The organism is Affinirhizobium lemnae (assembly GCF_022968395.1).
GTDB lineage: Bacteria > Pseudomonadota > Alphaproteobacteria > Rhizobiales > Rhizobiaceae > Neorhizobium > Neorhizobium lemnae.
In genome coordinates this window covers 1-44,330 of record NZ_JALJQZ010000033.1, presented here as the reverse complement: position 1 = coordinate 44,330, position 44,330 = coordinate 1, and the positions used below count along the sequence as shown (strand labels likewise).

Sequence of the window (44,330 nt, the reverse complement as noted above, 5' to 3'; positions counted from 1 at the left end):
GCGTTCAGCCCCCAGGAGTGCTCCAACTACTTCAGACATGCAGGTTATGGTTCAATTTAAAACTGACAGACTCTAGCGCTTTGTCTCTTTGTTTTGACGCATGTCGTTTTCGCAAAACCGCTGCGCACTTTTGCGCGACATGCTTTAGAACTTATAGCCGACGAGCACGCCTGCGCGCGTGAGGCCACTGTTCCAATCGCCGCAAAGCCCGGCATGGGACGAGTGCTCGACCTGAGCGATGACACGCCAGTTATCGTTTACGTTGACGCCTGCCGCCATGTATTCGTGGAACAGCGCATGGCAACCGAGATAGGGGCCACGTCCACCATCAAATCGAAGCTTGCCATCATTCACGCTCCCGCCGAAACCGGCTTCCAGGAAGAAGCGTTCGTTCAGATCGAAGGTCCAGGAAAAACCGGCATAGGCCTGGTTGGTTTCGCCAGCGGTACTGATGTCCGCACCGACATGGACACGGGGGCGGGCGAGCTTCTGCCATCCTTGTGCATTGTCATGATCCCACGGATCGAAGAACAGCATGCCGGTGACGAAGAACCCTTTCTCGTCGTTGCTGTATGTATTGTCGATTGCGCCGTAGGCTCCGAAGCGGGCTTCGTCGAAGAGGGGGCCGGCTCCAGGGGCGATTGCGGTATCTGCCGCCATCACCGGCGAACACAGTGCAAGCAGAATGGCAGTTGTTCCGATCAGGCTCGAAACCATCTTGTGCGTCATAGGTCTACCGCCCCTGTGGCCACCTTCAGTGAGGCAGCGAATCTCTGGAGTTAGATTAGGCGTTAGTTAACTATAGCAGCAAGCAGCCTTGAACGGACCGGAGTCCCGCTCGGGCGATTGTTCTCGAAGATCACATTTTTGCCACAACAGGGCGGGCGGTTCAGCAGTTTCTGCCGCCGTTTGCCCAGCGCACGACATCCTGCTTGATGCGGGCGCCTTGGGGCCCATCGGCAAGTGGGCCAAATGCGTCCAGCCGAGCGGGATTTCCCTCCGCCTGGACGACGAGAAGGGGTCTTGATTCGGGACTGTGGCGCGGCACCGCCAGAATACGGGGACGGCCGGAGAAGGAATTCAGTTCGGGCGCGAGACGATAATCCTTGAACGCCGCGTCTCCCGATTTGAACCAGCAGGAGTTGGCAGCAAGCGCTACCCTTTCCATGGTGGGCAGTGCAGCCCGGTTCTGGGGCTGAGGCTGTTGACGATCGGACTGGCAGGCCGTGAGCGCTGTTGCTGCCAGAATTGTCACGAGGCCGATCGTCAAATTATGCATCTGTCTTCTCGATATTTCTGGCGGTTGGTCAGGCAGCCGCGACGACTTCGAGAGCCGAGGCGAAGATGCCGCGTCCATCATTACCGCCATGGGCGGCTTCGATAAGATTTTCCGGGTGTGGCATCATGCCAAGCACATTGCCCCGCCTGTTTACAACACCAGCTATATCCGACAGAGAGCCGTTCGGGTTGGTGCCGTCGGCATAGCGGAAGACGATCTGATTGTTGTCTTCGAGCGACTTGAGCGTTTCGCTTTCCACGAAATAGTTGCCATCATGGTGAGCTACCGGGCAGCGAATGATCTGGCCCGTCTCGTAAGCGCGGGTGAAATCCGTATCGGCGTTAACGACCTCAAGCTTGATTTCCTTGCAGACGAACTTCAGCGAGACATTCCGCATCAGCGCACCGGGAAGCATGCCTGCTTCCACTAGGATCTGAAAACCATTACAGACCCCAAGCACCTTCACGCCAGCCTCGGCCTTGCGGCGGATAGCGTCCATGACAGGCATCCGGGCGGCGATTGCACCGCAGCGCAGATAGTCGCCGTAGGAGAAGCCGCCGGGAATGACGATCAGATCCACATCCGGGATATCCGTTTCCGTCTGCCATACGGTGACTGGCGCCTGACCGGAAATGCGCGTGAGAGCTGCAATCATGTCACGGTCGCGGTTCAGACCGGGCAATTGAACGACGGCGGATTTCATGGGCTTGACCTCAAAAGGCTTCGCGCAGAAGCGGTTGTTTTGAAAATTACCATGGTGCGGGCTGTCATGGCCTGAAGCCCGCACAATGTTCTCTCCGGACGATTGAAGGCGCCTGACAATCCAATCAGCTCAGGCTGATGGAGTAGTTCTCGATAACGGTGTTGGCCAACAGCTTTTCACACATGGCCTTGATCTCTTCCTCAGCCTTCGCACGATCAAGCGTTTCGACCTCGAGATCGAAAACTTTGCCCTGACGAACCTGATTGACACCTTCGAAACCGAGGCTTCCGAGTGCACCTTCAATGGCCTTGCCCTGCGGGTCCAGAACACCGTTCTTCAAAGTGACGGTAACACGTGCCTTGATCACTGCTTGCTCCCTGACGGCTTACTGTACGAGAACCGGACCCGTTCCGCGGATCGGCTCGTTTTCGTTGATGATTCCGAGACGGCGCGCAACTTCGGAATAGGCCTCCAGAAGGCCGCCCAGATCCCGGCGGAAGCGATCCTTGTCCATTTTTTCCCTGGTTTCGATGTCCCAGAGACGGCAGCTATCCGGCGAAATTTCATCCGCCAGAATGATGCGCATCATGTCGCCTTCGAACAGGCGTCCGCATTCGATCTTAAAATCGATCAGCTGGATACCAACGCCGAGGAAGAGACCGGATAGGAAGTCGTTCACGCGGATAGCAAGCGCCATGATGTCATCGAGCTCAGCCGGATTGGCCCAGCCAAAAGCGGTAATGTGCTCTTCGGAGACCATTGGGTCGGCGAGTGCATCAGATTTATAGTAGAATTCGATGATCGAACGGGGAAGAACAGTACCTTCTTCGATTCCAAGCCGCTGGGACAGCGAACCGGCAGCGACGTTTCGCACAACGATCTCTAGCGGAATGATCTCAACTTCACGGATCAGCTGTTCGCGCATGTTGAGGCGTCGAATGAAATGGGTCGGGATGCCGATCTTGTTCAGGTGGGTAAAGATATACTCTGAAATACGATTGTTGAGTACGCCCTTGCCATCGATAACCTCATGCTTCTTTTTGTTGAATGCAGTGGCATCGTCCTTGAAGAACTGAATCAGCGTACCTGGTTCTGGACCTTCATAGAGGATCTTGGCCTTGCCTTCGTAAATACGGCGGCGACGGTTCATGACATCTTGTCTCGTTGTTCGTGCGCAATGCGATGCGCTGTGGAATTGGATTGAGCGGTCCCATAACGGAATTTGTCTCGTTTCACAATGCGCGTGGATCTAGAACCGTTCTGTTGCTCGCCAATTGGAAGCATTTATTCACCGTGCCGTTACACGCTTCCGCAAATATTGGTGTGCATCATTCCATCAGCCTTCAATAATTCGCTTTTGAACGAAGGGCTGAAACAGGGGATGTTAATGATTACGATGCGTGACCGCGCCGAAGCGCTCGAAATGAAGTATACCCAGGAGCAAACTTGGCTTTTTCGCGCCGAAGCGCGTCGAAACAAGCTGATCGGCCTTTGGGCAGCAGAAACCATGGGAGCGCAGGATCCTTTGGGCTATGCAACTAATCTTGCGGAATGGGGTGTCGAGCATCCCACTGACATTCAGCTTATCGACAGATTGCGGCAAGACTTTACTGCTGCCAATGTCGTTTTGAATGAAGACGAAATCACATCGCGTATGCATGCACTCTTGATCGAAATCCTTGACGAGATGCGCACCTGATAAGCCTTTCCGAGGCAGCGGGAACGTTGCCTCGGCCTCCGATTCTGCGTCAGCGACACGCTGCTGCGTCGAAAACTGCATGGCGTCCCTTGCCACTGTGTTTGGCCTCATAAAGTGCAGTGTCCGCTTCTAGCAAAATCTGATGACCGTTGATTGAAGATCCCGATGCGTAGGCCACGCCGATGCTGGCACCGAATTGGCAGAGTTTGTCGCCATATCGGAATGGTCTGCTCATCGCTACAATGATTCTGTTAGCCAGAGCGGACAGTCTGTCGGGCGCTCCTGAAAAGGGCACCAACACCACGAATTCATCTCCGCCTGCACGCGCGACGAAGTTTCGTGCACCTGCAATTTCTCGCAACTGTTCAGCAGCATGCGAAAGGACCGCATCGCCGACGCTATGGCCGAAACCGTCATTGATCTGCTTAAAGCCGTCCAGATCTATATGCAGCAGACCGAGATGGCGATTTTTCCGACTACAACTTTTCGATAACCGGTCCAGGGCCAGATCGAGATAGCGTCGGTTTGGCAGTCCCGTCAGATAATCATGAAGAGCATTGTGCTCGATTTGATCGCGTGTTGCTTCCAGCTCTGCATTGCGCGCCTCTGCCAGACTTTTCGCTCTTTCCAGTTCCTGCTGCAGCATAACGTCGTGCGTCACGTCCCAGTTGGCGCCAACGAGTTTCGTATGACCGTCAACGTCCGTGAAGGTCATGCTACAGCTTTTGATAATTCGCTCCTCGCCTCCCGCAAGAATGATCCGATAGCGATCCCAGAAGCATCCCTCGTTCCCATGATGCGCTCTGACATTGGTCAGAACACGTTGCAGATCGTCAGGATGTAGGAAGCTCTCCCATGTTACGCCGAACCGAATCCTTTCATGCTTCGGGACACCGAAAATCTCATACATCCGGACATCCCAGTCCACTTCGCCGGCCGTCAAATCCGATTCGAAGACGCCGACGCCTGAAATGGCCAGCGCCATCTCCAGGCGGCGGGCAATCTTGGCCGCGCGATGTTCTGCATCCTTGCGAAGCGTAATGTCGTTGTCGGTGCCAACCACACGCATGGGGCGACCGTTTTCGTCACGGTCAATGCACGCGCCGCGGCACTCGATCCAGACCCAGTGACCGTCCTTATGACGCTCTCGGTATTCGAACACCTGGAAAGCCGGATCACCGGCCTCCTGGCGTTCCATGGCGTGGAGCGTGAACTCACGATCGTCCGGGTGCACCAGATTGAGCCAGGCTTCCTTGGAGGCGGGTAGGGGATCACCGGGAGACAGGCCGCGAATCCACCGCCAGATTGGCGAATAATACTTGCGACCTGCCCGATAATCGTGGTCCCAGACGCCGGATTCCGAACTGACGAGCGCACTGTTCCAGCGTGTTTCGCGCGCCACCAGGTCATCCACCATGAGCTTGTCGTCGGTAAAGTCGACAAGTTGCACCATGAGCAGGGTTGCATGCGGTGCGAGACCAAGCTGGAAAGGGCTGACGAAGGCCTTCGCCCAGCGAATACTCCCATCTGTCAATGGAACTCGAATCAGCGTCGAACGTGTGTTCTCAGGCGAAGCGTTCGCCGGTTTCTCGGAAAGCAGTGTCGAGACACCGACCAGATCGTCGCTATGAATGAGGGATGTCAGGTCCGAGACACTACGGGCAACCCACTGCTGTTTGAATGCTTGATTCGCATGAACGAAGCGCCCGGCGCCCGGCTCAACAACAGCTGTTGGCAGAGGAAGAGTATCGATGCAGGTCACATATGCAGCCAATTCGCCCTGGTTGAGAGAAATGGCCATCGTCTCAGATTTCATTCGCAGCCAACCCTAGCGTCGATGCCTTTATCAACGCTAGCAATTGCGTGTTAAACGTCTCTTAACATAACGCGCGATGGTTGTTGCGAAGGCAAAGGATCGAGGGCGGCATCCGTCAGAGCTTCAGCTTCGCCAGAAATTGGGCGAAGACCATCGTACCTTCAGGCCAGGGACCGTGCCCCGACTCTGCGTTGATGTGACCCGACTCGCCTGCATCGATCAGAAGCGAACCCCAGGCATTGCTGATGTCGTCGGCATGATCATAGCTGCCGAACGGGTCGTTGCGGCTTGCAATCGTCAGCGATGGGAACGGCAGAGGATCGCGTGGATAAGGCCCGAATGTCATCAGATGCTTCGGTCGGATCTCCGGATTGGTGACGTCCGGTGGTGCAACGAGAAAGGCGCCTGCGACTTTCTTGCGGAAATGAGGGATCGCATGAATGGCCGTCGGAACGCCTAGCGAATGGGCTACGATCACGACCGGACGCGTTGCAGCATTCACTTCCTCGACGATGCGAGCAACCCAGTCCTCGCGAACCGGCTTCGACCATTCGGCCTGCTCCACACGCCGTGCCGTTTGCAGTCGGCTCTGCCATCGGGTTTGCCAATGTTCCGGCCCTGAATTCGTGTAGCCAGGAACAATGAGAATATCTGCGTCTGATGCTTTCATGGCCCTTAATTGCGACTGACGAGCGGATGCGTCAAGCCCGGATCAGAGACCTTTTTTGTTTTAAATTATTACTGTTGCGAATGAAATTGTTATGTTAGCCTCACTTCGAGAATGAAGCTCACACTTCGAGGAGGAAAGTATGAAGTCAGTCATTTTCATGAGTGCGTCCTGCCTGACAGTTTTTGCTGCAACTGATGCCGCCTATGCTTTGACCTGTGCGGACCTGCCGAAGGGGGAGAGCTTTGTGGCAGGGCTCAACGTGACAGAGGTCGTTGCAACACCCGCTACAGACGAGGTGCCAGTTGCGCATTGCATCGTTCGTGGCTTGACCGGACAGCGAACAGGTGTAGACGGCAAGAGCTATGCGATCCGTTTCGAGCTGCGATTGCCAGACACCTGGAACGGACGTTTCGTTCACCAGTTCAACGGCGGCAATGATGGAGCCGTGGTTCCAGCCCTCGGCCCTGTCATGGGCGGAGATAAGAAACAGACGGCACTCTCTCGCGGCTATGCCGTCGTTTCCAGCGATGCAGGACATGACGGCAAGGCGTATGCCGAGCGAGGTATTGCCGGTGGCGCAGCCTTTGGCTTCGATCCGCAGGCTCGTATCGATTACGGTTATGGTGCCGTTGCCAAGCTGCAACCGCTGGCGCGCTCGGCTGTCGAGAAATATTACGGAAAGCCGGTTGCCTTTGCCTATGGCATGGGGTCATCCAATGGCGGACGGCATGCATTGGTGGCCGCGTCCCGCATGCCTGCAGCCTTCGACGGTCTGCTCGCCGGATATCCAGGCTTGAATCTGCCGAAAGCAGCGATCCAGCATGCTTGGGACGTACAAACTTGGGCAGGCGTAAACCAGGATATTGCCAAGGCCTTTACCCGAGACGACATGAACCTTCTGGCCAAAGGTATTCTGGCGGCCTGTGATATGGCTGACGGCGTAAAGGACGGCATCGTCTCCAATGCAGATGCCTGCGAAACAGAGTTCAAGCCGCAGGCGCTTCAATGCGCCAATGAAGGCGACAAGGAATGCCTGACGCCTGCGCAAGTTGCCGCACTAGTGAAAATCCAGGGCGGCCCGAAGAACAGCAAGGGAGAAGACCTCTACAGTTCCTGGACCTGGGATCCGGGTATGGCGTCTGGCAACTGGCGGGGCTGGAAGCTGGAAAGTGCCGTCGAAGCCTGGGGAAAGAAGCCGATTATTGGCGTCATGGGGTCGTCCTCGCTGGCACAGATCTTCATCACGCCACCCGTCAAGGTGGGCGGCACGCCGGATGAGCTTCAAAACTACCTGCTTAGGTTTGATTTCGACAAGGACGCACCAAAGATTTTCGCCTCCGAACTACCTTTCGCCGAATCCTCAGTGCAGTTCATGATACCGCCGGGCACGGAAAATCCGGATCTCATGGCGTTCAGGGATTCCGGGCACAAGATGCTCGTCTTTCATGGCAATGCCGATCCGGTGTTTTCGGTGGTCGATACGGTCAACTGGTATAAGAAGCTTGATCAGAACAACGGCGGCAAGGCCTCGGATTTCGCGCGCCTTTATAGGATTCCAGGCATGCCACATGGCGCTGGTGGGCCATCCTATGACGATTTCGACTTCTTCTCGCCGCTAGTGGCATGGGTTGAGCAGGGCAAGAAGCCCGAGAGCGTTGCTGCGGGCGTCACCCCCGACAACAAAGAAGCGGCTCATCTGGCGGGCTCGAGGTATGTCTATTGCCCTTACCCCAGCGTTACGGTTGCGTCGGGTGCGGCCGATGCTAAGGACGAAGGACGTTACACCTGCAAGTGAACTGTAGAAACTAAATCAGCCGGGGAAAGATCCCGGCTGGCTTGCCTTGAATGGAAGTGGCCCGGACTTATCCGAAGACGCGCTTGAAGATCGTGTCGACGTGCTTGGTGTGGTAGCCGAGATCAAACTTCTCGCGGATTGCTTCTTCAGGAAGTGCGGCACGGACTTCAGCATCGCCCAGCAATTCCTCCAGGAAATCGGCACCCTTTTCCCAGACCTTCATCGCATTGCGCTGGACCAGACGGTAGGAATCCTCACGTGATACACCGGCTTGCGTAAGGGCAAGCAGAACGCGCTGCGAGTGAACCAATCCACGGAACTTGTTGAGGTTCTTCAACATATTGTCCGGATAAATCACCAGCTTTTCGATGACACCTGCGAGACGGTTCAGCGCGAAATCCAGTGTGATCGTCGTGTCGGGACCGATGCCGCGCTCGACGGAAGAGTGGCTGATATCGCGCTCGTGCCACAGTGCAACATTTTCCATGGCAGGGGTTACGGCCATGCGCACGAGGCGGGCAAGACCGGTAAGGTTTTCCGTCAGAACGGGATTGCGCTTGTGCGGCATGGCCGAGGAGCCCTTCTGGCCGGGCGAGAAGAACTCTTCCGCCTCCAGAACTTCAGTGCGCTGCATGTGGCGAATTTCGATGGCTACGTTTTCAATCGACGATGCAATGACGCCGAGGGTGGCGAAGAACATGGCATGACGGTCACGCGGGATGACCTGCGTCGAAACCGGCTCCGGCGCAAGGCCGAGCTTGGCGCAGACATGTTCTTCCACGCGCGGATCGATGTTTGCAAAGGTACCGACCGCGCCAGAAATGGCGCCGGTTGCGATTTCCGCGCGGGCATTGACGAGACGGGCGCGGTTGCGGTCCATTTCGGCGTAGAAGCGCGCGAAGGTGAGGCCCATGGTGGTCGGTTCAGCATGGATGCCGTGGCTGCGACCGATGCGGATAGTATCCTTGTGCTCGAAGGCGCGTGTCTTCAAGGCCGTCAGGACGCGGTCCATGTCGGCAATCAGAAGATCCGCCGCACGGACGAGTTGGATGTTCAGCGTCGTATCCAGAACGTCAGACGAGGTCATGCCCTGATGGACGAAACGGCTGTCCGGGCCGATGAATTCCGCCAGATGCGTCAGGAAGGCGATGACGTCGTGCTTGGTAACGGCTTCAATTTCATCGATGCGAGCGACGTCGAATTCCGCAGCGCCACCTTTTTCCCAGATGGTCCTGGCGGATTCCTTCGGAATAACGCCGAGATCTGCGAGGGCATCACAGGCGTGAGCCTCGATTTCGAACCAGATGCGAAACTTGGTTTCAGGGGACCAGATGGCGACCATCTCTGGCCGGGAATAGCGCGGGATCATCGAAGCTCTTTCCTTACGGCTGTCAAAGTTGGCCCGCTTTACCAAAGGCGGCAGGTAATCTCAACGCACGGAGCGAACAAGAATGGCCGCTGCACCAAGTAAAAGGGGCATTCCCAGCGGAAAATAGTAACGAAGACCGATAACGAGGAACTGGTACACGGCAGATGCCGATGTGAACAGGAACTGAAGTATCCAGATCCTGGTGAACGCATGCTCGTGCCATTGGGCATAGAAGCTGCGATATTGGAGTGCGAAAAGGCCGGAGGTCACTGCGACAGTGGCTGCGGCGAGCAGCGTGACCGCAAACAGGTAGAGCAGCCATTTTCTCCAGACCAGCCGCCGTACGCCGTAGAGACCAACGGCGGCAACAAGCCAGCCGGACGATGCGCCGACGCCATAGAGAACTATGAGGTCAGAGAGGTGGAAGCCCTGAAAGCGCTCCAAGCTAAACATCTGCCATGCTATGAGGGCAGAACAGCAGGCGCCCCACAAGAGCGCGAAGCCGAGATTGGTTACAGCCGATGAGACGAGGCTGACGCGCGGCATTCGGTTTGCGTCAGCCTTCGTCATGTTTTTCTTATGCTCCAGCAGCTGACCGAAGGGCGGAAATATTGGCAGAATAGCTCTCGACGCTATTGCCCTTGAATACCGCAGAACCCGCCACGAAGACATTGGCGCCAGCCGTCGTGGCTGCGCCGATTGTCTCTGCTGTAATGCCGCCATCAACCTGGATGTCGATCGGACGGTTGCCAATTAACGCGCGCGCGGCACGGATTTTCTCGTTCATCGCCGGAATGAATTTCTGTCCGCCGAAGCCGGGATTGACGCTCATGATCAGGATCAGGTCCACGTCGTCCAGCACGTTTTCCAGCACGGACAGGGGAGTTGCCGGGTTCAGCGTGACGCCGACCTTCTTGCCGAGGCCGCGAATGGTTTGCAGCGAGCGATGCAGGTGCGGGCTGGCTTCTGCGTGCACCGTAATGCTGTCGCAGCCAGCCTTGGCGAAGGCCTCGAGATAGGGGTCGGCGGGGGCGATCATCAGATGGCAGTCGAAATAGGCATCCGTGTGCGGGCGCAGCGATTTGATCACATCCGGACCGAAAGAAATATTGGGCACGAAGTGTCCGTCCATGACATCGAGATGGATCCAGTCGGCGCCTGCCGCCACGACATCACGCACTTCCTGCCCGAGTTTGGAAAAATCGGCAGCCAGAACCGAAGGGGCAATAAGAACAGGGGCAGACATCAGGATCCTCCAGAAGAATGTATGCCGCGCCTCTAGCACCACAGCAAGACCGGCACAATTACCGGATTTAGCAGGGACGCTGCTACTCGGTCGGCGTCTGCTCCATGGTCCATCCGTTCTGGCGCCAGGTTTGCAGTGTGAACAGGTTCTGCTTCAATTCGCCATTGTTCTGGAAAGCAACGGGGCCGATCGCGCTTTGAACGGTTTCTTGCCGCAGGGTATCTGTCAGTGAGAGTGCGCGGGTTTGAGCGGCGTTGAGCGCTTGCTCGGCCACCTGCACTGCGGCATAGGCGGGCAGGGTGTAGCCATCAGGATCGACGCCCGCGACGCGCAGGATTGAAACGGCGCCATCGGCGTCGACTTCCTTGCTGAAATCGGGAAGTGCTACGGCCATGACGCCTTCCGGGAGGCTGACGGGCCGGTTGGCCGCGCGCATCACATCCCCGCCGACGAAGGTCAGTTTCGCGCCGTCCTTTTCCGCGTCTCTCGCCATCACGGCAATGTCTGTGCGATCTCCTCCGACAATGACCCGCGCTGCTTCTGCTTTGGCCAATCTTCGAACGAGAGACAGCTGTTGTTCCTGACCGGGCCGGAAAGTATCGACGAAGACCGGCTTTATGCCTCCAGCCTCGATCCTGCTACGAACCGCGGCGATCAGGTCACGTGCGTAGATCGTGCCATCGTCGATGAGCGCTATCGGCTGGTTCTGCCACCGTCCGAGGATAATGTCCGACAGGGCTGCGGCTTCCTGGCCTTCCGTGGGCGCAAGGCGAAAGAACGACCAGCCGTAGCGTTGCGCGTCTTCCGATAGAATACGCGAGCGAACGGAGACCGTGATTGCAGGGATCCCGGTTCCTTTCAGCAAAGGCAGCGCATCCGTCAGTGTTTCGACGCAGAGAAAGCCGATGGCGATGCTGACGCCTTGTGTCTTTAGTTGCTCCGCGACCTGTTTGCCGCTGCCGGGCTCGCATGTTTCCGGCACGACGACGATCTGGTTGCCATCGCCGACCGCCGCGCTTGCACCATGCTGGATCTGTTCACCGAGCCGGGCATAGGGTCCAGACGTCGGAGCTACGACGCCGATAACCGCTGCCGAGACCGGTTGCGCAAGAAGCGCGCAAAGAGCCGCAGACAGGATAGCACTGAGACGGATAACGGAAGAGTGGCGCATGAGTGACATTTATCCGTTCACCAAGGCGCGTCAAAGACTTTTGCGTATTAACTTCAACTCACGTGTCGGCATTGCGTGGAAAACTGCAAGCAGGTTATCCATATGCGAGAGATCACACGGCTGCAGGCCGGGGAGAAGATGTGTGGATATTTCCGAAAGACTGGCCGCTGAAGCGATCGATCCTGCACGCTATCGGGATGGCATGGCGCGATATGCCGGGCATGTTCAGGCCGTCACGACTGAGTGGGAAGGGGTGCGGCGTGGTGTGACTGCGACCGCTGCGTGCTCGATTTCTGATAGTCCCGCGACAGTGTTGGCTTGCCTTAATGCAGACAATGCCAAGAACGAGATTTTCGAGAAGAGCGGGCGTTTCGTTCTAAATGCGCTTGCCGTTCACCATCAACCGCTGGCGCGGGCGCTTGCTGGTTTCGAGAACCTGCCGAACGACCAGAGATTTGCGCTGGGTGACTGGATGGAGCTCACCACAGGTGCACCGGTCCTTTCGGACGCGCTTGCGGCTTTCGATTGCCGTCTGGTGGAGGTGCGCCGTATCGCGACCCATTTCGTCATGATCGGCACCGTCGTCGGTTTGCATCTTGGGCCTGCGAACCCTCCGTTGATCTATCTGGACCGTGCGTTCCACTCGCTGTAGCATCCTCTGAAACATGGGGAGGAACCATGCCAGATAGTACCGCGATACCCACGCCCTCTTCAATCGAGGAGACAATCAGCCTTCTGGCGCAGCAGGATTATCTGGCTGGACGAAGCCTCGGAACAGTCGTGTTTCTGGCTCTCCGGATGAAGCGTCCGCTTTTTCTCGAGGGTGAGGCGGGTGTTGGCAAGACCGAGATTGCCAAGGCGTTGGCGAAAGGGTTGAACCGGCCGCTGATCCGTATGCAGTGCTACGAAGGTCTCGATGTTTCGTCTGCGGTCTATGAGTGGAATTATCCGGCGCAGATGCTCGATATCCGCCTGTCGGAAGCGGCGGGTCTGGACGATCGCGACAGGATCGAATCGAGCCTTTATTCCGAGCGCCATCTGATCCGTCGGCCCGTGCTGCAGGCTTTGGCGCAGGCGGGGGAGGTTGCCCCCGTCTTCCTGATCGACGAACTCGACCGAACCGACGAAGCCTTCGAAGCGTTTTTGCTGGAGGTTCTTTCCGATTTTCAGGTGACCATTCCCGAACTCGGTACGATCAAGGCTAGCGAGCCGCCCATCGTCATCATCACCACCAACCGTACCCGCGAGATCCATGACGCCCTGAAGCGGCGCTGCCTCTATCACTGGGTCGACTATCCGGACGCTGAGCAGGAACTTGCCATTCTGCGTCGCAAGCTGCCCCATGCCGCTGAGGCACTGTCGCGTGAGGTCGTGGCCTACGTTCAAAAGCTAAGGACGATCGATCTGTTCAAGAATCCCGGCATCGCGGAGACGATCGACTGGGCGACAGCACTGACGGAACTCGATCGGATTGGGCTCGACCCCGAAACGATCGCCGATACGCTTGGAACACTGCTCAAGTATCAGGATGATATCGCGCGCATGAAAGAGGGTGAAGGGGTGAGGCTTCTGTCTGAAGTGAAGGCCGAACTGCTGGCTGCGGGTTGAGCGATGATTGGCCCTAACGGCAGCGATGGTGCGATCTTGCCTCTGCTACCGGTGGGGGACGGAAAGCTGGCCGAAAACATTGCCCATTTTGCTCGCGTTTTGCGACGGGCAGGGCTGAAGACCTCACCTCAATCCACGATGGATGCGGTGGAAGCGGTGCAGGCAATCGGTCTTGGATCAAGGCAGGAGTTCAAGGCCGTTCTGGCGGCGATCTTCGTGAAGCGTCGCGAGGATATTCCGGTTTTCGACGAAACCTTCGGCATCTTCTGGCGCCGTCGCGATCTCGTGGAAAAATTGATCCAGATGATGTCGCCGAAGATTGCCGATCATCGTGAGAAGGAAAAACCGAGGCCTGCCGCCGCGAGAGTGAGCGATGCACTGACCGCCAACAGACAGAGGCCGGCAAAACAGGAGGTCCGCGATGAGATCGAGACGGATGCACGTTTCACCGCTTCGTTTTCCGAAGTGCTGCGGAAAATGGATTTCGCGCAGATGAATGCCGCCGAACTGAAGCAGGCGCGGCAAGTTATATCCGGGCTCGTCATGCCGTTGCAGACGGTGCCGACACGAAGGTTCCAGCCCAGTCGGCAACCGCGTAGGATCGATGCACGCGCCACCCTGCGCCATGCCATGCGAAGCGGGGGCGACCTGCTGCTGCCGAAATTCAAGACGGTGCGCAGGCGTGAGCCGCCCTTGGTCGTTCTGGCGGATATTTCTGGCTCCATGAGCCAGTATACCCGCATCTTCCTGCATTTCTGTCACGCATTGATGGAGCGTCGGCGGCGGATGCATGTCTTCCTGTTTGGCACGCGGCTGACAAATGTGACCCGGAGCTTGAAGCATCGTGACCCTGATGAGGCTCTGGCTGCCTGCACTGCCTCTGTCTCCGACTGGTCAGGTGGGACGCGGATAGGGCCAGCGCTTGCCCGGTTCAACAAGGATTGGAGCCGGCGTGTCATGAGCGGTGGCGCGGTCGTCTTGCTGATCACGGACGGATTGGAGCGGGACGATGTGGGTGAGTTGTCTAGACAAGTAGACAGGTTGCGTCGGAGCGCTCGTCGGCTCATCTGGCTAAACCCTTTGCTGCGCTTTGACGGCTTCGAGGCAAAGGCCAAAGGTGTGCGCGCCATGTTGCCGCATGTGGACGAATTCAGGGCGGCGCACAATATAAGCTCAATCAGCGAACTTGCAGAAGCACTCAACGGACAAGGTTTCAACCGAGATCATGATCCCCGCCGCTTCCTGGAAAGGAACCACCAGCATGTCAGCCGCATCCCTTGATCCTCTCACTCTTGCCGAAACCTGGAAAGCGGAAGGTCGCGATGTGGCGATTGCGACCGTCATCGAAACCTGGGGTTCGGCGCCGCGTCCCGTTGGCAGTCACCTCATCATCGATGCGGAGGGTAATTTCGAGGGCTCGGTTTCCGGTGGCTGTGTCGAAGGGGCCGTGATCACTGAGGCTCTGGACGTGCTTGAGGCGGGAACGCCAAAGCTGCTGGAATTTGGCGTGGCGGACGAAACCGCATGGCGCGTCGGCCTATCATGTGGTGGGCGTATCCGCGTCTATGTGGAGAAGCTTAACTGATGCAGATCGAAGTTCTCAAACAGGTGAATTCTGCGCGGCAGGCCCGTCAGGCCGTCGTCATCGTAACGGATCTGGCCGCAGGTTCGACCATAGTTTTTACCGAAGGTCAGCCGGTGCCGGAGTGTTTGCGCGATGTGGTGGGTAAAGCTCTGCAAACGGGGAAATCCGGCTTGGCAGAGGCGGATGGCGCTCAGGTTTTCCTGAATGTCTACCTGCCGCCGCCGCGTATCGTCGCCATCGGTGCCGTACACATCACACAGGCTCTGGCGCGTCTGGCGCCGATGATGAATTTCGACCTGTCGATCATCGATCCCCGCACGGCTTTCGCCACGCCGGAGCGTTTCGAAGGTGTCGACCTGATCGCCGACTGGCCGGAGGACGTGCTGAAGGATCGCGGGCTTGACGCCTATACAGCGCTTGTAGCCGTGACGCACGATCCGAAAATCGATGACTATCCAATCGCGGACGCTTTGCGCAGCCGATGCTTCTATGTCGGGGCGCTCGGCAGTCGCAAGACCCATGCTAAGCGCATCGAGCGATTGAAGGAGGTGGGACTCAGTGACGAAGACATTTCATCAATCCGTGCGCCCATCGGTCTTGATATCGGTGCTTCCAGCCCGGAAGAGATTGCACTCGCCATCATGGCGGAGATCGTGCAGGCCTTTCGTCGGCGTCCTATCTCCGGGCAAAGCGCATGAAATTCGGTCCGGTTGCGGTTGACGATGCGCAGGGAGCAATTCTCGCACACAGCATGATGGTAGCGACAGGCAGGCTGCAAAAAGGGCGGCGCCTGTCGGCCAATGATGTCGAGGCACTTCGCGATCACGGTGTGAAGCATGTGATCGTTGCCCGCCTCGATGATGACGATCTGACGGAGGACGAGGCGGCAGAACAGCTCGCTCGTCTTCTTCAACGGGAGAACCTGCGGCTCTCTCCGGCGGCGACCGGACGGGTTAATGTCTACGCGACCCGTAGCGGTCTGTTCCGCGCTGATAAGCAGCTCGTGGACCGTTTCAATCGCGTTGATCCGGCAATCACATTGGCGTGCCTGAAGGACTTCAGCCAGGTCTCGGATGGCGATATGGTCGCGACAATCAAGATCATACCGCTCGGTGTCAGCAAGTGTCTCGTGGATCAGGCAGCAGAGATTCTCACCCTTGCCGGCGCGGTCACCGTTCATGCCTTCCAACCGCATTCCGTCGCTCTCATTCAGACGCAACTGCCGTCGGTAAAGCCATCGGTCCTCGACAAAACCGTGCAGGTTCTGCGACGACGTCTGGCGCCGTCCGGCAGCGTCATCGTCTCCGAACGTCGGGTAGTCCACGAGGAGAATGCTGTCTTGCGTGCCATCCTGGACGCCGAACGTGAGTTCGACGGCAGCGGACCGCGCATGATCATTCTGTTCGGAGCGTCGGCTGTCTGTGATGCCGAGGACGTGCTTCCGAACGCATTGCGGCTGGCAGGCGGTGCGGTGGATCACGTCGGCTTACCGGTCGATCCCGGTAATTTGCTGGTTCTTGGACACAAGGCAGATTCAGCCATTATCGTCGCGCCGGGATGCGCACGTTCGCCCAAGGAAAATGCCTTTGACTGGGTTCTGGATCGAATACTGGCAGGACAGCCGCCGACGCCGGACGACCTGATGGGGCTTGGCGTGGGAGGGCTGCTTATGGAAATACCAAGTCGACCGCAACCCAGGGAGCTTGCAGGTCATGCGCAGAGGCTGCAGCTGGGCGTCGTGCTGCTTGCGGCCGGTCAGGCGCGGCGCATGGCGGGGGCAGGGCACAAGTTGCTGGCAGAATTTGACGGCGTTCCACTGGTCCGAAGGATGGCAGACCGGGCGGTTGAGGCCGGTATCGGCTCTGTTGCGGTGGTAACAGGCTATCGCGCCACCGATGTTAACGCTGCGCTTGAGGGACTGGACGTCGAAATCCTTCATAACGAATTGTTCGAAACGGGAATGGCGAGTTCGATCAAGTGCGGGCTTTCCTCTGCGTCCCGTCAACAGTGTGATGGTCTGATGGTCGTGCTTGCGGATATGCCCGGCATCACCAGCGACGATCTCAAGGCCTTAGCTGATGCCTTCGTTCAGGCGGAGGGGCGTGCCATTGTTCGCGCTGTGGCGTCCGGCAAACGCGGCAATCCGGTCATATTGCCACGAGCGACCTTCGACGATCTTGAACTCCTGGACGGAGATGTGGGTGCGCGGCACGTTATCGAGACTTGTGGCCTGCCGATCATTGACGTGGAGCTTGGTGCGTCTGCCCATCTTGATGTCGACACTCCGGAGGCTGTCGAGCAGGCTGGCGGGATTTTGAAGGGATAGATCGCAATGGATAATGAGGCGATCGAGGAAATGTTCGAGGCGGTTTCGCCGATCTCGATCCGAAGGATGTTCGGCGGCAAGGGAATTTACCGCGATGGCGTTATCTTCGCGCTGGAACTTGGCGACGAGATCCTTTTGAAGGCCGACACGGAAACGGCTCCGCTGTTCAGCGCTGCGGGAGCGCGCCAATGGACCTATGAAGGCAAGAAGGGCAAGCCTGTCCTAATGCCCTATTGGTCAGTGCCGGATGAGGCGCTGGATGATCCCGACGAGATGGCGAAGTGGGCGCGTCTGGCCTGCGAAGCCGGTTTCAGGACTGCCAAGAAGTAGCTCGGTTGCTCATTTCAAGAATCTGATTGCGTCCCGCGTAAAGGCGGAGAGCGGCTCGGGCAACGTATCCAAAGAGAACCAACCGAATTCCGAAAGCTTGTCCGGCTCTGTCAGTCGCGGTTCACCAGTGAAGTCATCCGTCCGATAGATCACCGATACCCAATGCTGCCGGTCTGCCTGGATGATCTGTTCCGACAGGCACAGAAAATCGACAGAATGGATTGTCAGCCCGGTTTCCTCCTCCGCCTCGCGGCGGGCAGCGTCAGCCGAGTGTTCGAGATGATCGACCTTGCCACCGACTATGTTCCAGAAACCGGCTTCAGGCGCACGAAGACGCTTGTACAAAAGAACATGGCCATCCGCATTGCGGATGACCAATCCTGTACCGACGCCCGGAAAATCCACGCCGGGGCGTAATGTCATGAGCTGGATCAGCCCTTGGCGTTTGCGACGATCAGCATGAACGCCGGAATGTCATCGCCAAAGCCAACCGGTGTCGGACCATCGTCATGGTCACGGTGGTGGCTGCGGCGGCGGCTCTGATTATCGTCGTTCGCCGGGTAAGGACGGCTGTTGCGGCCCTGGTTGCTGCGGCGATTGTCGATCTTGGCCTGTTCTGCGTTCACGCTTTCTGTCCTTGCTTCAGGTGTTGCTGCCACGTTGCTCTTCGGAGACTCTTCCTGTGTACGAGCCTCTGTCTTGGAGCCCGAACCGCGTTTTCCGCGACCCCGGTCCTTGTCACGATCACGGCCCTTTTTGCCGCGATCATTGTCATGGCTTTCCATCGGAGCCGGCAGGGCGGACAGATCACCTTCGTGCCATTCGATTTCCTGACCGATCAGTTTCTCGATGGCGTCTACATATTTTGCGTCAGCTTTGGTCACAAGCGTAAAGGCGCGGCCCGAGCGCCCGGCGCGGCCCGTGCGACCAATGCGGTGGACATAGTCTTCGGCGTGGATCGGAACGTCGAAGTTGAAAACGTGACCGACATCGGGAATGTCGAGGCCGCGCGCAGCAACATCCGAAGCGACCAGCAGCGTGATGTTGTTGTCCTTGAAGTTCGCGAGCATCGTCGTGCGGGACCGCTGGTCCATATCCCCGTGAAGGGCGCCGACTGAAAAGCCATGACGATCCAGCGAACGGAAGAGATCGGCCACATCCTTCTTGCGGTTGCAGAAGATGATGGCGTTCTTCAGCTCATCCTGTGCACGGATGAGGTCGCGTAGCTTCGCGCGCTTCTCATAATCCTTGTTGTGGGATGCAACCAGACGCTGGGTAACCGTTTTTGCTGTAGAGGATGGCGGGGCCACCTCGATACGTTCCGGGTTCTGGAGGAAACGATCAGCCAGTTTCTGGATTTCCGGCGGCATGGTGGCCGAGAAAAACAGGGTCTGACGTGTAAACGGGATCATCTTGGCGATCCGCTCGATATCCGGAATGAAGCCCATGTCCAGCATACGGTCGGCTTCGTCGATGACGAAGACTTCGACGCCAGTCATTAGCAGTTTGCCGCGCTCGCAGTGATCGAGCAACCGGCCCGGCGTACAGATGAGAACATCAGCGCCACGCTCGAGCTTGCGATCCTGCTCTTCGAACGAGACGCCACCGATCAGGAGGGCCACGTTGAGCTTGTGGTTCTTGCCGTATTTCTCGAAATTCTCTGCGACCTGGGCTGCCAATTCGCGCGTCGGCTCCAGAATGAGCGTACGCGGCATGCGGGCACGGGCGCGTCCCTTTTCCAGAAGGGTCAACATCGGCAGCACGAAGGAGGCCGTCTTGCCGGTCCCGGTCTGCGCGATTCCGCAGATATCACGTCGCTGCAGCGCATGCGGAATGGCGCCCGCCTGAATAGGCGTCGGGATTGTGTAACCCGCGTCGGTTACAGCAGAGAGAACTTTCTGGCTCAGGCCGAGATCAGCAAATGTGGTCAATGAGAAAACAATTTCCGTTCAGGTCCGCAAGGAACTCAGGTGAATCGGAACCGCTTTGCGTCCGATGATGGCCGCGAGATAAGCGCAAAGTATGACAAAGTCAAGAAAACAGGCCGGATGCCCAGCGTAAATGGTAAATTAACAAGTGTTTTTGAGCGCTTTTGACAAAATCCAAGCTCAGTTCATGTAGGTGGTGAGCTTGAGACCCGCATTGAGAAAACGCATCGGGTCCACTGCATCGCCATTACGGCGAACCTCATAGTGAACGTGAGGACCCGTGGAACGACCAGTACTACCCGCCCGTCCGATCACTGAACCTGCCTCGACCTTATCGCCCACGGAAACGAGGATGCTGGACATGTGGCCATAGCGTGTTGTGATACCCTGGCCGTGATCGATCTCGACCATGTTTCCATATCCACCGCTCATGCCAGCAGCAACGACTACGCCAGCCCCGGTTGACTTCACGCTTGCACCCGTGTCTGCCTGAAAATCGACACCGGCGTGCAAGGCCAGTCTTCCGAGGAACGGATCGATACGATTGCCAAATCCGCTCGTAATTTCTCGGCCGGGCGCCGGATTGCCGAACGGAAGTTTCTGCGCCGCCTCCCGCACCGCATCCAGACGATTGAGGGCGGTATCCAGATCGGTCAGCGACGTCTCGAAACGGTTGATTCCGATGGGTTCGACGAAGGGGCCGCCCATGCCAGCCTGCTTGCCGGAGGCCGCATCAGGCACATCCACGCCAGTCCGGCGCATGATTGTCGCCATGGCATCTGCAGTGCGATAGGCATCGTCTGCGAGGCCGCGTATCCGGCGAAGCTGTTCCTGCTCGATGTTTTTCAGCGATAACGTGACTTTGGAAAATACGCGATCTGCACGATCCGCAATGCTGCCCGACTGAAGAGCCGCACCAACAGGCTTTGCTCCGGAAACTGCCTTCCCATCCTGTGCCAGAAGGCGATCGATTGCCTTCAGGCCGCCCGTCACGCTCGTTTGCTTTTCCTTCAGTTCTGGCTGGAGTGCGGAAGCTGGTGCGTCAGGCACAGCAATGCCTGATTCCTCCGCGCGCTGAAGCAGACCGCCGAGTTTTCCGTGCCGGGAAAACAGCGCATTTTGTTGCTCGAGTAGTTGCTCTACCTTCTGTTCGACAACTTGCTGGTCGAGGAGCTGACGGGAGGTAATGCGATCAAGCTGCGCACGTAGCGCTGATATGCGATCTTCGTAATCATATTGGATGCGTGCCTGACGCGCCATGGCCGCGCCAATCAGGTCATCGCGCAGTACCAGATAGGTCGTGGCGCCAAGATAGGCGGTGGTAAGCAGGGCTGCGACAGCAATGCAGCATGCCGTCATCCAGGGGCGGATTGTCATATGCCGGACGCGATCGCCGGAGGCCAGAATAAGAACGTGTTCGGTCGGCTGCTTGCCAAAGATGCGGTGTCCGTCACCCTTCGCCACGTCGTTCTCCTGCCGTGAATCGCTCGCCCCTAACTGTCGCGATTACATCCTGTTAGGGTTAACGGGTAGTTAACTATTCACGCTTACGCGGAACTTATGGGGCTGAGAGAGCGGTAGAACGATGGGGTCAGGCCAGCCTCTGCCCTGGCCAGATCATTGAACGGCGGTTTCAGAGGTCCGCGGAAATTTTCCCGCACCAGACGTTTGAAGGTTTCGGCCGGATCCTTGCGTTCGCGGGCACAGAGAAAGCGGAACCATTTCGCGCCAATCGCGACATGACCCTTCTCGTCATTGTAGATGACGTCGAGAATATCCGCCGTTTCGTGGTCGCCCGTTTCCCGCATCTTGGCCTGGAGCGAAGGTGTCACATCCAGACCTCGCGCCTCCAGAATGAGCGGTACGACTGCAAGGCGGGCGGTCAGGTCGTTGCGCGTGGAGTGGGCGGCTTTCCACAAGCCGTCATGGGCTGGCATGTCGCCATAGTCAGCACCCAGTTGACGCAGGCGGTCGCGAACCATGTTGAAGTGCTTTGCTTCTTCGAATGCAACCTGCATCCAGCCATCGAAAAACGAGTGCGGAACGGGCTCAGTCACGTAGCGGGCAACGATATCTAGCGCCAGATCCACCGCATTGAGTTCGATATGCGCGATGGCGTGAAGCGTTGCAATCCGACCGTTCATCGTATGCAGCGAACGCTTTTCCACCGCTTTCGGCGGCACGAGCTCCGGCCTTTCAGGTCTTCCCGGCCTGTCCGGAACCGGCGGATCAAGTGGTGAGCGCAGCGACAGTTTTCGCTCGAACCAGCGGCTCGCCACCTGCTGCGCGAGGCGTGTCTTGATGTCGAGGTCGTCCGAGGAGACGGCGGCAATTGCGCCGCCGCGCAGCGTACTAACAGAAGGAAGTTCGAGATCCGGAGCCTTTGTCATGGCTCCGACCTCTGTCACAAGGCATTCACTGCTTCAAGCACTTCCTGTGCATGGCCTGCGACTTTTACCTTGGGCCAGATGCGGGCGATATTCCCGTCAGCGTCAACAAGGAAGGTGGAGCGCTCAATTCCCATATAGGTCTTGCCGTACATGCTTTTTTCTTTCCAGACGCCATAGGCACTGGCGGCCACCTGCTCCTCATCCGCTGCAAGGATGATGCCCAGGCCGTGCTTCTTGATAAACTTGTCGTGCTTGGTGACGGAGTCCGGGGAGATGCCGATAATGGTTGCACCAGCCTTTTCGAAATCTGGAATCAGCGCAGTGAAATCAAGTGCTTCCGTCGTGCAGCCGCTGGTGTCGTCCTTGGGATAGAAATACACGACAACGGGCTTGCCCTTCAGGCTGGAAAGCGAGACCGTACCGCCGCCATCGCGCGGCAGGCTGAAATCCGGTGCGGGGTTGCCGGGTTGAAGTTCAGACATGATATTCCTTTCTTTGGAGAACGAGCACAGCAATCTTGCCGCAATCGGTATATACTGGCGCGCGTCTGGTCCAGATCACATGATTCTGATGAGCCTTCACTGCGCGGAGAGACATGGCGGAAATTCGAGGTGAAAAAGTCAGCTTCCGCCGTAAGGATCTGATTCCGTTACATGATCTTCCTTCGGCGCAGGCGCATGATCCAATGATCGTGCATTGCCCGCCGCCGGTATCGCGCTGGCGAGGGATCTTTCGGCTCTGCGTGATTTTCGTTCTTCTCTTGGTTGCGGCAATCGGCAGCGGCTTTTTCGCAATCGAAGGTGGCTTCATCGACAGCGCTTTGAATGCGCGCGCGCAGGCGTCTCTCAATGCAGCGATTGGTCCTCGCTATCAGGCGACCGTAGGCTCTACCGTCATCCGTTTCGATTCGGATTTCCGCCTCGCACTCGAAGCACGCGAGGTGGACATTATCGAGGTGGCGACGAAGGCCCATTTGACGAATACGGGTGCCATTCGCCTCACCATAGATCCGCTGGCGCTGGTCAGTGGCCGCGTATCCATCCGGCATCTTGAAGCCGAAAAGATCAACCTGGATACAGGCTTGCTACCGGCTGGCGATCCCATGGATCTGTCGAAGGCGCGTGTGGACCGGTGGCCCGCGACCATGGAGCAGGCGTTCCAGCGTCTTGATGAGGCGCGAGGGTTGATCGAGAGGACTCGAACCGGCTCGGTCAATATATCGGGCATCAACATTCAGTTTCCGCCGGACCGTGAGGGTCGCGTATCGACGCTCCTGATCGATGACCTGACATTGACGCTGGATGACCAGGGGCAGGTGCAGCTCAAAGGTCTGATGCATCTGGATGGACGGCGCGCGGATCTGCAGGTGAATGCGACTGCGCAGAACGGCGTCACCAAGGCGCTGATGGCCCAGATCTCCGGGTTGGACCTGACGCCCTTCCTCCTGCAACGCATGGAAGGCGGCCTGCCGCGTGAAGGTCTGGAGGGGTCGATCAACATCACGCTGAACGCATCGCGCGATACGGCGGAAACGAAACCTTCCATTCGAGCCGATATCCACCATGCTCCCGGCAAGATCTACTTCGATGGCGTACCGCAGGATCTGACAGGAGCCGAAGTCCGGGTTGCCTATAATTTCGCACGCAACTCGATCGAGATCTTGCCCTCCGAAATGCGGTTTGGCCCAACAGTGGTTCCGCTCACCGGCGCGATTGTCGATCTGAACCGGTTGAATGCGCAAGACACCCGTCCGGGCTTCGGTCTGGATCTGCTGGTGAGTGGCGGCCGCGCGCAAGGTGCGGTGGGCGGTGAAGCGCCGGTTCTCTTCGATCTTCGGGCAGCCGGCCGGTTCCTGACGGCTGAGCGACGCCTCGAATTCAACGATATGCAGGTCTCCAGTCCTCTCGGGCAGATGGCAGGTTCGCTGCAAATGCGCTTTCTCGGAGCGCAATCGCCAGAGATCAGTTTTGGCGCGCAGCTTCCGCGCATGGATGTGGTGGGCGTCAAGCAGCTATGGCCGTTCTGGATGGCCCACAAGGCCCGCGACTGGGTGGTGGCCAATATGTTCGGAGGCACCGTAACCAACGGTTCCATAGCCGTCTTCATCCCGGCAGGCCGGATGAAGGGGCCCAACGTACCATTGGAACTTGCCGCCAACGAATTGCGAATGGCCTTCGATATCGCAGACAACCGGCTGAATCTTCCCGGCGAGCTTCCCCCGGTTCGAAACGTAGCCGGACATTTTGACCTCGTAGGTGAGCGTTTGAAGTTTGATGTACGGCAGGCCGCCTCCTACTTCGGATCCGACCGGTCAGTCGATATTCAGGGCGGTTCGTTCAGGATACAATCCACCTATGCGAAACCGCTCATGGCGGAGCTCGACCTTCAGATCGCCGGGAATGCGGACGCGATCGCGGAAGTTGCCTCCTTCAAGCCGATCAACGGATTGAAAAATACCGAATTTGCGCCTGCGGATTTTTCGGGCAAGGCGGTTGCTTCAGTCAGTGCACGTTTCGGGCTGGTCAACGATCAACATCCGCCGCCGCCACAGTTCAAGGGCAAGATTGCACTTCAGGATGTGAAGATATCCAAGAAGATTGCCGATCGAAGCGTCTCTGCCATCAATGGTGATTTGCAGGTGGATTCTGACGCTGCGCGGCTGGAAGCCAAGGCGGAGATCGATGGCGTTCCGGCCGAAATCTCGATGGTTGAGCCGTTCAACGGACAGTCCAAGATCCAGCGCGAGCTGACGGTGAATGCTACACTCAACAACGACCAGCGCGACAAGCTATTGCCGGGGCTTGGTGATATCGTCAGCGGTCCTGTGGAACTGGAACTGTCACGCATTGATTCAGATCGACAGGGGGTCACTCTGGATCTGTCCAGGGCGAAGCTCTCAGTGCCGTGGCTGGGCTGGACCAAGGGCAGTGGAATTCCAGCCAAGGCCTCGCTTGAGGTTGCCTCGAAGGACGGAAATATCAACGTCCGCAATCTTGCGATTTCCGGAGATGGCTTCGGCGTTGCCGGTGACCTCAGTCTGAAAAACGGTGCTCTCTCCAGCGCGGAATTTTCCAGGGTCAAGCTTTCGCCCGCAGACAGTTTTGCGATTTCCATTCGCCGTGGAAAAGGCGGGCTTGAGGTTTCCGCATCGGGTGATGCCGCCGACATCCGGCCTGTTCTCTCGAAACTGAAAGGTCAGGGCGGGTCGGAGCCTCGATCTGGTGCAGCCGCCAAGGCGAGCGATGCGACGCGGGTACGTCTGAAGCTCGACAAAATCATTGGTTTCAATGATGAGGTTCTGTTCAATACGACAGGCGATATTGCGGTCAGTGGCGGCGATCTGCAGTCCATTGCTTTTTCCGGTGTCACTGAGAGCCGACAGGCCGTCGTGGCCCAGACTGCTGGCAGCGGGCAGGGAAGCGTGTTGACGCTGACCAGTGGCGACGCAGGATCGCTGGCGCGGTTTGCCAACCTCTACGGCCATATGCGCGGCGGGCTGCTCAACGTGCGTTTGAACAATGAAAGCGGTTCGAACTGGAGCGGGAACATCGATATCCGCAGCTTCGCCCTGGTCGAAGAAAACCGGCTGCAATCCATCGTCTCCACCCCGGGTCAGGATGGACGCAGCCTGAATTCGGCAGTCAAACGCGATATCGACGTCAGCTCCGCAAAGTTCCAACGGGCCTTTGCCCGTATCGTCTATCGGGACGGGACGCTCTCGGCAGAAAACGGCATTGTGCGCGGCGAGCAGATTGGCGCAACGTTCCAGGGCATGATCCGCGACGCTGTCGGCAATCTCGATATGACGGGCACGTTCATGCCCGCCTACGGGCTGAACCGTCTCTTCGCAGAACTTCCCGTGATCGGCACTATTCTTGGCAATGGTCGAGATCGCGGCCTGCTGGGGATTACATTCAAGGTGACCGGTTCGATCGACAAGCCGCAGCTCACCGTCAATCCGCTCTCTCTTATTGCGCCGGGCGTGTTCCGCCAGATTTTCGAGTTTCAGTAGAGGAATCTTGATGAGCGCAATATCGTTATCCCAGCTCTCCAAGGGTTTTGGCTGGGGCGCTCGACGGCTTCAGGCTCTGGATTCGGTGAGTTTTGAAGTGCCGGATGCAGGCGTCTATGGCCTGCTGGGACTCAATGGGGCCGGCAAGAGCACGCTGTTGCGTATGATTTGCGGGCTCATTCTGCCGGATAAGGGAGGGATCAGGCTCTTCGGTGAAGCCGCCAATCCGCATACTCGAAAGAAGCTCGGTGCGTTGATCGATTCCCCGACCTTCTATCCATTTATGACGGCGCGGCAATTTCTGTTCCTGCTCACGGACACTTCGGGAGTGCGGGCGGATATTGAATCAGTGTTGAAGAGGGTGGATCTGGTCGGTGCTTAAGATCAGAGGATCGGTGGCTTCTCGCTGGGCATGCGCCAGCGCCTCGGTATTGCATCAGCCCTCATTGCGAAACCAAGGGTAGTCATTCTCGACGAGCCCACCAACGGGCTCGATCCAGATGGAATGATAGAGATGCGCGACCTCATCCGGCATCTGGCCCAGGACGAAGGGGTTGCCGTGCTCTTGTCCAGCCATCTTCTTGATGAGGTGGAAAAAGTGGCGGATAGGGTTGCCATTCTCAGCCACGGGCGTCTGGCGGCAGAGGGCAAGGTCTCCGATCTGCTCGGAGGTGGCGAATATTTGTGGCTTGATGTTCACCCCTTAGATCCCGTGCTGGCGAAACTCGGCGATCTGGCTTGGAAGGAGGGGAATGGATTGGGAGTCCGCGTTCCTAGGGAGCAAGTGCCGGAACTCGTCAAGGCGCTCGTTCTTCAGGGAATGGAGCTACACGAGGTGAAGTGGATCAGACCCAACTTGGAAAGCTTCTTTCTGGCGGAAACGCGTCACACAAAAGCGGCTGGTGTTTGATATGGTTCGTCTTGTTGGAGCAGAACTGAAGAAATTTGTGGCGCAGCGCAGCTTATTCATGGCTGCGGTTTTTATCGTTCCAGCCTTCGCCACCCTCATCAAGATCTTGATGCAGGTTGTCGTATTCAGGCGTGTCGGCCAATCCAATCTCGGCAGTTCGGTTGATCTTGTTGCGGTGGCAGGCCGATCGTTCGGCCTATCGGGAAACACGCTGGCGCACCTGTTCTTTGCCTTGGGAGTCGCATCCATTTTCGTTGTGGATTATCGTTTCTCCACCTGGCGTCACTTTGTGCCTCGACGCAGCCGAAGCCAGCTGTGGCTGGCAAAATTTCTGGCTGCATGCTGCTGCCTGATTCTCAGCCTGCTGCTGGTTACTGTCAGCGATCTGGTCGTCACGATGCTCGTTATGGCAGTCGATGGAACTGTATTGACGCCTTTGGCAGGTCTCGAACAGCTGTTTTTACTTTTTTCAGTCGCCGTTCTGGAACTCTTGGCTTTGGTGAGTGTGACTGCGCTCCTGACAGTCCTATTTCGATCATCCATGGCCGCCGTTTTAATCGCATTTCTGCTGACATTGGGTAGCGTGCTGGTGCAGGCCTATCTTGGCGCAGGACAGGACCTCTGGTGGTTGCCGTCAATCGCCGCCAATGATTTGCGCATGCTTGTCACCAGTTCGGCGTCATCCGGGGCGATCACTCCTCTGGCAGCGCTATTGGCGTGGACGATCGTGCTCGGCGTGCTCGGCCTTGTGCTTTTCAACCGACAGGAGCTAGCAACAGAATAAGGGCTGGCGATTTTCGCGCCAGCCCTCGAAATTCTGGGGATTGTGCAGGTCAGGCCGGGCGGACGAGAATGTGCTTCTTCTTGCCAAGTGAGAGCTTGATTACGCCTTCTGCCGAAATCTCGCCGGTTCCGATACTCATGCGCTCATCGGTCACCGCGACGTCGTTGATCTTCACCGCACCACCCTGAACATGTCTGCGGGCTTCGCCGTTGGATGCAGCGAGGCCTGCGCGAACAATCAGGTTCAGCAAGCCTATGCCGGCTTCGAGATCTGGCTTGGCAATGTCGATCGACGGAAGCGTATCGGCCAGAGCGCCTTCTTCGAAGGTCTTTCTTGCGGTTTCGGCGGCCTGCTCTGCTGCTGCACGACCGTGCAGGATGGCCGTGACTTCTGTCGCGAGAATCTTCTTGGCCTCGTTGATCTCCGATCCGCCGAGAGCTGCCAGACGGGCGATTTCGTCCATCGGAAGCGTCGTAAAGAGCTTCAGGAAGCGGCCGACATCCGCATCCTCCGTGTTGCGCCAGTACTGCCAGAAATCATAGACTGGCATCAGATCGGCATTCAACCAGACGGCACCGGAGGCAGACTTGCCCATCTTTGCGCCGGAAGAGGTGGTGAGGAGCGGCGAGGTCAAGGCATAGAGCTGCTTGGTGCCCATGCGGTGACCAAGATCGATGCCATTGACGATGTTGCCCCACTGGTCGGAGCCACCCATCTGCAGGCGGCATTCGTAGCGCTTCGCCAGTTCGACGAAATCATAGGCCTGGAGGATCATGTAGTTGAATTCCAGGAAGGACAGCGATTGTTCGCGATCCAGGCGTGTCTTCACGCTATCGAAGGAGAGCATGCGGTTGACGGAGAAATGGCGGCCGACATCACGCAGGAATTCGAGATAGTTCAGTGCGCGCAGCCACTCCGCATTGTTGATCATCAGCGCTGCGTTCTGCGGGCGCCCGTAATCGAGGTACTTTGAGAAGGCGGTCTTGATCGAGGCAATGTTTTCCTCAATCATTTCCACGGTCATCAGTTTGCGGGCTTCTTCCTTGAACGAAGGGTCGCCGACCATGCCTGTTCCGCCACCCATCAGCGAAATCGGCCGGTGTCCAGTTTGCTGAAACCAGTGCAGCATCATGATCTGGGTCAGGTGGCCGACATGGAGGCTGGATGCCGTCGGATCATAGCCGATGTAGGCCGTCACGCTTTCCCTAGTCAGCAATTCATCGAGGCCGGTTTCATCTGAAACCTGATGGATGAAGCCCCGCTCATCGAGCGTGCGGAGAAAATCGGACTTGAACCTGGACATGATACGACTCTGACAGGATGGTGTTGGAATTGTTCGGTCGGGCCTCTATCACTGTTTGCGGGGAGAATCACTCCAAAAGTGACAGGAAAGTCATTGGTATGTCCTGAGTAGAGCACAAGCTCCCATGCGGTTGGTAAGGGTTGATTATGCTCTTGCTGCTATGTTTTGAGGGCCTAATAAGTTCGGGCATTGAAGGCCATTGGGTGTGTTAAACGGCGCTAATTTATATCTGATCGTCAACTTCGTGCTCGCGATGTCCTTTGCGGCTGTCTTCTTCGCTGTTTCTCAGCGGAGTAGGTCGCGCGCTGCTGCGCGCTGGATCGGGCTTGGTTTCGCGGTTGCGTCGCTATCTGTGCCTGCCGAACTCGTCATCGCCTATACACCGTTCGTCAGGCTAGGGGTGACGGTCGCTTTCGCCGCGGTTCTGGCTGGGTTGCTTCTGATCCGCGTGGGTGTCGGGAGCCTGTATCAGGTGACAACGCGCCCCGTCCCCCTGACGATTTTCTTTTTGGTCTGCACGACGATCGTGACCGTGATCTATGACCAGCCACGCAGCACGCTTTCGCATTCAATTCCCTACCAGACGCCGTTTGCGATCTCCTGTCTGCTCAGTGCCGCCGCGATCGCATTTTCGTCTCATCGCGCTCCTGCCGATCGTTGGATGATGTTCGTCTTCAGTCTGACTGGAGCCAACTTCTTTCTCAAGGCTTACCTCGCGGCCGTAGTCGGTGCTGGAGACATCCCCAGTGATTATCTATTTTCCAATTATGCCGTTCTATCCCAGAGCTTGACCGCAGTGCTGATGGTGATGACGGGCCTCTCCTTGCTCGCCGTACTGGTGCTACAGATCATGGCTTACGAGCGAAGCAATTCCGAAATCGATCCTCTCAGCAGGCTTCTAAACCGGCGTGGCTTTGAAAAGCATGCCGAGCAAGCACTCCGGCGTAGTCCGATCGGACCGCACTCGGTGATCTTCTGCGACATCGATCATTTCAAGCGTGTGAACGATACCTACGGTCACTACGCCGGGGATGCAGTGATACGTGCCGTAGGGCAACTTCTGGCCGAGAGCGTCTCAGACTTGGCGGTCGTCGGTCGGTTGGGGGGCGAGGAGTTCGGAATTTTGTTACCTCGCGTGCAGCTTGACGCTGCAATGCTTCTTGCTCATGCGATCCGCGCTGCGGTTGCCGTGCACAAAGGCGGCGGCATGCCTGATACGCTCAGCATCACGGCGAGCTTTGGAGTATCGACCTTTAGTGAAACGACACAGTTTGCCCGAGCCATGCGTCTTGCAGACAACGCGCTTTACGATGCCAAGGCGGCTGGCCGAAACTGCGTGAAGCACAGGCTGGAACCTTTGGCTGTCGTGTCTGCGGTCGGGTGATCAGCCTTCGGCACAAAAAGAAAGGCTCCTCGCGGAGCCTTTCGAAAACTCTGACGTTTAAACCAGATCAGCGAATCCGCTTCGCCGCAGGTTCAGGAACCAGCTCGCCATTCAGGCGGCGATCGAGGTAATCCTCGCACTCGCCCATCAGCGATTCGACCTTGTTGTTGAAGAAGTGGTTTGCCCCTTCAACAGTGCGGTGCGTGATGAGAATGCCCTTCTGGGTCTTCAGCTTTTCGACCAGCCCGTTCACATCCTTTTCAGGCGCGACCTTGTCGGAATCACCGTTGATGATGAGACCGGAGGAGGGGCAGGGGGCCAGGAACGAGAAGTCATAAATGTTCGGCTGCGGCGCAATCGACATGAATCCTTCAATTTCCGGACGACGCATCAGAAGCTGCATGCCGATCCAGGCGCCGAAAGAGTAGCCCGCGACCCAGCAGCTCTTGGAATCCGGATGCAGGCTCTGCACCCAGTCAAGCGCGGACGCCGCATCCGACAATTCGCCCGCACCATGGTCGAACTCGCCCTGACTTCTGCCAATGCCGCGGAAGTTGAATCGCAGTGTCGTAAAGCCGCGCTTCTGGAACATATAGAAGAGCTGATAGACGATCTGGTTGTTCATCGTCCCACCGAATTGCGGATGCGGATGCAGGATGATGGCGATCGGGGCGCTCTTTTCCTTGGAAGGCTGATAACGACCTTCAAGGCGGCCGGCAGGGCCATTGAAAATGACTTCAGGCATCGGTACTCCGGTCAGCTTTTCATGTTTCCAATGTTTCATTGATGCCTTGACTTGACGAAGCCGGTCATCTTTTCTAGAAACAGTTTAGAACCATTCGAAAGTTGGGCTGCGCAAGATGTGCCGCCCAGTTGGTCGTCTCATAAGGCATGCACAGCGAAAATTTCAAGAAAAATGCGTCGCTGAGCGTGAAGTAGACTTTAAATCGGATCGGACCATGGCTTTTGACCGCGTATATCTGGATTGGAACGCGACTGCGCCCTTGAGCGGTGCTGCTCGTGAAGCCATGCTAGGTGCGCTGGAGTTGCCGGGCAATGCATCTTCCGTGCATGCAGAAGGGCGTGCGGCGCGAGCAGCAATCGACAAGGCGCGTCGGCATGTGGCGGCTCTCGTCAGTGCTGATCCACAGCATGTCATCTTTACCAGTGGCGCGACTGAAGCGGCAAACTGGGTTTTGACGCCCTCGTTTAAGATGGGACGCTCGCCGCTCACTATCGGACATCTTTATGTTTCGGCAATCGAGCATCCGGCCATCCGGGAGGGCGGCAGGTTCGGGCGTGTGCAGGTGAGCGAGATCCCTGTCTTGCCGACCGGGCTCGTGGATCTCGATGCGCTTAAGGTCTTGCTGGAACGTCACGATAGTAGTGCCGGCCTGCCGATGGTGGCGGTCATGCTCGTTAATAATGAGACCGGCGTCATCCAGCCCGTCGCAGAGGCGGCAAAGCTTGTGCGCGCTGTGGGTGGATTGCTTGTCGTGGATGCCGTCCAGGCCGTTGGACGCATTGCGGTCGACATCACTGAGCTGGATGCCGATTTCCTGATCCTTTCCTCCCACAAAATCGGTGGCCCAAAGGGCGTCGGCGCGCTTGTCATGCGGGGTGAGGTGATGATGCCATCGGTACTGGTTCGCGGTGGCGGCCAGGAGAAGGGTCATAGGTCCGGTACCGAAAATTTCCCCGGGATAGTGGGCTTTGGTGCTGCCGCTGAGGCCGTTAATCGTGATCTGGACCTCACGCGTGAGCGCCTGCTGCAACTTCGCCAAAGGCTTGAAGCGGGTATGCACGCTGTTGCTCCGGATGTGATTATTCATGGTGAAGGCTCCGAGCGCGTATGCAACACGACGTTCTTCACGCTGCCCGGTCTGAAGTCAGAAACCGGTCAGATTGCCTTCGATCTTGAAGGGGTGGCGTTGTCTGCTGGATCGGCCTGTTCCTCTGGTAGGGTCGGACAAAGCCAGGTCCTGATGGCAATGGGGCAGGATCCGGCCACGGGGGCGCTTCGTATTTCTCTCGGAGCGACGACAGATGACAATACAATTGAGCGTGCGCTAATTGCCTTCCAGCGAATAGCTGCGCGCCGAAAGATGCCTGAACGGGCCGCGTGATCGGTCCAGGAGTTGCGGAAACGCAAAAAATTAGCTTGCCAAAAGGTGTTAAAACTTCCTTCTGGCGCTTACATAAGGGGCTGATCCCCGCCAACAGATGACAACCTGCCGGACCCTTGATTCCGGCGAGATTGGAGAATGAGTATGGCTGCCGTGCAGGAAACGATCGATCAGGTCCGCCAGATCGATGTTGACCAGTACAAATACGGTTTCGAGACCGTAATCGAAGTCGACAAGGCCCCAAAAGGTCTATCGGAGGAAATTATCCGCTTCATTTCGGCCAAGAAGGATGAGCCGGAATGGATGCTGGAATGGCGCCTCGATGCCTATCGCCGCTGGTTGACGATGGAGGAGCCGACCTGGGCGCGCGTCGACTACCCGAAAATCGACTTCAACGATCTCTACTATTACGCGGCACCGAAGAACACGCCCGGCCCGAAGTCACTGGATGAGGTCGATCCCGAACTTCTCAAGGTTTACGAGAAGCTGGGTATTCCGCTGAAGGAGCAGGAAATTCTTGCTGGCGTGGACAAGCCGCGCGTTGCCGTGGACGCGGTCTTCGACTCCGTCTCGGTCGTGACGACCTTCAAGAAGGAACTCGCCAAAGCCGGCGTCATCTTCATGTCGATTTCGGAAGCTGTTCGCGAACATCCGGATCTCGTGAAGAAGTACCTCGGCTCTGTCGTTCCGACGTCTGACAACTACTATGCGACGCTGAATTCCGCCGTCTTCACGGATGGCTCTTTCGTGTTCGTGCCGAAGGGCGTTCGATGCCCAATGGAGCTGTCGACTTATTTCCGCATCAACGAGAAGAACACCGGACAGTTCGAACGGACGCTGATTATCGCTGAAGAAGGCGCTTACGTGTCCTATCTTGAGGGCTGCACGGCACCGCAGCGCGATGAAAACCAGCTTCACGCAGCCGTCGTGGAACTTGTAGCTCTCGACGATGCCGAGATCAAGTATTCGACGGTGCAGAACTGGTACCCGGGCGATGCGCAGGGCAAGGGTGGTATCTACAACTTCGTGACGAAGCGTGGCGATTGCCGTGGCCACCGCTCAAAGATTTCATGGACACAGGTCGAAACCGGCTCTGCGATTACGTGGAAATATCCAAGCTGCATTCTGCGTGGTGACGACAGCCGTGGCGAGTTCTACTCGATCGCCGTTTCGAACGGCCATCAGCAGATCGACAGCGGCACCAAGATGATCCATCTCGGCAAGAACACGTCGAGCCGCATCATCTCCAAGGGCATTGCCGCCGGCGTTTCGCAGAACACCTATCGCGGACAGGTTTCGGCGCACCGCAAGGCAACGAATGCACGCAATTTTACGCAGTGCGACTCGTTGCTGATCGGCGACCGTTGCGGCGCACACACCGTGCCTTACATCGAGGCAAAGAATTCGTCGGCTCAGTTCGAGCACGAAGCGACGACGTCCAAGATCTCGGAAGACCAGCTGTTCTACTGCCTGCAGCGCGGTATTCCGGAAGAGGCGGCTATCGCTCTCATCGTGAACGGCTTCGTCAAGGAAGTCATTCAGGAGCTGCCGATGGAATTCGCGGTCGAGGCGCAGAAGCTGATCGGTATTTCGCTTGAGGGTTCGGTCGGCTGACGATCGAAACAATCGCATCATTTGATGGCGCCTGACGCCTTTTCTATTCGTCCGAAAGGATCAAACTATGCTTGAAATTCGCAATCTGCACGCACGTATCGCCGAAGACGGTACCGAGATAATTCGCGGCTTGAACCTCACGGTCAAGGCTGGCGAAGTTGCCGCCATCATGGGCCCAAATGGCTCGGGCAAGTCGACTCTCTCTTATATTCTGTCTGGCCGTGAAGACTACGAAGTGACCGAAGGCGAGATCCTCTACAACGGCGAAAACATTCTGGAACTCGATCCGGCCGAGCGCGCTGCCAAGGGCATCTTCCTGGCGTTCCAATATCCGGTTGAAATTCCCGGCGTTGCGACAATGCAGTTCCTGAAGGTTGCCATGAACGAGCAGCGCAAGGCGCGTGGCGACGCCGAGCTTTCGACGCCTGATTTCATCCGCAAGGTCAAGGAAGCAGCTGCCGAGTTGAAGATCAACCCGGACATGCTGAAGCGTCCTCTAAACGTCGGTTTCTCCGGTGGCGAAAAGAAGCGCGCCGAAATCCTGCAGATGGCTCTTCTGGAGCCGAAGCTGTGCGTTCTGGATGAGACGGATTCCGGTCTCGACATTGACGCTCTGAAGATCGTTGCTGACGGCGTGAATGCTCTGAAGTCTCCCGACCGCGCCGTGATCGTGATCACGCACTATCAGCGCCTGCTGGATTACATCGTGCCGGATACGGTGCACGTTCTCTACAAGGGCCAGATCATCCGGACAGGCGACAAGCAACTGGCGCTGGAACTGGAAGCCAATGGCTATGCCGATATCATCGGCCAGGCCGCCTGAGCTCTCCCGCGGAAGGAAATTTGGCATGAATATGCAGGCACAAAACCGCCAGACGGCGGCGGAAACTGCGCTTCTGGATAGCTATAATGCCCAGATCGGCGAATTGCCGGGTAATGGAGCTGTCATCAGCGCGCGAGACCGCCTTGTCGATGATCTCAAGACCAACGGGCTTCCCACACGTCGTGTCGAGGCCTGGCACTACACGGATCTCAAGACCCTACTGCGCTCTATTCCCGCCAGCGGCCCGGCGAGCTCCGTGCGCAACCCGGCCCCGCTTGTCGATGCTGCGGCGCTGATCAAGACCCGTCAGGGCGAAGCGGATGGAAACGTTTCGGTTGATGGCATCGTGGTCGGTTCCTACGCGGATATGCTCCGGGAAGGGACTGCTGCACCGGGTCTTTCTGTCATCGACAAGGATGATACGATCGGTAAGATCAATGGAAGCTTTGTTCGCGATGGTTATGTCCTGGAGTTCCCGGCAGGGGCCGAGATTGGCCAGCCGATCGAGATTCAGGCGCTGCATGGCGCCGGACAGGCCCATACCCGGTTCCCGGTCAGCTTTGGCGCCGGCTCGAAGGCAACTGTAATCGAGCGGCATATCCAGACCACCGATGGCCAGGCGTTTGTTTCCTCCGTCAGCGATATCTCGCTGGAGGATGGTGCCGAGGTGACCTGGATTGTCGTGCAGGAGCAGGGCGCGGACGATACGCATCTGGCACAGGTGCGCGTGCGCGTTGGCAACAACGCCAAGCTTCGCCTGTTCGTCATCAATGCTGGTGGCAAGCTGGTGCGCCAGGAACTGCGCATTGATGTCGCGGGTGAGGGTGCCGATCTCCAACTGCGGGGTGTGAACCTTCTGGGTGGTGATACCCATACGGACGTGACGCTGGTGCTGGGGCACAACGTGCCGAACACGACGTCGACGGAAATTTTCCGCAACGTGGTGTTCGACCGCGCGCGCGGCGTTTTCCAGGGCATGATCAAGGTCGCGCTCGATGCGCAAAAGACCGATGCGCGCATGGCCTGCAACACGCTTCTTATGTCCGATGATGCCGAGTTTGCCGCGAAACCGGAACTCGAGATCTTTGCTGACGATGTACAGTGCGGCCATGGTGCTACGGTTGCCGATATCGACGACAACCATCTGTACTATCTGATGGCTCGCGGTATTCCCCACAACAAGGCACGCGCCATGCTGGTCAATGCGTTCGTGGCTGAGATCGTGGAAGAGCTGGAAGACGAGGCGCTTGTCGAAGCGCTTGAGGCGATCATTTCCAATTGGCTGGAAAAGCATGCCTGATTGACTTTACCGCAGGCAGGGGCGCGGTCCCTTGCCTGCAGGCGACGCAGATGATGGTGCGGCCGATTGGGCCGCCGGTGAGATAGCTGCCCATGACCTATGATGTCGAAGCGATCCGTCGCGACTTCCCTATTCTTTCCACGTCCGTTCACGGCAAGCCACTTGTCTACCTCGACAACGGGGCTTCTGCGCAGAAACCGCAGTCCGTGATCGACGCGATCAGCCATGCTTATTCTTCCGAGTATGCAAATGTGCACCGCGGGCTTCATTACCTGTCCAATGCTGCAACCGAAGCCTACGAGGCAGCGCGGCAGAAGGTTTGTAATTTCCTGAATGCCGGATCTGTGGACAATGTGGTGTTCACCAAGAATTCGACCGAGGCCATAAACACGGTTGCCTATGGCTGGGCGATGCCACACCTGAAGGAAGGCGATGAAATCGTTCTGACGATCCTCGAGCACCACTCCAATATCGTGCCGTGGCATTTCCTGCGCGAGCGTCAGGGCGTGAAACTGGTGTGGGTACCCGTCGATGAAGACGGCGCTTTTCATCTTGAAGAATTTGAGAAGTGCCTGACTGATCGCACACGTCTGATTGCGATCACCCAGATGTCGAATGCTCTGGGAACCGTGGTTCCGGTAAAGGATGTTTGCCGTATCGCCAAGGAACGCGGCATCCGTGTTCTCGTCGATGGCAGCCAGGGTGCCGTGCATATGCCGGTCGACGTGAAGGACATCGATTGCGACTGGTACGTGATGACCGGTCACAAGCTCTATGGTCCATCCGGCATCGGTGTTCTCTACGGCAAGCCAGAGCGTTTGCACGTGATGCGCCCCTTCCAGGGGGGTGGTGAGATGATCATCGATGTCGCGGAAGATTTCGTGACCTACAACGATCCGCCGCACCGTTTCGAAGCTGGAACGCCGCCTATTGTTCAGGCGATCGGGTTGGGTCATGCGCTCGACTATATCGAGAAGGTTGGCAGAGAAGCGATCGCTGCGCACGAAGCTGAATTGACCGCCTATGCCAATGAACGCTTGCGGTCCATCAACTCGCTTCGCATTATCGGAAATGCACCCGGCAAGGGTGCCATTTTCTCGTTCGAGCTCGCGGGCATCCACGCTCATGATGTTTCGATGGTCATCGACCGGAAGGGTGTTGCCGTTCGCGCTGGGACACATTGCGCCATGCCACTCTTGAAACGCTTTGGCGTAACTTCCACTTGCCGTGCATCATTCGCGATGTACAACACACGCGCCGAAGTCGATGCGCTGGCCGATGCGCTGGACTATGCGCGAAATTTCTTTGCTTAGGGACGAAATGATGTCGACCGAAGAAACCATACCGAAGTGGGATGCCCGCGATGGCATCATCCAGTCCGCCATTCCGCCTGAAGAAGTGGCCCGCCTGTCCGATGACATCATTGCGGCGCTTAAGACCGTCTATGATCCGGAAATCCCGGCGGACATATTCGAACTTGGCCTCATTTACAAGATCGATATTGAAGACGACCGCATGGTCAAGATCGTGATGACCCTGACGGCACCTGGCTGCCCGGTCGCGGGTGAGATGCCGGGCTGGGTTGAAAACGCCGTTGGCGCGGTTGAAGGCGTTTCCGGCGTTGAAGTCGAAATGACGTTCGATCCGCCGTGGACGCCTGAGCGCATGTCGGAAGAGGCGCAGGTTGCCGTCGGCTGGTATTAACTTGTTCCGCCGATCCTTCGGAATCATTGATCCTTAAGCTTCAAGCCACTACATTCAGACCGAAACCTCCGGACCTTGAATCCGGATGCGTGAAGGAGATCAGGCCCATGGGCTTTGCAGTAATGAGCATGACAGACGCTGCCGCAGGTCGCGTCAAAGCAATCGTCGAAAAGTCCGGTCCCGATGCCAAAGGCATTCGCGTCGGGATCAAGAAGGGCGGCTGCGCCGGTATGGAATATACCGTTGATCTGGTGACCGAGCCGAACCCAAAGGATGACCTGATCGAACATGCCGGGGCAAAGGTCTGGATCGAACCTTCCGCTGTGCTTTACCTTCTTGGTACACAGATGGATTTTGAAACGACACAGATGCGCTCCGGTTTCATCTTCACGAATCCGAATCAGACCTCGGCCTGTGGGTGCGGTGAATCAGTCGAGCTGAAGCCCGCCGATTTGGCGGCACTTGCCAAGCAGCGCGCAACGGAAAGCCCGTCTGCCTGATTGAAACGGCAATAGTGCAAATCAGCCCCCGCGCACGTTGCGGGGTTTCTCGTTGGCGTATCAGATGCTCTCACTCATGTAATCAAGCAGTTGCTCTGTCGCTATCGCTGCTTCAGCGCCGTTTCGCTGCTGTATTGCACGAATGATGCTGACATGAAGTGTGACCGACCGATCCATTGATGAGGTCGTTGCCGTGGAGAACCACAGCCTGCGGGCGTGCGTTTGAAGTGGCGCCAGAGAGCCGACAAGAAACTTGTTAGGACAGGCCTCTTCAACAATCTCGTCAAAGCGCTTATCGGCAGACAGGAACTCATTCACATCTGCCGTTGCGGCCGCAGCGCCCATGTCTCGCGCGCAGTTAACCATGCGGCGACGCTGTTCCTCGTTTGCATGTGTTGCTACCAATTCTGCCGCCATAGGCTCCAACCGACGGCGAACACCAAGAATGTCCCGATAATCGGAAGTATTGATTTCGGAAATCTGCAGTCCGATACGGGCGCGGACCGCGAGCAGACCTTGCCATTCCAGTTTCTGAATCGCTTCGCGAACAGGCGTGCGTCCATGACCGGAGAGATCAATCAACTGCTTCTCTGTCACCAGCGTGCCCGGTTTGAGTTTCAGCGTGACAATCAGGTGCTCAAGCGCACGGTAGGCTTGGCGACTATAGGTTTCCTGTGCTACGGGAGAGGCGTCGGCTTCATCCATTTTTCGTTGATATACCAGGTTAAAATTTGGGCTCAATGCGATCCTTGATATATCATGCAGATTCCATCTTCGGCCGACTTACTCATGCTGGACAGCTTAGACTGACATTGTGAAGGCTGCATGTATTGCGAGGAATAACCCAATCGATCCAGGTCGAGAATGTGAACATTGTTCTTATAGACGATGGGTGGCTTTATACGGTGGCCGGCTGCCGATTATCAGAAGAGTGATAGTTTGCCCAAATCAATCACGCCAGAGGGAAACACCACCAGCCAATATGTCATGTCCCCTGTGCGTTTGCCTTTTTCATATTAAGGATTTTAACGCTTTTCCAGTCAAATCTTATATGACACGAGTCAGCAGGCTTGTACAGTTAAAAAGCTGTAATTCTATCCGTTAGTAATGTTCCGAAATGAACATTGTTAAAATTAAACTAATGAGCTAATGCTGAATCGCCTCGATAACGAGGTGAATTAGGGGATATTCCGATGAAATTGCGACACGTTGTTGCGTTTTCTGCCGCTTTTGCGGCTCTGGCTTCTTCCGCAAAGGCGGAAGATCTCGTGTTCATGCTGACGAATAATACACGTTCCACGCTTGAACGATTTTATACTTCACCTGTTGGTGTTAACGATTGGGAAGAAGATGTTTTTGGCAACGATGTTCTTCAACCTGGTGAGAGCGTTAAAATTACGATCCGTGACGGGCGAACCGTATGCAAGTACGACATGCGCTTCGAGTTCACTGAAGATTCTGACCTTGATACCACAGAAGATACGCAGAACCTCTGCGAGCTTGGCTCCTATACCATTCATGAATAAGGGCGGCTCCCAACCGCTCTGAAGGGATCCTTTGCTGCATGAATGCGTTTGAAGCAGGCAGCAGCAAAGGAGATCCAGCAATGATCGAACCAAGCCGTATCCGCGAGCATGCAGAAGTGATTGGAGCCGACGGAGTGCACGTCGGGACCGTTGATCGTGTCGAAGGTGGCAGAATCAAGCTTACGAAACGTGATAGCGGGGAAGGCCGCCACGAAGGGCACCACCACTTTATTGCCCTTGATTTGGTGGCTGATGTCGAAGACAATTGCGTGCGTCTCTCGGCAAATGGCGCGGAGGCAGTCAGCTTCGAAGAAGAGCCTGATGGCAAAGGCATTCATTGAGAAAGATTGTTGTCCACAATCTGATTTTTTGCCCTTTGCGGGTTGACCGCAGAGGGCCATCTGCATATGTTCCGCCCACTTTCAAAGCGCCAAGCGCTGTTGGTGAGAGAGCATAGCTCAGCCGGTAGAGCAACTGACTTTTAATCAGTAGGTCCAGGGTTCGAATCCCTGTGCTCTCACCACATTTCCAAACATTTCCACCCAGATATTAATCGCTGGTTTTGCTGATGTTTCGAGATTTCAGAATGATCGGGAATATTTGAAGCGTGTTACCAGTCTAACGGTGTGGTCGGCTTTAACTTCATAAAGCTCTTGATATCGGTCACCAAATTCATCCCGTACGTCATAACCAAACGAACTGCCAACGGGCGCATTTACCACCGGTGACCGTCCCCCATAGGTGAGGCTCGCAGGAAATGGCATTATCGAATCAGTTGTTGTCGAGCATCCTGCAAGGACTACAAAGATAATCATATGTTTCATCAAGCGCATTCCTCTCGCAACCAAACCGCTTCCTTGCATATTTGAGCTACAGTCCAGATCATGCGATATTCCGCCGGACTGTCCTTCCATGGTCTTGGCAATTTTTCATAATCGCGAGGGTTGTAGTCAGGTGAGTGCACTTGTAGAGATGGGTCTGAAATGATACCCTTCAAGGGTGTCGGTCCCACTCCACAGGAACCTCATCTAGTGCCGGTTACTGGCAATTGCGCAGATCAGACCGACAATACGATGGAGTAATGCTATCCATCGATCGTGTCATTTTCTACCGGCGCGCGTAGCAGCTCATATCGCTTGCGTTACCTTTTTGAGCATGCGACCTGACGCGGGCGCTGCTGAGGCAATAGGCTGATATGGAAACCGTCGAAGCTTTTCAGCAGATCATACGAAACGAGAGTTGGACTCACTGCTCCCGATTGAACTTATTTGACCGGCGGAGTACATATTGGACTTGGAACGAAACCCAGCGGACCTGTTCAAGCGCTTGTAACAGATGGCTGTTCACTTTTCCCCAGAAGTGCCGAAGTAAAATTCGCCATTTATGCCGACGTGGACGACATGGCGAATTGAGGATTTTTCGGCGGCCGCCCGCGCGGCTTTTGTGGTGGGGGAATGCTGGGGGGGGGGGGGCGATTAGGGCTTTGGAGCGAACTTGCTCTGGCATGAGTTCTGCATGCTGCCTCAACCGGTAGCTGGATCCTTTGTGACCTGCCACTGTATTTTCATCCGGCGGCGATTAGAGCCTCGGTGGTTTTGGTTACGCCAAATGGCGCGGTTTGAACAACCGGCGGAAACGCGTAGCCTTCAACTTGCGCAGCGTTGGAGCCGGTTGCGGCGATGAGCCCGGCATAGTCTGCCGGGGTCTGATATCCGATCGATGAGTGCGGCCGGAAATGATTGTAGTCGTTGGCCCATTCGTCGATGGCGCTGCGGGCATGATCGAGGCCAAAGAACAGGCTTTCGTTCAAGAGTTCGTCACGCATGCGACCATTGAAGGATTCGACGTAACCATTCTGCATCGGTTTTCCGGGCGCAATGTAGTGCCACTCGACCTTGTGATCTTTCGACCAGGCCAGGATCGCGTTTGAGGTAAACTCCGTGCCGTGATCGGAGACGATCATGCCGGGCTTACCGCGTCGTTCGATCAGCATCGTCAGTTCGCGAGCAACACGACGGCCGGAGATCGACGTGTCCGGGATTGCGGCGAGGCATTCGCGTGTGACGTCGTCCACGACATTGAGCACGCGGAAGCGCCTGCCACAGGCGAACTGGTCGTGGACGAAATCCAGTGACCAGCGGGCATTGGCCTTCGCCTCGACCAGGATCGGAGTGCGTGTGCCGACGGCACGTCGTCGGGCCTTTCGCTTGCGGACCGAAAGGCCTTCATCGCGATAAAGCCGGTAGATGCGGTTGACACCGGACGGCTCTCCCTCCCGCCGAAGCAGGATGAACAGTCGCCGATATCCGAAGCGTCGTCGCTCGTTGGCGAGATCGCGCAGCCGCGACCGCAGTTCGACTTCCGGCGGACGGCAGGACCGATAGCGGATCGTCTTTCGGTCAGCGGATATGATCTGGCAGGCCCGCCGTTCCGAAAGGCCCATGACGGACTTCAGATGCGCGACGGCGTCACGCTCGGCGGCAGGCCCTACCATTTTTTTGAAAGAAGCTCGCGAAGTGCAGCCACATCCAGCATCTGCTCGGCCAGCAGCTTCTTCAGTTTGGCATTCTCTTCTTCGAGCGCCTTCAGACGCTTCGCCTCCGAGACTTCCATCCCACCGTATTTGGCTTTCCAGTTGTAAAATGTCGCCTCCGAAATCCCGTGCTTGCGCCACAGGTCAGCGGCTTTCGCCCCCGCTTCTTGCTCCTTCAGCACTGCAATAATCTGCTCTTCCGTAAATCTCTGCTTCTTCATTCGTCCGTCCTCAATGGGCCGGACTCTAATCCATTCTGGAGGAAATTCTCAGGGGCAGGTCATTCGATCTGCACGACGACGGCATGATGCAGCAGTCTGTCGAGCAGCGCGGTTGCGACGACAGGGTCGCCAAAGACATAGCCCCTGTGCAAAACCGCGGTTTGACGTCAGGATCATTGCGCTGTGTTCATAGCGGGCGTTAACGAGCTGGAAGAACAGATTGCCTCCGCCCTAGACGACCGGCAAATAGCCGATCTCATCGACGATGAGCAGGATCGGCCTGCAGAAGAAGCGAATGCGCTCCTGCAGTCTGCCTTCCCGTTCTGAACGGGCAAGCGAACCGATCAGATCGGCGAGCGTCGTGAAATACACGCTCTTTCCGGCCTTCACGGCTTCGACGCCGAGCGTCGTGGCAAAATGGCTTTTTCCCGTTCCCGGTGGGCCGAGGAAATGAACCGATTCGTGACGGTCGACGAAGCCGAGCTGGGCCAGGGTAAAAATGCGATCCCGATCCAGCGAGGGCTGGAAGGTAAAGTCGAAGCCAGCGTGCGTCTTGATGGTTGCAAGTCTGCCCATGCGCAGGGCCGTCTTGATGCGCCTGTTCTCGCGCAGGCTGAGTTCCTCCGACAGGAGGATGTCGATGGCCTCCAAGGCCGACAGCGCACCATGCTCGAGGCGGCGCACGACATGGTCGAGAGCGTCCAGTGCGCGCGGCATCTTCAGACCAACGAGATCATGACGGATACGGTCGATCATCGACGGAATGGGGTCGAGGGTGGCGCTCATGGTCGGTTCTCCTGTGCCAGGACCTTGCCGACGGCATCATAGAAGGCAAGCGATCGCTGCAGCACGGTATCGCCGGCGGGGTTTGACGACATGAGATTCCTGCCGTCTCCCCGGCCAATGTTGCGGCTGAATGGGTCGCCGATGATCCGAATGAACCCGGCGGTGTTTACGGCCCTCCAGGACGGGATGAGCTGCGATCAGCGTGCCGTTCTCGAAGATGCGGACCTCGTCTGCGAGAGAGTGGACCTCAACCACTCGGCTTCGCGTGGCATCCGGAACGCTGTAGGTATTGCCACCGACGCTGACCGTGCCCTCCCGCGACACGCGGCGCTCCAGCTTCAGAACGGATCTGAACGGTGCCAGCGGCAACGGTCGCAGGTGCGGCCGCTCCTCGGCGAGGGCTTCATTGACGAAGCGCAGGATCCAGGATCATGATCGTCTCCCTCAGCTTGATCACCAAAATCCCCCTCCCGACCATCGGAAGGAGTATCGGCGATGACGCGCCGCCGGTCTTCCGGGGCGTGCCCCGGAAGACCGGCGGCCGCAGCACCTGGGGGAAGATTCAAACGGCACTATTGGGGAGGATTGCTCCGGTACTGACAGGGGATTTTTCGGCGGAGGACTGCGAGGTTTTGGAGGTGACGCAAACGCTGTCTGCTATCAAGGCTTTGGCTCGGAAACTCTAACCCACGTTCCTACCGGTACAGCTCTCCGCATGCAGGTACTGGCTGGACCGGGTTTGAGAAAGCTTAAACCGGCGTTCACTGCGGAGACACTGTTCTCATCGCAGTCAAAGGTCGTTGGTAAGCATTCTAGAGTCTGTCAGCGCTACTCGGAATCGCGGCGGGGTTCCATTGATTTGGTTTTTGTGATTCAAGATCATTGCTGG

General features: G+C 57.1%; 42 protein-coding genes, 1 tRNA gene and 4 pseudogenes. 24 read left to right on the top strand and 23 right to left on the bottom strand.

Translation table 11 applies throughout. From position 1 onward, the window contains the following. Positions 1 to 144 precede the first annotated feature (144 nt). From MUU53_RS17460 to purC, 5 genes are all read right to left on the bottom strand, one after another. Positions 145 to 729, bottom strand: coding sequence for an acyloxyacyl hydrolase (locus MUU53_RS17460; RefSeq protein WP_247262043.1), 585 nt, complete (start codon positions 727 to 729; stop codon positions 145 to 147). 160 nt (positions 730 to 889) lie between these two features. Then, entirely contained in the window at positions 890 to 1,279 is a 390-nt protein-coding gene (locus MUU53_RS17455; protein WP_247262042.1) for a hypothetical protein, read from the bottom strand. A gap of 28 nt (positions 1,280 to 1,307) precedes the next feature. Then, the gene (gene purQ / locus MUU53_RS17450; RefSeq protein ID WP_247262041.1) at positions 1,308 to 1,982 is read right to left on the bottom strand and encodes a phosphoribosylformylglycinamidine synthase subunit PurQ; all 675 of its coding nucleotides are present in this window, start codon (positions 1,980 to 1,982) and stop codon (positions 1,308 to 1,310) included. A gap of 124 nt (positions 1,983 to 2,106) precedes the next feature. Then, the gene (gene purS / locus MUU53_RS17445) at positions 2,107 to 2,349 is read right to left on the bottom strand and encodes a phosphoribosylformylglycinamidine synthase subunit PurS (protein WP_247262040.1); all 243 of its coding nucleotides are present in this window, start codon (positions 2,347 to 2,349) and stop codon (positions 2,107 to 2,109) included. An 18-nt stretch (positions 2,350 to 2,367) separates the two neighbouring features. Continuing rightward, on the bottom strand, positions 2,368 to 3,132 hold the full coding sequence (gene purC, locus MUU53_RS17440; RefSeq protein ID WP_247262039.1) for a phosphoribosylaminoimidazolesuccinocarboxamide synthase: 765 nt from the start codon (positions 3,130 to 3,132) through the stop codon (positions 2,368 to 2,370). A 171-nt stretch (positions 3,133 to 3,303) separates the two neighbouring features. Between purC and MUU53_RS17435 the strand changes: the two genes are divergently transcribed. Then, positions 3,304 to 3,681 (top strand): DUF1476 domain-containing protein, encoded by a 378-nt coding sequence (locus tag MUU53_RS17435; protein WP_247262038.1) that lies wholly within the window; start codon positions 3,304 to 3,306, stop codon positions 3,679 to 3,681. 49 nt (positions 3,682 to 3,730) lie between these two features. On the opposite strand, the gene MUU53_RS17430 is transcribed toward MUU53_RS17435, so the two are convergent. Next, on the bottom strand, positions 3,731 to 5,497 hold the full coding sequence (locus tag MUU53_RS17430; RefSeq protein ID WP_247262037.1) for a sensor domain-containing protein: 1,767 nt from the start codon (positions 5,495 to 5,497) through the stop codon (positions 3,731 to 3,733). Between the two features lie 115 nt (positions 5,498 to 5,612). Further along, positions 5,613 to 6,167 carry an RBBP9/YdeN family alpha/beta hydrolase gene (locus tag MUU53_RS17425; RefSeq protein WP_247262036.1) on the bottom strand — a complete coding sequence of 185 codons (555 nt, stop codon included), beginning with the start codon at positions 6,165 to 6,167 and terminating at the stop codon, positions 5,613 to 5,615. A 139-nt stretch (positions 6,168 to 6,306) separates the two neighbouring features. On the opposite strand from MUU53_RS17425, the gene MUU53_RS17420 reads away from it, so the two are divergent. Next, a complete protein-coding gene (locus MUU53_RS17420; RefSeq protein WP_247262035.1) occupies positions 6,307 to 7,962 on the top strand; it encodes a tannase/feruloyl esterase family alpha/beta hydrolase in 1,656 nt (551 codons plus the stop codon). 67 nt (positions 7,963 to 8,029) lie between these two features. On the opposite strand, the gene purB is transcribed toward MUU53_RS17420, so the two are convergent. The 4 genes from purB to MUU53_RS17400 all read right to left on the bottom strand — a co-directional run bounded on the left by purB (position 8,030) and on the right by MUU53_RS17400 (position 11,748). Beyond that, entirely contained in the window at positions 8,030 to 9,331 is a 1,302-nt protein-coding gene (purB, locus tag MUU53_RS17415; RefSeq protein ID WP_247262034.1) for an adenylosuccinate lyase, read from the bottom strand. 60 nt (positions 9,332 to 9,391) lie between these two features. Further along, on the bottom strand, positions 9,392 to 9,901 hold the full coding sequence (locus tag MUU53_RS17410; RefSeq protein ID WP_247262033.1) for a hypothetical protein: 510 nt from the start codon (positions 9,899 to 9,901) through the stop codon (positions 9,392 to 9,394). Between the two features lie 7 nt (positions 9,902 to 9,908). After that, positions 9,909 to 10,577 carry a ribulose-phosphate 3-epimerase gene (gene rpe, locus MUU53_RS17405; RefSeq protein ID WP_247262032.1) on the bottom strand — a complete coding sequence of 223 codons (669 nt, stop codon included), beginning with the start codon at positions 10,575 to 10,577 and terminating at the stop codon, positions 9,909 to 9,911. 82 nt (positions 10,578 to 10,659) lie between these two features. Beyond that, on the bottom strand, positions 10,660 to 11,748 hold the full coding sequence (locus MUU53_RS17400) for a branched-chain amino acid ABC transporter substrate-binding protein (protein WP_247262031.1): 1,089 nt from the start codon (positions 11,746 to 11,748) through the stop codon (positions 10,660 to 10,662). Positions 11,749 to 11,950: 202 nt separating this feature from the next. On the opposite strand from MUU53_RS17400, the gene MUU53_RS17395 reads away from it, so the two are divergent. The 7 genes from MUU53_RS17395 to MUU53_RS17365 are packed head-to-tail and all read left to right on the top strand — an operon-like array spanning position 11,951 to position 17,597. Beyond that, positions 11,951 to 12,400 carry a flavin reductase family protein gene (locus MUU53_RS17395; RefSeq protein WP_156379178.1) on the top strand — a complete coding sequence of 150 codons (450 nt, stop codon included), beginning with the start codon at positions 11,951 to 11,953 and terminating at the stop codon, positions 12,398 to 12,400. A 26-nt stretch (positions 12,401 to 12,426) separates the two neighbouring features. Further along, entirely contained in the window at positions 12,427 to 13,356 is a 930-nt protein-coding gene (locus MUU53_RS17390; protein ID WP_247262030.1) for an AAA family ATPase, read from the top strand. Between the two features lie 3 nt (positions 13,357 to 13,359). Continuing rightward, entirely contained in the window at positions 13,360 to 14,637 is a 1,278-nt protein-coding gene (locus tag MUU53_RS17385; protein ID WP_247262029.1) for a vWA domain-containing protein, read from the top strand. Then, entirely contained in the window at positions 14,618 to 14,941 is a 324-nt protein-coding gene (locus MUU53_RS17380) for an XdhC family protein (RefSeq protein ID WP_062554328.1), read from the top strand. The genes MUU53_RS17385 and MUU53_RS17380 overlap by 20 nt, the downstream gene beginning before the upstream one ends. Beyond that, on the top strand, positions 14,941 to 15,639 hold the full coding sequence (locus MUU53_RS17375; RefSeq protein ID WP_247262028.1) for an XdhC family protein: 699 nt from the start codon (positions 14,941 to 14,943) through the stop codon (positions 15,637 to 15,639). Before MUU53_RS17380 ends, MUU53_RS17375 begins: the two co-directional genes overlap by 1 nt. Continuing rightward, positions 15,636 to 17,267 carry an NTP transferase domain-containing protein gene (locus MUU53_RS17370; RefSeq protein ID WP_247262027.1) on the top strand — a complete coding sequence of 544 codons (1,632 nt, stop codon included), beginning with the start codon at positions 15,636 to 15,638 and terminating at the stop codon, positions 17,265 to 17,267. Before MUU53_RS17375 ends, MUU53_RS17370 begins: the two co-directional genes overlap by 4 nt. A gap of 6 nt (positions 17,268 to 17,273) precedes the next feature. After that, complete coding sequence (locus tag MUU53_RS17365; protein ID WP_247262026.1) at positions 17,274 to 17,597, top strand: TfoX/Sxy family protein; 324 nt, start codon at positions 17,274 to 17,276, stop codon at positions 17,595 to 17,597. 9 nt (positions 17,598 to 17,606) lie between these two features. Here the strand turns inward: MUU53_RS17365 and MUU53_RS17360 are convergent, their stop codons facing one another. The 5 genes from MUU53_RS17360 to bcp form a co-directional block, all read right to left on the bottom strand. Further along, positions 17,607 to 18,020: an NUDIX domain-containing protein gene (locus tag MUU53_RS17360; RefSeq protein WP_247262025.1), complete on the bottom strand. Its 414-nt coding sequence runs from the start codon at positions 18,018 to 18,020 to the stop codon at positions 17,607 to 17,609. Between the two features lie 8 nt (positions 18,021 to 18,028). After that, the gene (locus MUU53_RS17355; protein WP_247262024.1) at positions 18,029 to 19,528 is read right to left on the bottom strand and encodes a DEAD/DEAH box helicase; all 1,500 of its coding nucleotides are present in this window, start codon (positions 19,526 to 19,528) and stop codon (positions 18,029 to 18,031) included. A 177-nt stretch (positions 19,529 to 19,705) separates the two neighbouring features. After that, positions 19,706 to 20,989, bottom strand: coding sequence for a M23 family metallopeptidase (locus MUU53_RS17350; protein ID WP_247262023.1), 1,284 nt, complete (start codon positions 20,987 to 20,989; stop codon positions 19,706 to 19,708). An 83-nt stretch (positions 20,990 to 21,072) separates the two neighbouring features. Beyond that, complete coding sequence (locus tag MUU53_RS17345; protein WP_247262022.1) at positions 21,073 to 21,915, bottom strand: ferritin-like domain-containing protein; 843 nt, start codon at positions 21,913 to 21,915, stop codon at positions 21,073 to 21,075. Positions 21,916 to 21,929: 14 nt separating this feature from the next. After that, positions 21,930 to 22,397, bottom strand: a complete 468-nt coding sequence (gene bcp, locus MUU53_RS17340; protein WP_247262021.1) for a thioredoxin-dependent thiol peroxidase — start codon at positions 22,395 to 22,397, stop codon at positions 21,930 to 21,932. A gap of 113 nt (positions 22,398 to 22,510) precedes the next feature. Here bcp and MUU53_RS17335 point away from each other — a divergent pair, with 113 nt between their 5' ends. The 3 genes and pseudogenes from MUU53_RS17335 to MUU53_RS17320 all read left to right on the top strand — a co-directional run bounded on the left by MUU53_RS17335 (position 22,511) and on the right by MUU53_RS17320 (position 27,621). Then, entirely contained in the window at positions 22,511 to 25,927 is a 3,417-nt protein-coding gene (locus MUU53_RS17335; protein ID WP_247262020.1) for a DUF3971 domain-containing protein, read from the top strand. A 10-nt stretch (positions 25,928 to 25,937) separates the two neighbouring features. Further along, a pseudogene (locus MUU53_RS23250) lies at positions 25,938 to 26,837 on the top strand (ABC transporter ATP-binding protein). Between the two features lies 1 nt (position 26,838). Then, the gene (locus MUU53_RS17320) at positions 26,839 to 27,621 is read left to right on the top strand and encodes a hypothetical protein (protein ID WP_247262019.1); all 783 of its coding nucleotides are present in this window, start codon (positions 26,839 to 26,841) and stop codon (positions 27,619 to 27,621) included. Between the two features lie 49 nt (positions 27,622 to 27,670). Here the strand turns inward: MUU53_RS17320 and tyrS are convergent, their stop codons facing one another. Further along, complete coding sequence (gene tyrS, locus MUU53_RS17315) at positions 27,671 to 28,924, bottom strand: tyrosine--tRNA ligase (RefSeq protein WP_247262018.1); 1,254 nt, start codon at positions 28,922 to 28,924, stop codon at positions 27,671 to 27,673. A gap of 205 nt (positions 28,925 to 29,129) precedes the next feature. On the opposite strand from tyrS, the gene MUU53_RS17310 reads away from it, so the two are divergent. Beyond that, positions 29,130 to 30,308: a GGDEF domain-containing protein gene (locus MUU53_RS17310; RefSeq protein ID WP_247262017.1), complete on the top strand. Its 1,179-nt coding sequence runs from the start codon at positions 29,130 to 29,132 to the stop codon at positions 30,306 to 30,308. Positions 30,309 to 30,375: 67 nt separating this feature from the next. Here the strand turns inward: MUU53_RS17310 and MUU53_RS17305 are convergent, their stop codons facing one another. Further along, positions 30,376 to 31,053, bottom strand: coding sequence for an alpha/beta hydrolase (locus tag MUU53_RS17305; RefSeq protein WP_137133887.1), 678 nt, complete (start codon positions 31,051 to 31,053; stop codon positions 30,376 to 30,378). Positions 31,054 to 31,267: 214 nt separating this feature from the next. On the opposite strand from MUU53_RS17305, the gene MUU53_RS17300 reads away from it, so the two are divergent. The 7 genes from MUU53_RS17300 to sufA all read left to right on the top strand — a co-directional run bounded on the left by MUU53_RS17300 (position 31,268) and on the right by sufA (position 38,375). Next, the gene (locus tag MUU53_RS17300; RefSeq protein WP_247262016.1) at positions 31,268 to 32,434 is read left to right on the top strand and encodes a cysteine desulfurase family protein; all 1,167 of its coding nucleotides are present in this window, start codon (positions 31,268 to 31,270) and stop codon (positions 32,432 to 32,434) included. Positions 32,435 to 32,578: 144 nt separating this feature from the next. Continuing rightward, the gene (gene sufB / locus MUU53_RS17295) at positions 32,579 to 34,048 is read left to right on the top strand and encodes a Fe-S cluster assembly protein SufB (protein ID WP_165135767.1); all 1,470 of its coding nucleotides are present in this window, start codon (positions 32,579 to 32,581) and stop codon (positions 34,046 to 34,048) included. Between the two features lie 67 nt (positions 34,049 to 34,115). Then, complete coding sequence (gene sufC, locus MUU53_RS17290) at positions 34,116 to 34,871, top strand: Fe-S cluster assembly ATPase SufC (RefSeq protein ID WP_247262015.1); 756 nt, start codon at positions 34,116 to 34,118, stop codon at positions 34,869 to 34,871. A 25-nt stretch (positions 34,872 to 34,896) separates the two neighbouring features. Next, a complete protein-coding gene (gene sufD / locus MUU53_RS17285) occupies positions 34,897 to 36,171 on the top strand; it encodes a Fe-S cluster assembly protein SufD (protein ID WP_247262014.1) in 1,275 nt (424 codons plus the stop codon). A gap of 92 nt (positions 36,172 to 36,263) precedes the next feature. Continuing rightward, on the top strand, positions 36,264 to 37,484 hold the full coding sequence (locus tag MUU53_RS17280; protein WP_247262013.1) for a cysteine desulfurase: 1,221 nt from the start codon (positions 36,264 to 36,266) through the stop codon (positions 37,482 to 37,484). 10 nt (positions 37,485 to 37,494) lie between these two features. Beyond that, entirely contained in the window at positions 37,495 to 37,875 is a 381-nt protein-coding gene (locus MUU53_RS17275; protein ID WP_247262012.1) for an SUF system Fe-S cluster assembly protein, read from the top strand. Positions 37,876 to 37,982: 107 nt separating this feature from the next. Then, the gene (gene sufA / locus MUU53_RS17270) at positions 37,983 to 38,375 is read left to right on the top strand and encodes a Fe-S cluster assembly scaffold SufA (RefSeq protein ID WP_247262011.1); all 393 of its coding nucleotides are present in this window, start codon (positions 37,983 to 37,985) and stop codon (positions 38,373 to 38,375) included. A gap of 60 nt (positions 38,376 to 38,435) precedes the next feature. Here the strand turns inward: sufA and MUU53_RS17265 are convergent, their stop codons facing one another. After that, positions 38,436 to 39,080, bottom strand: a complete 645-nt coding sequence (locus tag MUU53_RS17265; RefSeq protein ID WP_247262010.1) for a GntR family transcriptional regulator — start codon at positions 39,078 to 39,080, stop codon at positions 38,436 to 38,438. Between the two features lie 488 nt (positions 39,081 to 39,568). Between MUU53_RS17265 and MUU53_RS17260 the strand changes: the two genes are divergently transcribed. The 3 genes from MUU53_RS17260 (at position 39,569) to MUU53_RS17250 (ending at position 40,424) form a co-directional block, all read left to right on the top strand. Next, on the top strand, positions 39,569 to 39,901 hold the full coding sequence (locus MUU53_RS17260; RefSeq protein ID WP_281435174.1) for a hypothetical protein: 333 nt from the start codon (positions 39,569 to 39,571) through the stop codon (positions 39,899 to 39,901). An 80-nt stretch (positions 39,902 to 39,981) separates the two neighbouring features. Continuing rightward, a complete protein-coding gene (locus tag MUU53_RS17255) occupies positions 39,982 to 40,242 on the top strand; it encodes a DUF2171 domain-containing protein (protein WP_247262044.1) in 261 nt (86 codons plus the stop codon). 106 nt (positions 40,243 to 40,348) lie between these two features. Beyond that, a tRNA-Lys gene (locus MUU53_RS17250) sits at positions 40,349 to 40,424 on the top strand. A gap of 858 nt (positions 40,425 to 41,282) precedes the next feature. On the opposite strand, the pseudogene MUU53_RS23405 reads toward MUU53_RS17250, so the two are convergent. From MUU53_RS23405 to MUU53_RS23400, 4 genes and pseudogenes are all read right to left on the bottom strand, one after another. Next, a pseudogene (locus tag MUU53_RS23405) lies at positions 41,283 to 41,446 on the bottom strand (AAA family ATPase); the annotation flags it as partial. A gap of 19 nt (positions 41,447 to 41,465) precedes the next feature. Next, positions 41,466 to 42,655, bottom strand: a protein-coding gene (locus MUU53_RS17240) for an IS3 family transposase (protein ID WP_247262009.1) whose coding sequence is annotated in 2 segments (ribosomal slippage) — positions 41,466 to 42,403 and positions 42,403 to 42,655 — 1,191 coding nt in all. Because the reading frame shifts where the segments join, the coding sequence is not laid out codon by codon here. Between the two features lie 62 nt (positions 42,656 to 42,717). Then, positions 42,718 to 43,441 (bottom strand): annotated as a pseudogene (gene istB / locus MUU53_RS17235) (IS21-like element helper ATPase IstB); the annotation flags it as partial. A gap of 213 nt (positions 43,442 to 43,654) precedes the next feature. Continuing rightward, positions 43,655 to 43,765: pseudogene (locus MUU53_RS23400) on the bottom strand (Mu transposase domain-containing protein); the annotation flags it as partial. 107 nt (positions 43,766 to 43,872) lie between these two features. Here MUU53_RS23400 and MUU53_RS17225 point away from each other — a divergent pair. Further along, a complete protein-coding gene (locus tag MUU53_RS17225; protein WP_247262007.1) occupies positions 43,873 to 44,127 on the top strand; it encodes a hypothetical protein in 255 nt (84 codons plus the stop codon). The last annotated feature ends 203 nt before the right edge of the window (positions 44,128 to 44,330 follow it).

Coding starts and splice junctions, on each gene's coding strand:
- MUU53_RS17380 (WP_062554328.1), top strand. CDS start 14,618: ATGTCAGCCGCATCCCTTGATCCTCTCACTCTTGCCGAAACCTGGAAA.
- sufA (WP_247262011.1), top strand. CDS start 37,983: ATGGGCTTTGCAGTAATGAGCATGACAGACGCTGCCGCAGGTCGCGTC.
- MUU53_RS17260 (WP_281435174.1), top strand. CDS start 39,569: ATGAAATTGCGACACGTTGTTGCGTTTTCTGCCGCTTTTGCGGCTCTG.
- MUU53_RS17425 (WP_247262036.1), bottom strand. CDS start 6,167: ATGAAAGCATCAGACGCAGATATTCTCATTGTTCCTGGCTACACGAAT.
- MUU53_RS17460 (WP_247262043.1), bottom strand. CDS start 729: ATGACGCACAAGATGGTTTCGAGCCTGATCGGAACAACTGCCATTCTG.
- rpe (WP_247262032.1), bottom strand. CDS start 10,577: ATGTCTGCCCCTGTTCTTATTGCCCCTTCGGTTCTGGCTGCCGATTTT.
- MUU53_RS17300 (WP_247262016.1), top strand. CDS start 31,268: ATGGCTTTTGACCGCGTATATCTGGATTGGAACGCGACTGCGCCCTTG.
- MUU53_RS17430 (WP_247262037.1), bottom strand. CDS start 5,497: ATGAAATCTGAGACGATGGCCATTTCTCTCAACCAGGGCGAATTGGCT.
- MUU53_RS17255 (WP_247262044.1), top strand. CDS start 39,982: ATGATCGAACCAAGCCGTATCCGCGAGCATGCAGAAGTGATTGGAGCC.
- MUU53_RS17360 (WP_247262025.1), bottom strand. CDS start 18,020: ATGACATTACGCCCCGGCGTGGATTTTCCGGGCGTCGGTACAGGATTG.
- MUU53_RS17365 (WP_247262026.1), top strand. CDS start 17,274: ATGGATAATGAGGCGATCGAGGAAATGTTCGAGGCGGTTTCGCCGATC.
- MUU53_RS17335 (WP_247262020.1), top strand. CDS start 22,511: ATGGCGGAAATTCGAGGTGAAAAAGTCAGCTTCCGCCGTAAGGATCTG.
- sufD (WP_247262014.1), top strand. CDS start 34,897: ATGAATATGCAGGCACAAAACCGCCAGACGGCGGCGGAAACTGCGCTT.
- purQ (WP_247262041.1), bottom strand. CDS start 1,982: ATGAAATCCGCCGTCGTTCAATTGCCCGGTCTGAACCGCGACCGTGAC.
- MUU53_RS17420 (WP_247262035.1), top strand. CDS start 6,307: ATGAAGTCAGTCATTTTCATGAGTGCGTCCTGCCTGACAGTTTTTGCT.
- MUU53_RS17400 (WP_247262031.1), bottom strand. CDS start 11,748: ATGCGCCACTCTTCCGTTATCCGTCTCAGTGCTATCCTGTCTGCGGCT.
- sufC (WP_247262015.1), top strand. CDS start 34,116: ATGCTTGAAATTCGCAATCTGCACGCACGTATCGCCGAAGACGGTACC.
- MUU53_RS17375 (WP_247262028.1), top strand. CDS start 14,941: ATGCAGATCGAAGTTCTCAAACAGGTGAATTCTGCGCGGCAGGCCCGT.
- sufB (WP_165135767.1), top strand. CDS start 32,579: ATGGCTGCCGTGCAGGAAACGATCGATCAGGTCCGCCAGATCGATGTT.
- tyrS (WP_247262018.1), bottom strand. CDS start 28,924: ATGTCCAGGTTCAAGTCCGATTTTCTCCGCACGCTCGATGAGCGGGGC.
- MUU53_RS17305 (WP_137133887.1), bottom strand. CDS start 31,053: ATGCCTGAAGTCATTTTCAATGGCCCTGCCGGCCGCCTTGAAGGTCGT.
- MUU53_RS17455 (WP_247262042.1), bottom strand. CDS start 1,279: ATGCATAATTTGACGATCGGCCTCGTGACAATTCTGGCAGCAACAGCG.
- MUU53_RS17345 (WP_247262022.1), bottom strand. CDS start 21,915: ATGACAAAGGCTCCGGATCTCGAACTTCCTTCTGTTAGTACGCTGCGC.
- MUU53_RS17395 (WP_156379178.1), top strand. CDS start 11,951: ATGGCGCGATATGCCGGGCATGTTCAGGCCGTCACGACTGAGTGGGAA.
- MUU53_RS17410 (WP_247262033.1), bottom strand. CDS start 9,901: ATGACGAAGGCTGACGCAAACCGAATGCCGCGCGTCAGCCTCGTCTCA.
- MUU53_RS17275 (WP_247262012.1), top strand. CDS start 37,495: ATGTCGACCGAAGAAACCATACCGAAGTGGGATGCCCGCGATGGCATC.
- MUU53_RS17225 (WP_247262007.1), top strand. CDS start 43,873: ATGATCGTCTCCCTCAGCTTGATCACCAAAATCCCCCTCCCGACCATC.
- MUU53_RS17320 (WP_247262019.1), top strand. CDS start 26,839: ATGGTTCGTCTTGTTGGAGCAGAACTGAAGAAATTTGTGGCGCAGCGC.
- MUU53_RS17385 (WP_247262029.1), top strand. CDS start 13,360: ATGATTGGCCCTAACGGCAGCGATGGTGCGATCTTGCCTCTGCTACCG.
- MUU53_RS17390 (WP_247262030.1), top strand. CDS start 12,427: ATGCCAGATAGTACCGCGATACCCACGCCCTCTTCAATCGAGGAGACA.
- MUU53_RS17370 (WP_247262027.1), top strand. CDS start 15,636: ATGAAATTCGGTCCGGTTGCGGTTGACGATGCGCAGGGAGCAATTCTC.
- MUU53_RS17265 (WP_247262010.1), bottom strand. CDS start 39,080: ATGGATGAAGCCGACGCCTCTCCCGTAGCACAGGAAACCTATAGTCGC.
- purB (WP_247262034.1), bottom strand. CDS start 9,331: ATGATCCCGCGCTATTCCCGGCCAGAGATGGTCGCCATCTGGTCCCCT.
- purC (WP_247262039.1), bottom strand. CDS start 3,132: ATGAACCGTCGCCGCCGTATTTACGAAGGCAAGGCCAAGATCCTCTAT.
- MUU53_RS17280 (WP_247262013.1), top strand. CDS start 36,264: ATGACCTATGATGTCGAAGCGATCCGTCGCGACTTCCCTATTCTTTCC.
- bcp (WP_247262021.1), bottom strand. CDS start 22,397: ATGTCTGAACTTCAACCCGGCAACCCCGCACCGGATTTCAGCCTGCCG.